Origin of the sequence: Kitasatospora sp. NPDC101176 (assembly GCF_044768035.1) — a bacterium.
Lineage (GTDB): Bacteria > Actinomycetota > Actinomycetes > Streptomycetales > Streptomycetaceae > Kitasatospora.
Genome location: NZ_JBIWPA010000007.1, coordinates 1 through 57,133, shown reverse-complemented (window position 1 = coordinate 57,133; position 57,133 = coordinate 1). Strand labels below are relative to the sequence as shown.

Annotated in this window: 45 protein-coding genes and 1 pseudogene (1 of these 46 cut by a window edge); 23 read left to right on the top strand and 23 right to left on the bottom strand. The window is 74.8% G+C overall.

Translation table 11 applies throughout. The features are described from left to right. From ACIRS1_RS13345 to ACIRS1_RS13325, 5 genes are all read right to left on the bottom strand, one after another. On the bottom strand, nt 1–526 hold the beginning of the coding sequence (locus ACIRS1_RS13345; RefSeq protein ID WP_402839028.1) for a class I adenylate-forming enzyme family protein. It extends 1,190 nt beyond the left edge of the window; only the first 526 of its 1,716 coding nucleotides appear in the window; it begins with the start codon at nt 524–526; the stop codon falls past the left edge of the window. A gap of 109 nt (nt 527–635) precedes the next feature. Further along, nucleotides 636–1,994 carry a flavin monoamine oxidase family protein gene (locus ACIRS1_RS13340; RefSeq protein ID WP_402839026.1) on the bottom strand — a complete coding sequence of 453 codons (1,359 nt, stop codon included), beginning with the start codon at nt 1,992–1,994 and terminating at the stop codon, nt 636–638. Beyond that, the gene (locus ACIRS1_RS13335) at nt 1,991–2,233 is read right to left on the bottom strand and encodes a phosphopantetheine-binding protein (RefSeq protein ID WP_360210378.1); all 243 of its coding nucleotides are present in this window, start codon (nt 2,231–2,233) and stop codon (nt 1,991–1,993) included. Before ACIRS1_RS13335 ends, ACIRS1_RS13340 begins: the two co-directional genes overlap by 4 nt. Continuing rightward, nucleotides 2,223–3,713, bottom strand: a complete 1,491-nt coding sequence (locus tag ACIRS1_RS13330) for an AMP-binding protein (protein ID WP_402839283.1) — start codon at nt 3,711–3,713, stop codon at nt 2,223–2,225. Before ACIRS1_RS13330 ends, ACIRS1_RS13335 begins: the two co-directional genes overlap by 11 nt. A 283-nt stretch (nt 3,714–3,996) precedes the next feature. Next, entirely contained in the window at nt 3,997–5,694 is a 1,698-nt protein-coding gene (locus ACIRS1_RS13325; RefSeq protein ID WP_360210390.1) for a GAF domain-containing sensor histidine kinase, read from the bottom strand. Between the two features lie 321 nt (nt 5,695–6,015). On the opposite strand from ACIRS1_RS13325, the gene ACIRS1_RS13320 reads away from it, so the two are divergent. Both ACIRS1_RS13320 and ACIRS1_RS13315 read left to right on the top strand, forming a co-directional pair. Beyond that, a complete protein-coding gene (locus ACIRS1_RS13320; protein WP_402839025.1) occupies nt 6,016–6,918 on the top strand; it encodes a universal stress protein in 903 nt (300 codons plus the stop codon). A gap of 302 nt (nt 6,919–7,220) precedes the next feature. Continuing rightward, the gene (locus ACIRS1_RS13315; RefSeq protein WP_402839023.1) at nt 7,221–8,243 is read left to right on the top strand and encodes an Acg family FMN-binding oxidoreductase; all 1,023 of its coding nucleotides are present in this window, start codon (nt 7,221–7,223) and stop codon (nt 8,241–8,243) included. A gap of 36 nt (nt 8,244–8,279) precedes the next feature. Here ACIRS1_RS13315 and ACIRS1_RS13310 read toward each other — a convergent pair whose 3' ends face one another. The 3 genes from ACIRS1_RS13310 to ACIRS1_RS13300 all read right to left on the bottom strand — a co-directional run bounded on the left by ACIRS1_RS13310 (nt 8,280) and on the right by ACIRS1_RS13300 (nt 11,360). Beyond that, nucleotides 8,280–8,795, bottom strand: a complete 516-nt coding sequence (locus tag ACIRS1_RS13310) for a copper chaperone PCu(A)C (RefSeq protein WP_402839021.1) — start codon at nt 8,793–8,795, stop codon at nt 8,280–8,282. 82 nt (nt 8,796–8,877) lie between these two features. Beyond that, nucleotides 8,878–11,136: a heavy metal translocating P-type ATPase gene (locus ACIRS1_RS13305; protein ID WP_402839020.1), complete on the bottom strand. Its 2,259-nt coding sequence runs from the start codon at nt 11,134–11,136 to the stop codon at nt 8,878–8,880. 32 nt (nt 11,137–11,168) lie between these two features. Further along, the gene (locus ACIRS1_RS13300; RefSeq protein WP_402839018.1) at nt 11,169–11,360 is read right to left on the bottom strand and encodes a hypothetical protein; all 192 of its coding nucleotides are present in this window, start codon (nt 11,358–11,360) and stop codon (nt 11,169–11,171) included. A gap of 305 nt (nt 11,361–11,665) precedes the next feature. On the opposite strand from ACIRS1_RS13300, the gene ACIRS1_RS13295 reads away from it, so the two are divergent. Together ACIRS1_RS13295 and ACIRS1_RS13290 are read left to right on the top strand one after the other, a co-directional pair. Further along, nucleotides 11,666–12,286 carry a hypothetical protein gene (locus ACIRS1_RS13295; RefSeq protein ID WP_360220868.1) on the top strand — a complete coding sequence of 207 codons (621 nt, stop codon included), beginning with the start codon at nt 11,666–11,668 and terminating at the stop codon, nt 12,284–12,286. Nucleotides 12,287–12,414: 128 nt separating this feature from the next. Next, nucleotides 12,415–12,834: a hypothetical protein gene (locus tag ACIRS1_RS13290; protein WP_402839016.1), complete on the top strand. Its 420-nt coding sequence runs from the start codon at nt 12,415–12,417 to the stop codon at nt 12,832–12,834. 61 nt (nt 12,835–12,895) lie between these two features. On the opposite strand, the gene ACIRS1_RS13285 is transcribed toward ACIRS1_RS13290, so the two are convergent. The 4 genes from ACIRS1_RS13285 to ACIRS1_RS13270 form a co-directional block, all read right to left on the bottom strand. Then, nucleotides 12,896–13,306 (bottom strand): NTP pyrophosphohydrolase, encoded by a 411-nt coding sequence (locus ACIRS1_RS13285; RefSeq protein ID WP_402839014.1) that lies wholly within the window; start codon nt 13,304–13,306, stop codon nt 12,896–12,898. A gap of 10 nt (nt 13,307–13,316) precedes the next feature. Then, complete coding sequence (locus ACIRS1_RS13280; RefSeq protein WP_360220859.1) at nt 13,317–13,712, bottom strand: PPOX class F420-dependent oxidoreductase; 396 nt, start codon at nt 13,710–13,712, stop codon at nt 13,317–13,319. Nucleotides 13,713–13,791: 79 nt separating this feature from the next. Next, a complete protein-coding gene (locus tag ACIRS1_RS13275) occupies nt 13,792–15,177 on the bottom strand; it encodes a D-alanyl-D-alanine carboxypeptidase family protein (RefSeq protein WP_402839012.1) in 1,386 nt (461 codons plus the stop codon). A 98-nt stretch (nt 15,178–15,275) separates the two neighbouring features. Continuing rightward, nucleotides 15,276–15,749, bottom strand: a complete 474-nt coding sequence (locus ACIRS1_RS13270; RefSeq protein ID WP_360220856.1) for a MarR family transcriptional regulator — start codon at nt 15,747–15,749, stop codon at nt 15,276–15,278. A gap of 155 nt (nt 15,750–15,904) precedes the next feature. On the opposite strand from ACIRS1_RS13270, the gene ACIRS1_RS13265 reads away from it, so the two are divergent. Both ACIRS1_RS13265 and ACIRS1_RS13260 read left to right on the top strand, forming a co-directional pair. Continuing rightward, nucleotides 15,905–17,143 carry an MFS transporter gene (locus tag ACIRS1_RS13265; RefSeq protein ID WP_402839010.1) on the top strand — a complete coding sequence of 413 codons (1,239 nt, stop codon included), beginning with the start codon at nt 15,905–15,907 and terminating at the stop codon, nt 17,141–17,143. 85 nt (nt 17,144–17,228) lie between these two features. Beyond that, the gene (locus ACIRS1_RS13260) at nt 17,229–17,666 is read left to right on the top strand and encodes a heme-binding protein (RefSeq protein ID WP_402839008.1); all 438 of its coding nucleotides are present in this window, start codon (nt 17,229–17,231) and stop codon (nt 17,664–17,666) included. Between the two features lie 250 nt (nt 17,667–17,916). On the opposite strand, the gene ACIRS1_RS13255 is transcribed toward ACIRS1_RS13260, so the two are convergent. Then, complete coding sequence (locus ACIRS1_RS13255) at nt 17,917–18,750, bottom strand: TetR/AcrR family transcriptional regulator (protein ID WP_402839006.1); 834 nt, start codon at nt 18,748–18,750, stop codon at nt 17,917–17,919. 80 nt (nt 18,751–18,830) lie between these two features. Here ACIRS1_RS13255 and ACIRS1_RS13250 point away from each other — a divergent pair, with 80 nt between their 5' ends. The 4 genes from ACIRS1_RS13250 (at nt 18,831) to ACIRS1_RS13235 (ending at nt 29,688) form a co-directional block, all read left to right on the top strand. Then, nucleotides 18,831–19,682 (top strand): siderophore-interacting protein, encoded by an 852-nt coding sequence (locus tag ACIRS1_RS13250; protein WP_402839004.1) that lies wholly within the window; start codon nt 18,831–18,833, stop codon nt 19,680–19,682. 431 nt (nt 19,683–20,113) lie between these two features. Next, the gene (locus tag ACIRS1_RS13245) at nt 20,114–23,611 is read left to right on the top strand and encodes a S8 family serine peptidase (RefSeq protein ID WP_402839002.1); all 3,498 of its coding nucleotides are present in this window, start codon (nt 20,114–20,116) and stop codon (nt 23,609–23,611) included. Between the two features lie 153 nt (nt 23,612–23,764). Further along, entirely contained in the window at nt 23,765–24,730 is a 966-nt protein-coding gene (locus tag ACIRS1_RS13240) for an alpha/beta hydrolase (protein ID WP_360220840.1), read from the top strand. 296 nt (nt 24,731–25,026) lie between these two features. Next, nucleotides 25,027–29,688: a sacsin N-terminal ATP-binding-like domain-containing protein gene (locus ACIRS1_RS13235; protein WP_402839000.1), complete on the top strand. Its 4,662-nt coding sequence runs from the start codon at nt 25,027–25,029 to the stop codon at nt 29,686–29,688. Between the two features lie 107 nt (nt 29,689–29,795). Here ACIRS1_RS13235 and ACIRS1_RS13230 read toward each other — a convergent pair whose 3' ends face one another. From ACIRS1_RS13230 to ACIRS1_RS13220, 3 genes are all read right to left on the bottom strand, one after another. Then, nucleotides 29,796–31,256 (bottom strand): VWA domain-containing protein, encoded by a 1,461-nt coding sequence (locus ACIRS1_RS13230; protein WP_402838998.1) that lies wholly within the window; start codon nt 31,254–31,256, stop codon nt 29,796–29,798. After that, nucleotides 31,253–32,134: an AAA family ATPase gene (locus ACIRS1_RS13225; RefSeq protein ID WP_402838996.1), complete on the bottom strand. Its 882-nt coding sequence runs from the start codon at nt 32,132–32,134 to the stop codon at nt 31,253–31,255. The genes ACIRS1_RS13230 and ACIRS1_RS13225 overlap by 4 nt, the downstream gene beginning before the upstream one ends. A 216-nt stretch (nt 32,135–32,350) precedes the next feature. Continuing rightward, the gene (locus ACIRS1_RS13220) at nt 32,351–33,022 is read right to left on the bottom strand and encodes a Tat pathway signal sequence domain protein (protein ID WP_402838994.1); all 672 of its coding nucleotides are present in this window, start codon (nt 33,020–33,022) and stop codon (nt 32,351–32,353) included. A gap of 395 nt (nt 33,023–33,417) precedes the next feature. Between ACIRS1_RS13220 and ACIRS1_RS13215 the strand changes: the two genes are divergently transcribed. The 3 genes and pseudogenes from ACIRS1_RS13215 to ACIRS1_RS13205 form a co-directional block, all read left to right on the top strand. Next, nucleotides 33,418–34,170, top strand: coding sequence for a TetR/AcrR family transcriptional regulator (locus tag ACIRS1_RS13215; protein WP_360220826.1), 753 nt, complete (start codon nt 33,418–33,420; stop codon nt 34,168–34,170). Nucleotides 34,171–34,304: 134 nt separating this feature from the next. After that, entirely contained in the window at nt 34,305–34,961 is a 657-nt protein-coding gene (locus ACIRS1_RS13210; RefSeq protein WP_402838992.1) for a DUF6230 family protein, read from the top strand. 194 nt (nt 34,962–35,155) lie between these two features. Further along, a pseudogene (locus tag ACIRS1_RS13205) lies at nt 35,156–35,587 on the top strand (DUF6114 domain-containing protein); the annotation flags it as partial. Between the two features lie 158 nt (nt 35,588–35,745). Here ACIRS1_RS13205 and ACIRS1_RS13200 read toward each other — a convergent pair. Then, the gene (locus ACIRS1_RS13200) at nt 35,746–36,882 is read right to left on the bottom strand and encodes an NAD(P)-dependent alcohol dehydrogenase (RefSeq protein ID WP_402838990.1); all 1,137 of its coding nucleotides are present in this window, start codon (nt 36,880–36,882) and stop codon (nt 35,746–35,748) included. Between the two features lie 158 nt (nt 36,883–37,040). Here ACIRS1_RS13200 and ACIRS1_RS13195 point away from each other — a divergent pair, with 158 nt between their 5' ends. Next, nucleotides 37,041–37,928: a helix-turn-helix transcriptional regulator gene (locus ACIRS1_RS13195; RefSeq protein WP_402838988.1), complete on the top strand. Its 888-nt coding sequence runs from the start codon at nt 37,041–37,043 to the stop codon at nt 37,926–37,928. Nucleotides 37,929–38,121: 193 nt separating this feature from the next. Beyond that, nucleotides 38,122–39,372 (top strand): globin domain-containing protein, encoded by a 1,251-nt coding sequence (locus tag ACIRS1_RS13190; RefSeq protein ID WP_402838987.1) that lies wholly within the window; start codon nt 38,122–38,124, stop codon nt 39,370–39,372. Nucleotides 39,373–39,433: 61 nt separating this feature from the next. Here the strand turns inward: ACIRS1_RS13190 and ACIRS1_RS13185 are convergent, their stop codons facing one another. From ACIRS1_RS13185 to ACIRS1_RS13165, 5 genes are all read right to left on the bottom strand, one after another. Then, nucleotides 39,434–40,855 carry a selenium-binding protein SBP56-related protein gene (locus ACIRS1_RS13185; protein ID WP_402838986.1) on the bottom strand — a complete coding sequence of 474 codons (1,422 nt, stop codon included), beginning with the start codon at nt 40,853–40,855 and terminating at the stop codon, nt 39,434–39,436. 124 nt (nt 40,856–40,979) lie between these two features. Further along, nucleotides 40,980–44,240, bottom strand: coding sequence for an SAV_2336 N-terminal domain-related protein (locus ACIRS1_RS13180; RefSeq protein WP_402838984.1), 3,261 nt, complete (start codon nt 44,238–44,240; stop codon nt 40,980–40,982). Further along, nucleotides 44,233–45,216 carry an AAA family ATPase gene (locus tag ACIRS1_RS13175; protein ID WP_402838982.1) on the bottom strand — a complete coding sequence of 328 codons (984 nt, stop codon included), beginning with the start codon at nt 45,214–45,216 and terminating at the stop codon, nt 44,233–44,235. The genes ACIRS1_RS13180 and ACIRS1_RS13175 overlap by 8 nt, the downstream gene beginning before the upstream one ends. After that, a complete protein-coding gene (locus ACIRS1_RS13170) occupies nt 45,216–47,399 on the bottom strand; it encodes a hypothetical protein (protein WP_402838980.1) in 2,184 nt (727 codons plus the stop codon). The genes ACIRS1_RS13175 and ACIRS1_RS13170 overlap by 1 nt, the downstream gene beginning before the upstream one ends. Continuing rightward, complete coding sequence (locus tag ACIRS1_RS13165; protein ID WP_402838978.1) at nt 47,396–48,370, bottom strand: hypothetical protein; 975 nt, start codon at nt 48,368–48,370, stop codon at nt 47,396–47,398. Before ACIRS1_RS13165 ends, ACIRS1_RS13170 begins: the two co-directional genes overlap by 4 nt. 304 nt (nt 48,371–48,674) lie before the next feature. On the opposite strand from ACIRS1_RS13165, the gene ACIRS1_RS13160 reads away from it, so the two are divergent. The 3 genes from ACIRS1_RS13160 to ACIRS1_RS13150 all read left to right on the top strand — a co-directional run bounded on the left by ACIRS1_RS13160 (nt 48,675) and on the right by ACIRS1_RS13150 (nt 51,813). Beyond that, complete coding sequence (locus ACIRS1_RS13160; RefSeq protein ID WP_402838976.1) at nt 48,675–49,691, top strand: alpha/beta hydrolase; 1,017 nt, start codon at nt 48,675–48,677, stop codon at nt 49,689–49,691. Nucleotides 49,692–49,744: 53 nt separating this feature from the next. Beyond that, complete coding sequence (locus tag ACIRS1_RS13155; RefSeq protein WP_402839281.1) at nt 49,745–50,539, top strand: spermidine synthase; 795 nt, start codon at nt 49,745–49,747, stop codon at nt 50,537–50,539. A 386-nt stretch (nt 50,540–50,925) separates the two neighbouring features. After that, nucleotides 50,926–51,813 carry a class I SAM-dependent methyltransferase gene (locus tag ACIRS1_RS13150; protein ID WP_402838974.1) on the top strand — a complete coding sequence of 296 codons (888 nt, stop codon included), beginning with the start codon at nt 50,926–50,928 and terminating at the stop codon, nt 51,811–51,813. A 200-nt stretch (nt 51,814–52,013) separates the two neighbouring features. Here ACIRS1_RS13150 and ACIRS1_RS13145 read toward each other — a convergent pair whose 3' ends face one another. Further along, the gene (locus ACIRS1_RS13145) at nt 52,014–52,997 is read right to left on the bottom strand and encodes an alpha/beta fold hydrolase (RefSeq protein WP_402838972.1); all 984 of its coding nucleotides are present in this window, start codon (nt 52,995–52,997) and stop codon (nt 52,014–52,016) included. 418 nt (nt 52,998–53,415) lie between these two features. Here ACIRS1_RS13145 and ACIRS1_RS13140 point away from each other — a divergent pair, with 418 nt between their 5' ends. From ACIRS1_RS13140 to ACIRS1_RS13120, 5 genes are all read left to right on the top strand, one after another. Continuing rightward, nucleotides 53,416–54,090 carry a DedA family protein gene (locus tag ACIRS1_RS13140; RefSeq protein WP_387905248.1) on the top strand — a complete coding sequence of 225 codons (675 nt, stop codon included), beginning with the start codon at nt 53,416–53,418 and terminating at the stop codon, nt 54,088–54,090. A gap of 99 nt (nt 54,091–54,189) precedes the next feature. Then, nucleotides 54,190–54,858: an O-methyltransferase gene (locus ACIRS1_RS13135; protein WP_402838969.1), complete on the top strand. Its 669-nt coding sequence runs from the start codon at nt 54,190–54,192 to the stop codon at nt 54,856–54,858. Between the two features lie 146 nt (nt 54,859–55,004). Next, nucleotides 55,005–55,904, top strand: coding sequence for a Gfo/Idh/MocA family protein (locus ACIRS1_RS13130; protein ID WP_402838967.1), 900 nt, complete (start codon nt 55,005–55,007; stop codon nt 55,902–55,904). A gap of 284 nt (nt 55,905–56,188) precedes the next feature. Continuing rightward, nucleotides 56,189–56,557 carry an RNHCP domain-containing protein gene (locus tag ACIRS1_RS13125; RefSeq protein ID WP_360220319.1) on the top strand — a complete coding sequence of 123 codons (369 nt, stop codon included), beginning with the start codon at nt 56,189–56,191 and terminating at the stop codon, nt 56,555–56,557. A gap of 32 nt (nt 56,558–56,589) precedes the next feature. After that, entirely contained in the window at nt 56,590–57,042 is a 453-nt protein-coding gene (locus tag ACIRS1_RS13120; protein WP_402838965.1) for an RNHCP domain-containing protein, read from the top strand. Nucleotides 57,043–57,133 lie beyond the last annotated feature (91 nt).

The following is a 57,133-nucleotide window of genomic DNA, read 5'->3' as shown; positions in this document are numbered from 1 at the left end:
CGGCGGGCAGCCCGGCGGACGCGGCGTCGAAGGCCTGCACCTCGGCGGCGAGCGCGACGAAGCGCGGGCGGCGCTGCGGGGCCTCGCGGTAGGCGGCGGCCAGCCGGGTGGGGTCGTCGGCGACGACGCCGACCACGCCGACGTGGTCCAGGTAGCGGACCATCACGTCGTGCCGCATGGCGTCGTTGACCAGCGCGGGGACGGCGCCGAGCGCGGTCAGCGCCAGGAAGTGCAGCAGCGGTTCGAGACCCTCGCCGACCACGATGGCCACCGGCTCGCCGGGGCGCACCCCGTTGGCGTGGTACCAGGCGGCATAGCGGTCGCGCAGGGCGGCGAGGTCGAGCAGGCTGTGGCCGCGCAGCACCACCTCGCCGCGGTGGTCGGTGCGGTGGGTGAAGGCGAACGGCACGGCGCGGTTGGGGTTGGCCGCGATCGCGTGGTCGAGGAAGTTGCCGGCCCCGAGGGCGGGTTCGGTCATCAGCCGCTGTCGGGCGGCGAGGGGGGCGATGGAACTCTGGTCGCTCATGGCGGTCTCCGGACGTGGGGTGCCGGGCGCGGGTTCTCGTGAAACCGGCGCCGGGTGGGGAGAGGGTCGTGCGTGGGGAGGGGTGGTGCGGGTGCGCGGTGCGGTGCGGTCAGCCGCGGGCGAGGACCTCGGCGACGACGCGGTGGGCGGAGCGGATCGCGCCCTCCATCAGCCCGAAGTAGGCGGTGCTGGTCTCGGTGCCGGCCCAGTGCACGCGCCCGTGCGGGGTGGTCAGCGTGGGGCCGAGTCGCGGCCAGTCGCCGGGGCCCAGCAGGGCGGCGTAACAGCCCTTGCTGTAGGGGTCGTTGAGCCAGTCGGTGACGTGGCAGTCGGTCGGTTCGGGCAGCATCGGGAAGAGCTGGGCGGCCTGTTCGGCGGCCGCCGCGCGCTGCTGGCGGGCGGTGAGTGCGGCGAAGCGGTGCGCCTCGGCGCCGGTGACGAAGCCGGTCAGTACGCCGATCCGGCCCTCGGTGGGGGAGTCGTCGACGGTGGAGAGCAGTGGCCCTCGGGCGTTCACCGACCAGCCGGAGAGGCCGTGGTCGCGCCAGACCGGCTCCGGGTAGACCAGGTGCACCTTGACGGCGCAGCCGCGTGCGGTGCGGTCGCCGGCCCGCGGCACCGGCAGTCCGGGGCGGAAGTCGATCGCGTCGGCGAGCAACGGCGGCAGGGCGAGGACGGCGACGTCCGCCCGGTGGCTGCCATGCGCGGTGTGCGCGGTGACGGCGTCGGCGTCCTGGTGGACGGCCCGGACGGGCTCGCCGAGCCGCACCCGGGGGCCGAGCCGCTCGGCCAGCCGTTCGCACACCTGGTGGGCCCCGCCGGCGATGCGGTCCTGCTGGGCGCCGCCGGCGAAGGCGTTGAGGTAGCGGAGCCCGCCGCCGGAGCGCAGGTAGAAGGCGAGGTGGAGGACGGAGACGTCGGCCGGGTCGGCGGCGGTCATTTCGCCGAGGAAGAGCGGGAAGAAGAGCCGGGCGTCCGGGTGGCGGAGCTGCTGCTCGGCCCAGTCGGCGGCGGTGAGGGCGTCCAGCCGCTCGGCGTCCGGGGTCAGCCAGGGGGCCTCCGGGTGGACGGCGGCGGTGAGTTCGGCCAGTTGCTCGAACAGGTCGCCGAGGGCGACGGCGTTGAGCGGCGGGAACCGGCCGTCCCGGGTCGCGGCCCGGCCCGGGGCGGCGGACGGGTCGGGGTCGAGGGCGAAGCGGCTGGCGCCGAGCATCGTGGTCGGGGTGGTCTTGAGGCCCAGCTCGGCCATCAGGGCGAGCAGTTCGGTGTGCCGGTCGCCCAGGTAGGCGGCGCCGGCGTCGACCCAGGCGCCGGGGGCGGCTTCGATGCCGTGGGTGCGTCCGCCGACCCGGTCGCGGGCCTCCAGGACGGTCACCCGGTACCCGCGCGCGGCCAGCCCGGTGGCTGCGGTGAGCCCGGCGATCCCGGCGCCGACCACGACGGCGGAGGGGCCGGTGCGCCCGCTCATCCGGTGGCCGTGATTCTCTGGGCGAGGCCGGCCGGGGTGGTGGCCTGCAGGAACTCCTCGAAGGTCAGTTCCACGCCGTGGTCGCGGGCGACGGCGCTGAGGACCCGGGTGGCGACCAGGGAGTCGCCGCCGAGCTCGAAGAAGTCCGAGTCGGCCGTCACGTCCTCGCGTTCCAGGACGCGGCGGAAGACGGCCACCAGGGCCTCTGGTGTGGCGGTGGTGGTGAGGTCAGTGCTCAACGGAGGTCTCCTTCGACCTGTCGTGGGCGTAGCGGAGGTGGCAGGCGGCCCGGTCGACCTTGCCGCTCGGGGTGTGGACGAGCCGCGGGACGACGGTGATCCGCCCGGGCACCAGGTGGCCGGGCACCCGGGCCCTGAGGTGGGAGAGCAGCGCGGCGTCCAGGCCGTCGGCCGAGGCGTGGCGGCGGGCCACCACGTACGCGACCAGGGTGGTGCGGCCGGCCGCGGTGGTGCCGGTGACGGCCGCGGCGGTGACGTCGGGGTGCGCGGTGAGCTGGGCCTCGATCTCGGCCGGGTCGACCCGGATCCCGCGGACCTTCAACTCGCCGTCCAGGCGCCCCTGGTGGGTGAGCAGGCCGTCCGGGCCGCGGCTCACCCGGTCGCCGGTGCGGAAGTACCGCTCGCCGTCGAGGGTGGTGAACCGGGCGGCCGTCGCCTCGGGCAGGCCGAGGTAGCCGAGCGCGACGCCCGGCCCGCCGACCAGCAACTCGCCGTTGTCGTCGAGGCGTTCGACGACGTGCGGCAGGGCGCGGCCGATCGGTGCGGGGGCGGTGCCGTCCCAGTGCCGCTCGGGTGCGAGCGGTCCGGCGAGGTCGACGGCGTGGGTGATCTGGGTGGTCTCGGTGCAGCCGTAGGTGTTCAGCAGTCGGATCCGCCCGGTGTCCAGCCGGCTCCAGTCGGCCAGCCGGGCCGGGTTGGCCGCCTCGCCACCGATCACCAACAGGCGTAGGCAGGAGGGGAGTCGGTCGCCACCGTCGACCAGGTGGTGGACGAGTTCGTGCCAGAAGGCGGTCGGCAGGTCGAGGACGGTGATCCGCTCGCGCTCGACCATCCGCAGGAAGCGCGGGAAGGACCCGCTGTGCGCGTCGGGGTCGAGGACGAGGGTGGCGCCCGCGGTGAGCGCCGGGAGGATCTCCTCGAAGCAGGTGTCCCAGTTGAGCGAGGCGAACTGGAGCACCCGGTCGTCGGGGGTGAGTCGGAAGAGCCCCCGCAGCGCGTGGGCCGTGGCCGCTGCGGCACGGCGGGGGGTGGCGACGGGTTTCGGCTGCCCGGTCGAACCCGACGTGAACAGAATGTAAGCCGGTTGTTCCGGGCCGTATTCGGCGCGATCCGGCGGGCGGGTGCCCGGCGGATCTCCGGGGAATTCCAGGAGCGTCGGTAACTCGACTAATCGGAGGTCGAGTCGGGTGGTCGGCGCGTCCCGGCCGGCCACCTGCACCCGACAGTTCGCGGACGCCGACATGGCTTGTCGGCGCACCGTCGGGAATGCCGGATCGACGGGGCAATACACGCCCCCGGCGGTCAGCACGCCGAGAAGTGCGACCACCGTTTCGGCCGTGTGGACGGCCGGCACGGCGACCGTGCCCGGGTCCGGCCCCAGCCGTGTGGCCAGGGTGTTCGCCAGCTCCGCGAGCCGGCCGTAACCGATACTGCGTCCTTGCTGAACCACCGCTGGGCGGTGGGGATTTCGACGTGCCATTTCCGTGAACGCGTCGATCAGGTCGGGAGTGACCTGGAGGGTGTCGCGATTAATTGACATGCCCGCCCCAAATGACGCTGTCGAATGCTCATCCGTGCTCGGCGAACGGCGACTCTACCGTCGAACATGCGTTGCGACAATGGATGTTGGGGATGCAGTTCGAGGGGGGCGTGCTCGAAGTGTGAAGCCACCCGGGCCGGTTCGGTCGTTCGGGTGAGGACGACGTCGCGCCGGGCCGCGGCGGACCGTACCGACGGCGCCCCCCGGACCATCCGACGGACGGTCAGGAGCCCAGCGGGGCCTCCCAGACCACCCGGGTGCCACCGTCGTCGCCCGGCCCGACCGCGAACGTCCCGCCCACCCGCTCGGCGCGCTCGGCGAGGTTGCGCAGCCCGCTGCGCCGGCCCCCCTCGGTGACCCCCACCCCGTCGTCGGAGACGGTCAGCGCCACCCGCCCCGCCAGCGCCCGCAGCGTCACCTCCACCCGGCTCGCCCGGGCGTGCCGGGCCGCGTTGCTGAGCGCCTCGCCGAGCACGGCCACCACGTGCTCGGCCAGCTCCTGCGGCACGTCGGTGTCCAGCAGGCCCTCCATGCTCAGCCGCGGCGCGAACCCGAGCGTCCCCTGCGCCTCGGCGACGGCCCGAGTGGCCCGGGCCCGCAGACCGCGGTCCGGCTCGCTGTGCGCGCGTAGCCCGAAGATGGTCGAACGGATGATCTTGATGGTCTCGTCCAGGTCCGCCACCGCCCGGGCCACCCGGTCCGCGGCGGCCGGGCTGTCGATCAGCCGTCCGGCGCTCTGCAGCGTCATGCCGGTGGCGAACAGCCGCTGGATCGCCAGGTCGTGCAGGTCACGGGCGATCCGGTCGCGGTCCTCCAGCAGGGTCAGCTGCTCGGCGTCGCGGCGCCGCTCGGCCAGCTCCAGGGCCAGCGCCGCCTGGTCCGCGAAACCCAGCAGCGGCCCGGTCTCGTCCGGCCCGAAACCCGGCTGCCCCGCCGCCCGGGCCAGCAGCAGCACGCCCCGCCCGTACCCCGCCCCGGTGCCCAGCGGCACCGCGACCGCCGGGCCCAGCCCCGCGAACCGCCCCGCCGGCCCGGCCGGGTAGCGGGCGTCGCAGGCCAGTTCGTCACTGGTCACCGGGGACCCGCAGGCGTACGCGGCGCCCGACAGCGTGCCGTCCACCGGCACCGTCACCCCCAGCCGCGCCGACGGCTCCCCGCCCAGCGCCACCTCCACCGTCAGCTCCGCCGCCGGTTCCTGCGGACCGGCCACCGCCACCGAGACGTCCGCCAGGTCGGCGCCCGCGATCTCCCGCGCCCGGCGGGCGATCAGCTCCACCACCTCCAGCCGCGGCGCCCCCGACAGCAGGCTGCGGGAGATCTCCGCGCTCGCCCGCAGCCAGCGCTGGCGCAGCTGCGCCTCCTCGTACAGCCGGGCGTTGTCGATCGCCACCCCGGCCGCGACCGCGAGGGTGGCGATCACCGCCTCGTCGTCGGCGTCGAAGTCCAGACCGCCGCGCTTGTCCGTGAGGTACAGGTTGCCGAACACCTCGCCGTGCACCCGCACCGGCACCCCCAGGAAGGTGTGCATCGGCGGATGGTTCGGCGGGAAGCCCACCGAGGCCGGGTGCTCGGACAGCACCGGGCAGCGCAGCGGCTGCGGATCACGGATCAGCTCGCCCAGGATGCCCCGGCCGGACGGCGGCGGACCGACCTCGGCGATCTCCTCCTCCGACATCCCCACCGTCAGGAACTGCGACAGCGTGTGCCCGTCCGGGCCGATCACGCCGAGCGCGCCGTAGCGGGCGTCCACCAGGTCGACGGCCGCCTCGACGATGCGGTGCAGCGCCTGTGCGAGGTCCAGCTCCCGGCCGACCGCGAGCACCGCCTCCAGCAGGCTGTGCACCCGGTCCCTGGTCCCGCGCGCCGCGTCGATCCGCCACTGGAGCTCCTCCAGCAGCTCGTCCAGGCGCAGCCGGGGCATCCGCGCGCCGCCGCCCGCCGCGCTGCCGTCCGCTCCGCCCACCGGTGTCCTCCTCGTGTCCGCCCCGCGCGCCGCACCCGCTGCCCCGGGTGCCGTCCCACCTGCGGGATCGCCCGGTTCACCGTAGTGCCCGGGTGTCGGCTCACCGCACGCCGGGGTCGGCCGTACGCTCCGCCGGGCGGGCCTTTCGTCCCGTCCCCCGGGGTCCTCGGGCCCCTGTCGACGGCCGCCGCGCACCGCCAGGGTGGGGGAGGAGCGGACGGGCCGTCAGTGCGCCGCCGCCCGGCGCCGACCCGCCGGACCGACACAGTGGAGGACCTCGTGAGTGAGCGGAGCGCGTACGTCAACGAGAGTGGCGGGCACCCGGTGCCGGCCGTGCTGGCCGGGGTCGACGGCTCGCCGCAGAGCACCGCCGCCGCCCACTGGGCCGCCGGGGAGGCCCGGCTGCGCGGCGTGCCGCTGCGCCTGGTGCACGCCTGGCCGTGGCTGACCGACGGCGAATCGGCCTTCGCCGAGCCCGACGACCTGCCCGCGGCCGCGCAGCGGGTCCTCGCCGCGGCCGCCGGGGAGGTCCGCGAGCGTCACCCCGGCCTGGAGGTGCGGACCGACGGCGTGCTGGACGCGCCGGTCGACGGCCTGGTCGCCGCCGCGGCCGACACCGATCTGCTGGTGCTCGGCTCCCGCGGCCGCGGCGGCTTCACCGGCCTGCTGCTCGGCTCGGTGAGCATGGCCGCCGCCGCCCGCAGCAGCGTGCCGGTGGTCGTGGTGCGCGAACCCGGCACGGCCGGCGGCGGCGACGGGCCCGAGGTCGTGGTCGGCGTCGACGCGCAGGACCCGCAGGACGAGGTGCTCGCCTTCGCCTTCCGCGAGGCGGCCCTGCGCGGCGCCCGGGTGCGGGCCGTGCACGGCTGGGACCTCCCGCCGGTGTTCGGCTACGCGGGCGGTGCCGTACCGGCCACCGAGATCGCCCAGCTGGAGGCCCTGGAGGCCAAACTGCTCTCGCTCGCCGTGGCCGCGGAACGCGAGCGGCACCCCGGCACCGCGGTGGTCGAGGACGTCCGGCTGGGGGCCGCCCGCGGCCTGGTGGACGCTTCTGCCGGGGCCGCTCTGGTGGTCGTCGGCCGGCGGCACCGGTCGATCGAGTTCGGCCCCCGGCTCGGCCGGGTCGCGCACGCGGTGCTGCACCACGCGCAGGCGCCGGTCGCCGTCGTCCCGCACGGCTGACCGGCGGGCACCCGGCCCGGGCCCCGGACCGCCGTCGCACCCGCCCGGCGTCCCGTCCGACGGGCGGGTGCGACGACGGGCCGTTGGACCCTGGCGCCCGCCGCGCCCCCGGCGCAGGCTCGGAAGCAGCGAGGTCACGGCGTCCGTCCGGGCGGGCGGACCCCGGGGCGGGCCGACGGCCCCCGCCGGGCGCGCCGCGACCTCCGGTCCGGCACGGCACGCGGTCCCGCGGTCCCGCGTTCAGTGTTCCCGCGTCCCCGTGCGACGGCCGGACCCCGGACACGTCCCAGGAGTGGATCACCATGACCGGCACCTCCCTCCCCCTGACCCTCACCCCGGCGGACCTGCAGCTGCTCGCCCTCGCGGGCGGCGCGGCGCCGTCGCTGCACAACAGCCAGCCGTGGCGCTTCACGCCGACCCCGGACGGGCACGGACTCGCCGTGCACACCGACCCCGGCCGCGCGGTGCCGCTCGCCGACCCGACGGGCGCGGCGCAGCACATCGCCGTCGGCGCCGCCGTGTTCAACCTCCGGGTCGCCGCCGCGCGGCTCGGCCGCGACCCGGTGGTCCGGCTGCTCCCGGACGAGGCCGACCCGACCCTGCTGGCCGTCCTCGACCTCGCCGCCCCGGCCCGCAGCCGGCGCCCGTTCGGCCGCGACCTCTACCCCGCCATCACCGCCCGGCACTCCAGCCGCCAGCCGTTCGCCCAGCGCGACGTGCCCGAGGCGGTCCTCGGCGAGCTGATCGGCGCCGCCGGGGAGGAGGGCCTGGTGCTCGCCCCGCTGGAGGAGGCCGGCGTCCGCCGGGTGCTGGCGCTCACCGCCGAGGCCGAGCACCGCAACACCGCCGACCCGGCCCGCTCGGCCGAGACCCGCGACTGGCTGCGCGCCGGGCCGGGCGCCGCGCCCGACGGCACTCCCGGCGCCGCCGGGGACGGCATCCCGTACGAGGCCCTGGGCCCGCAGGACCACGACGCCCGCGTCCCGATGCGGGAGTTCGCCGGCCGCCCGCCGCACCGGCCCGCGCAGCCCTCCCGCCGCTTCGAGGCGCTGCCCCAGCTGTGCACCCTCGCCACCGGCGGCGACGGGCCGGTGGACTGGCTGGCCACCGGGCAGGCCCTGCAGCACGTCTGGCTGCTGGCCACGGTGCACGGCGTACGGCTGACGGTCTGGCACCAGGCCGTCGAGTGGCCGGACACCCGGTGGGCGCTGCGCGACCCGGCCGAGGGGCCGGGGCACGTCCAGCTCGTCCTGCGGGTCGGCTACGGGCCGCCCGGGGCGGCGACCCCCAGGCGGCCGGTCACCGAGCTGCTCGGCGGCTCCTGAGCCGGCGGGGCCCGCTGCCCGCGACGGACCGCGGGCTCAGCGCGGGCGGGAGGCCGGCGGCAGCACCTGGGCCCTGAGCCGCAGCTCCGGGCTGCGGCGGAAGGAGAGGGTGAACTCCACCCACTGGCCGGCCCGCAGCGGCGGCGGGTCGGCGATCAGCAGGTCGGAGTCCTCCGGGGACATCACCAGCTCGCCGCGGCCCGGGACGGGCAGCGCGGCCACCGGCTCCCAGCGGCCTGCCGCCCCCTGGTGCAGATGCCGCTTCAGGGTGACGTGACCGCCGAACTCCCAGCGTGCGCCGACCAGTTCGTCCGAGACGTCGCCCGGGTTGCGGACCGTGAAGAAGGCCGCCACCGCCGGGGCGGCGCCGGTCGGCAGCAGCACCCACCCCGGCCCGGCCTCCACCGGCCGGGCCCGGCCGGCACCGCCGACCGCCGTCCACCCGGTCAGCAGGGCGAGCGCCAGCACCGCCGCGCCGACCGGGGGCGCGACCGCCCGGAAGCGCTCGGCGCGCCCGCTCGTCCGCCGTCCGCTGGTCCGCGGCCCGTTCACCCGTCCGTCCGCCCGTCGCCCGCTCATCCGTCGCCCGTTCACCCGTTCACCCGTCCGTCCGTCGGTCCGTCGGTCCGTCCGCTCATCGGCCCGGTCCGTCCGTGCGGCGCCGCGCCCGGCGGGGGGCCGTCGGGGCGCCCCGGCCCGGCTGCCAGGTGCGCAGCCGCAGGCTGTTGCCGACGACCAGCAGCGAGCTCAGCGACATCGCCACCGCCGCCAGCATCGGGTTGAGCAGCCCGACCGCCGCCAGCGGGATCAGCACCACGTTGTAGCCGAAGGCCCAGAGCAGGTTGACCCGGATCGTCGCCAGCGTGCGCCGCGCCAGCCGGACGGCGTCCACCACCGCCTCGATGTCACCGCGCACCAGGGTCAGCCCGGCCGCGCCGATCGCGGCGTCGGTGCCCGAGGCCAGCGCCACCCCGAGGTCCGCCGAGGCCAGCGCCACCGCGTCGTTGACGCCGTCGCCGACCACCGCGGTGGTCCGCCCCGCGGCCCGCAACCCGGCCACCACCTCGGCCTTGCGCTCGGGGGAGGCCGAGAAGTACACCCGCTCGATGCCGAGCTCGCGGGCCACCGCCTCCGCCGCGCCGGGGCCGTCCCCGGTCAGCAGTACGGTCTCCAGCCCCAGGCCGCGCAGCCGGTGCAGGGCGCGCCAGCTGCCCGTGCGCAGCGTGTCACCGACGGTCAGCACCGCCGCGGCCCGCCCGTCCAGCTCCACCAGCACCGCCGTCCGGCCCGCCGCCCCGGCCGCCGTCACCGCGGCGGCCAGCACCTCGGGCAGCGGCCCCGCGGCGTCCGGCCGGACCACCCGGACGGACCGGCCCTCCACCGCCCCCGACACCCCGAGCCCGGCCGTGGCCGCGAACCCGTCCACGGCCGGCAGCGCGCCGCAGCGCTCCCGAGCCGCCGCCGCGACCGCCCGCCCGACCGGATGCTCCGACCGGTGCTCGACCGCGCCGGCCAATCGCAGCACCGCGTCCCCGGACGCGGCCCCGGGCCCGTCGGCCACCGTCACCGACGCCAGTTCCATCCGCCCGGTGGTCAGCGTCCCGGTCTTGTCCAGCACCACGGTGTCCACCCGGCGCAGGCTCTCCAGCACCTCCGGGCCGCGGACCAGCACGCCCAGTTCGGCGCCCCGCCCCGTCGCCGCCAGCAGCGCCGTCGGCGTCGCCAGGCCCAGCGCGCACGGGCAGGCCACCACCAGCACCGCGACGGCCGCCGTCACCGCCGCCTGCGCGGACGCGCCCGCGCCTAGCCAGAAGCCCAGCACGCAGACCGCCACGGCCAGCACGCTGGGCACGAAGACCCCGGCCACCGCGTCCGCCAGCCGCTGCGCCCGGGCCTTGCCGGCCTGCGCCTCCGCCACCAGGGCGGTGATCCTGGCCAGCTGGGTGTCCGCGCCGACGGCCGTCGCCCGCACCACCAGCGCGCCGCCGACGTTGACCGTCGCACCCGCCACGGCGTCCCCGGGGCCGACCTCGACCGGCACGCTCTCCCCGGTCAGCAGGCTCAGGTCGAGCGCCGAACCGCCCTCGACCACCACCCCGTCGGTGGCCACCCGCTCGCCCGGCCGCACCACGAACTCCTGCCCCGGAATCAGCAGTTCGATCGGGACGAGGCGCTCCTCGGCACCCCCGGGAGCCCGGACGCACACCTCCTTCGCGCCCAGCCCGGCCAGCGCCGCCAGGGCCGAACCGCTGCGCCGCCGCACCCGGCCCTCCAGCAGCCGCCCGGCCAGGACGAACAGCGGCACGCCCACCGCCGCCTCCAGGTACACGTGCGCCGCGCCGCCGCCGTCCGCGGTGAGCGAGAACGGCATCCGCATGCCGGGATCCCCGGCGCCGCCGAACAGCAGCGCGTAGGCCGACCAGCCGAAGGAGGCCACCACCCCCAGGCTGACCAGGGTGTCCATGGTGGCCGCGGCGTGCCGCAGCCCCTGCCAGGCCCGCCGGTGGAACCCCGCCGACCCCCAGGTCACCACCGGGACGGCCAGCGCGAAGCAGACCCACTGCCACGCGGTGAACTGCAGCGCCGGCACCATCGACAGCACCACCACCGGGACGGCCGACAGGGCCGTCACCAGCAGCCGCAGGCGCTCCCGCGGCTGCTCCGCCGGGAGCCCGACGCCGACGCCCTCGGGCACCGGCTCGGCGGTGTAGCCGGCCCGTTCGACCGCCGCCACCAGCTCCGCGACGGGCACCCCGGCCGGGTGCAGCACCCGTGCGCGCCCGGTCGCCAGGTTCACCCCGGCCGTCACCCCGTCGATCCGGGCCAGCCGCCTCTCCACCCGGCCGACGCAGGCCGCGCAGGTCATCCCGCCGACCGCGAGGTCGGTGCTCACCAGGGCCCCGGTGCCGGCCCCCGCGACGGGGCTCACCGCATCCCGCCCATGTCGTGCCCACCCGCCCCGGGCGCGCTGCCACCCGCCGGCGCGGGCCGCAGCCCGGGCGACACCGGCCCCGCCTGGCGCCCCACCGCGAAGGCCACCACGAACACCACCACCAGCAGCAGGGCGAACCCCGCCAGCACACTCGACGGCCGGACACCCGGCGACTTCGCACTCACCCCCCAGCAGTCGGACGGTCGGAGCCGTCGGTTCCCGTACGTTCCGACTTTCGGCATCCGAGGGCGGTTCCGGCGCCGGAGCCCGTGCCGGTGCCGGTGCCGGCTGACCTCCCCGGGTACCTTCCGACGCCCTCCGGGCGGCACCGGCGGGCCGGGCCCCGGGCCGGCGGAGCACCGCCACCCGAACGGGCGCGCAGCTGTCGCCGTCGCGCGGCAACGCGACGAAGCATGGGGTGGGAACGGGCCCTCCGGCCGCGGCCTCCAGCGCCCGGACGTAGAACGCCGAGCGAGAAGAGAGAACCCCGGTGCGCGAACTCCACAGCCTCCCCAGCCCCTCGGCCACCCGCCGCCCGCGCCGCCGGGCGGCCGCCCTGGTGGCGGTGCTCGCGGCCGCCGGGGTGCTGGCGGCCTGCAGCAGCTCGTCGACCAACCCCTCGATCACGGCCTCCGGGCCGGCGCCGTCCGAGTCGGTCGCCGCCGCCGAGGGCACCCCGTCGCCGTCCCCGACGGCCGCCGAGTCGCCGTCCGCGGCGGCCACCGCCGACGCCTCGGCCGCCGCGGCGGCGGCCTCCTTCGCCGCCTCGGTCTCCGCCCAGCAGACGGTGACCGGGGCGAAGGCCGCCACGGTGCTCGCCGCGCTGCCCGGCGGCGGCAACGCCATCGGCTCGGTCACCGTCGACGAGGTGCCGCTGCGCGACTCCGGCGGGCTGCCCGCGGCCGTCGTCACCGTCGAGAACGGGGGCCTGAACCCGGCCTCCTACGCGGTGCAGGTCGACTTCACCGACACCAGCGGCAAGACCGTGGACAGTGCGATGGTCGGCGTCGAGGCCCTGCCGGCCGGTGAGCAGGCCTCCTCGATCGCGTTCAGCCGGACCCCGGCCCAGCAGCGCCTGCTGCCCGTGGTGGTGAAGGCCTACAGCTACTGACGGCGGCACCGGGGCGCGGGCGGTCCCGGAACCGGTCCCCGGACGGACTGTCAGTGGTGCGCCGTAGCATCCCTTCGTGTGCCGAACAGCGGTGCACGGAGGGATGCACCACGTCAGGGGGAACAGTGATGACGCGCAACAGCAGGCGGATCCTGGCCGGAACGGCCGGTGCGCTGGGGGCGGTGCTGGCGCTGGCCGGTCCGGCCGCGGCGGTCCAGGGCGGTATGGGGACGGGCGAGATCCTGCCGCACCCCGGGCCGGACGGCCTGATCTGGATTCCGGACTGGGTCGGCGACGGCGGGGCGGTCAGCGCCTCGGTGAACCCGTCGCAGCCCTTCACCGTGACGGTCGGCTGCCGGGGCGGCGGCTCGGTGCAGGTCCACGTCGCGGGCCTCGCCCCGGCCGACTTCACCGTGCAGTGCCCCGTCGACGCCACCGGCATCGGCTCGGTCGAGATACCCGCCCGCCCGGGCCGGGACATCGAGTTCACGGTGACCGCCTCCGACCAGGCCATCCACTGGGGCATGTACGCGACCCAGCCGGAGTGACGCACCGGGCCGTCCGCGTCGGCGGGCGCGGACGGCCCTCAGCGGCGGGCACGGACGGTCCTCAGCGGCGGACGCTGCGCGGGCCGGTGACGTCGGCGCCCAGGGCGGTGACGCGGGCGCGGAGTTCGCGGTCGGCGGTGACGACGAGGCAGTCCCGGTCAGGCCGTTCGGCGCGGGCCGCGCGCACGAGGTCGACGATCCGGTCGTCGCCGCTGCCGGCGGCCGTGACCACCCGCACCTCGGGCAGGCCGGTCACGCCCCGGGCCGCGCCCTCGACGACCAGCAGGACCTCCACCGGGCCGGGGCGGTCCGGCAGGCCGTGCGCGGCGACGGCCACCAGGGCGTCCCGCAGGCGTTCGGCGGCGCCCCGGCGGTCCCGCCACCACCCGTCCGGCACCGAGCCGACGACGTTGGCACCGTCCACCACCAGCAGCGGCAGCGGGCCCGGGCCCGTCCCGTCGTGTTCTCCCATGGCGGCGGCCTCAGCTCAGGGTGATCCGGATGCCGACGGTGCCGCGCTCGCCGCGGCGCAGCCGGCTGCCGAGCAGGGTGAGCACGCCGAGCAGCCCGTACTTCTGGCGCAGCAGGGTCCGGTAGGCGGCGGTGCGCTCGGGGCCGAGGATCTCGGCGGTGGCCGGGTAGTGCGCCCCGGTCGGCCGGCCCTTGACGTCGCAGGGGCCGACCAGGACGTCGGCGCGGTTGCGGATCCGCTTGACCTTCCAGGAGTCGGTGACGGTCCAGACGCCGAGGGCCTCCCCGTCGCGCACCACCCAGACGGGCGTCGGCACGGCGGTGCCGTCCTTCTTGTAGGTGGTGACGAGCAGGTAGCTCCCGGAGGAGAGGCTGACGATCCGGGCGAGGTGGTCGGGCGTGGTCATGGCCAGGAGTGTAGGGCGTCGGCACCGATCGCCGCTGGTCAGCACGGGCCGCGGGGCGGCGGGCCGGCCGGCCGGGCGTTCAGCGGTGCCGGCGGGTGCGGGCGGTGACGACCAGGGCCCGCGCGCGGCGGACGAGGCGGCGCCGGCCACGGCCGCCGACCCCGGTGGAGCCGCCGAGCGCGGTGCAGCCGCCGCGGCGGAGGGCGAGCGCCGGCGCGGAGGCCGCGGCGACCGCGACCGCTGCCGCCGGGGCACCGGGGGCGGTGGCGGGCCGGCCGCGGCGGCGGGCCGCGGTGCGCCGTCCGGCGGCGAGCAGGGCGAGGGCGGAGCCGAGGGCGGCGGCCGTCCAGGCGGCTGGTTCGAGGCCGGGGCCGCGGTCGTCGGCGGCCTGCGGTTGCCGGGTGGCGCCGCCCGGGCCCGTGCCGGAGCCGGAGCCGGCGGCGGGGGCCGGCCCGGTGGCGGGCGCGGTGTCCTCCACCAGCTGTCCGACGGGCTGGACCTTGCCGGCTGCGGCGAAGCCCCAGTCGAGCAGGGCGGCCGCCTCGTCGTAGACCCGGCCCTGGGCCTCGGGGTGCATGACGGTGACCAGCAGGGTGCGCCCGCCGCGCTGGGCGGCTCCGGTGAAGGTGGCGCCGGCGTTGGTGGTGTAGCCGTTCTTGACGCCGATCAGCCCGGGGTACTTGCCGAGCAGGCGGTCGGTGTTGGCGATGTCGAAGCTGGTGCGCTGGCCGGTGAGCTTGTCCAGCGCGCCGGGGAAGCGGGCGGTGCGGGTGCCGCAGTAGGAGCGGAAGTCGGCGTTGCGCAGCCCGGCGCGGGCGAACAGCGTGAGGTCGTACGCGGAGGAGACCTGCCCGTCCATGTCGTAGCCGTCGGGGGAGACCACCCTGGTGTCGCGGGCCTGCAGCGACCGGGCGCGGTCCTGCATCTCGGTGACGGTCTGCTGGAGGCCGCCGTTCATGTGGGCGAGGACGTGGACGGCGTCGTTGCCGGAGCTGAGGAAGACGCCCCGCCAGAGGTCCTCGACGCGGTAGGGGAGGTTCTCCTTGACGCCGACCAGGCTGCTCCCGGCGCCGAGGTTGGCGAGTTCGGCGGGGGCGACCTTGTGTTCCAGCGTGCGGTCGAACTTGGGCAGCACGGTGTCGGCGAAGAGCATCTTGAGGGTGCTGGCGGGGGGCAGCTGCCGGTGGGCGTCGAGGGCCGCCAGGACCTCACCGGTGTCGGCGTCGGCGACCAGCCAGGACCGCCCGGTCAGTTCGGCGGGCAGTGCGGGGGCCCCGGCGAGGGGGGCGACCTGGACGGCCGGTCGGGCGAGCCGCTCCCCGCCGGCCGTGCCGGCGGCCTCGGGTGCCGCGGTGGAGGCCGTGGCACCGCCGCCGGCCGGGGCGGCCGTCGCGCCCGCGGCGCCCGCTGCGAGCACCAGCGTGGACGCCGCGGCGGCCGCGAGCCTGCTGACATGCTGTGACATCTGCTGCACACCGCGAACGTACCCGGGCCCGGGCCGGCCCGCCGCGCCTGCTGCTCCGTCCGGATCCCCGGCGGAGGGAGGGCGCTGCTGATCCCCGGTCAGGGCCGCCGGGGCGCCGGCGGGGCGTTCATGGCGTCGACGGCGGCGACGAGGGGGGCCAGTTCGGGGTTCCCGGCGGCCTCGTCGAGGGCTTCCCGGAGGGCGGTGTCGTTGGTGGGCCGGGCCTCGGCGAGGAGCTCCAGGCCGGCTTCGCTGACGTTGGTGTAGATGCCCCGGCGGTCGGTGGGGCAGAGGTAGCGGGAGAGCAGTCCGCGGTCCTCGAGGCGGCTGACCAGGCGGGTGGTGGCGCTCTGGCTGAGGACGACCGCGTCGGCGACCTGCTTCATCTGCAGGTGGCCGCCCTCGCCGTCGTGCTGGCGGCTGAGGACGTCGAGGAGCGAGTACTCGCGCACGCTCAGGTCGTGCCCGGACTGCAGGGCGCGCTCGATGTGCGCCTCGATCCTGCCGTGCAGCAGGTAGAGGGCGCCCCATCCGTTGGCGAGGGCGGTCAGCGCGGGGTCCGTGGCGGTCATGCCAGGGCCTCCTTCCGGGGTGCGGCGGGTGTCCAGGGTAAGCCGTGGCCCGAAATATCGGCCAGAGGAGACAGCCAGCGTTTGCATTTATCGCGCGTCTGCAACTATTGTCGAAGCACGTAAGGCGCACTGACAATCGCACGGAGGGTGGCACCATGCCTCTCGCGCTCCTCGCCCTGGCCATCGGGGCCTTCGGGATCGGCACCACCGAGTTCGTGGTCATGGGCCTGCTGCCCGAGATCGCGGGTGACTACGGAGTGTCCATCCCCACCGCAGGTCTGCTCGTCACCGGCTACGCGATCGGCGTGGTCGTCGGCGCACCGCTGATGACGGTGCTCGGCACCAGGATCAGCCGCAAGACGATGCTGATGCTGCTGATGGGCCTGTTCACCGCCGGGAACCTGGTGTCCGCACTGGCGCCGAGCTTCGGGGTGATGCTCGCCGGGCGCATCGTCGCCTCGCTGGCCCACGGCGCGTTCTTCGGCATCGGCTCGGTGGTCGCCGCCGAGCTGGTCGCCCCGGACCGGAAGGCGGGCGCCATCGCCACCATGTTCACCGGGCTGACCGTCGCCAACATCGTCGGCGTGCCGCTCGGCACCTACATCGGGCAGGCCGTGGGCTGGCGGACCACCTTCGTCGCGGTCGCCGCGCTCGGCGTCGTCGGCCTGCTGGGCATCGCCAGGCTCGTCCCCGCCCTGCCGCGCGCCGAGGGCGCCCACCTGCGCCGTGAGCTGACGGCGTTCCGCAACCCGCAGGTGCTGCTCGCGATGGCGATGACCGTGCTCGGCTTCGGCGGAGTGTTCGCCGCGATCACCTACATCGCCCCGATGATGACCAACGTCGCCGGCTACTCCGACGGCGCGGTCACCTGGCTGCTGGTGCTGTTCGGCGTCGGCATGTTCCTCGGCAACCTCCTCGGCGGCAGGTTCGCCGACCGCAGGCTGATGCCGCTGCTCTACACCACCCTCGGCGGCCTGGCCGTCGTGCTCGCGGTGTTCACCCTCACGGCGCACGACAAGATCCTCGCCGCCCTGACGATCCTGCTCGTCGGCGCCCTCGGGTTCGCCACCGTCCCGCCGCTGCAGAAGCGGGTGCTGGACCAGGCCCACGGCGCGCCCACGCTGGCCTCCGCCGTCAACATCGGGGCGTTCAACCTGGGCAACGCGCTCGCGGCCTGGCTCGGCGGGACGGTCATCTCCGCCGGCCTCGGCTACACCGCCCCGAACTGGGTCGGCGCCGCCCTGGCAGCCGCGGCCCTCGCCCTCGCGCTCTGGTCCGCCGCGCTGGAGCGCCGTGCCCCGGCGCCCGTGACCGCTGCCGCCGGGTCCACCACCGCGCCCACCGCTGCCGGGGCCTCCGCCGCCGGGTCCGTCCCGGGCCTGGCCCACCGCTGAGCCCTCCCGTCCATCACCGGATCCCCCGACCTCCGCCCCCCCGACCCCCAGACCTCCGTCCCCGACTCCCAGGAGAAGCACCACCATGAGCACCCCCGCCGTGCACCCCACCGCCGTCACCCCGCTCGGCACCACCGACGCCGAGACCCTGATCGGTGCCGCCCGCGCCGCCGCCGAGGCGGCCGGGGTCGCCGTCAGCATCACCGTCCTCGACGCCGGCGGCCACCTGCTGGCCTTCCGCCGCGACGACCGGGCCGTGCTGATCTCCGGCGAGACCAGCACCCGCAAGGCGTACACCGCCCTCCAGCTGGACGCCCCGACCGCCGACCTGGTGGACCTCGTCAGGCCGGACGGGCCGTTCCACTCGCTGCCGACCGCCCTGGACCGGCCGCTGCTGTTCATCGCCGGGGGCGTCCCCGTGCGCCGCGACGGCCGGCTGATCGGCGCCCTCGGTGTCGGCGGCGGCGCCCCCGAGCAGGACCACGCCTTCGCCACCGCCGCCCTGGACGCGCTCACCCGGTGACCGCTCCCGCGGCCGCCCCGCCGCGGGAGCCGCCCCCGCACCGCCGGCCCCGGGCATAGCGCCGGTCAAGGAAAGGTCTGCCGTCTCCAATGCCAGCGCCCTCGCCGGCCGACCCGGATTCGGCGCGGCCCCCGGCGCCGCCGGGATCCACCGGGACGGCCGGGGGGTTCCGCACCGCATCCCGGCGGGTTGACGACCCGGGGGTTCCGCACCGCATCCCGGCGGACCGACCGCCCGCGGCTCGTGAGCCCTACGGCGTGTCGGCGCCATCGCCCGTGCCCGCCACCCGACCCGGTCGAGTGGCGGGCACGGGTGCGTCCCCGGCGGCCGTCGCAGCAGCCGCGACGCCGTCGAGCAGGACGGCGAGGCCGGTGCGGAAGGTCTCCTGCTCGCGGTCCTGCGGGGGGCCGTCGGCACCGCTCTGCAGGGCGGTGAGCAGCGGGAAGCGGCTCGGGAAGTCCGGTGCCAGTTCGGCCAGTCGGGCGGATCTGGCGGTCCACCAGTCCTCGTCCGTGACGCCGGTCTCGGCGGCGGCCGCGCGGGACTCGGCGGTCGCGGCGGCGGTGCCGCGGACGAACTGCCAGAGTGCGGAGACCGCTCCGCGCAGCGGCCCGGGCGCCAGGCCGGCCGGCCGGAGGGCGCCCAACAGGGCTTCCATGGCGGTGAGTTCGGCCGGGCCGAGGACCGGCCGGGCCTGCGAGACCTGGAGCATCCAGGGGTGGCGCAGGTAGCGGTCGTGCAGCGCGCCGGCCCACGCGGTGACGGCGGCGCGCCAGTCGTCCGAGGGCGGGGGAGCCGCGGGGAGTCCGGCGAGGGCGCGGTCGTGCATCAGGTCGAGCAGCTCGGCCTTGCCCGGCACGTAGGTGTAGAGGGCCATCGCGGTGCGGCCGAGCCGTTCGCCGACGGCGCGCATGGAGAGCGCGGCCATCCCCTCGTCGTCGGCCACCGCGATTCCGGCAGACACGATCGCGTCCACACTGAGCCCCGGTTTGGGGCCGCTGCGCCCGGTGCGCGGTTCCGGTGCGGCGCCCCAGAGCAGGGCGAGGGACCGGTGGGCGTCGCCCTGTCCGGCGTAGACGACCATGCACAACTCCTTATGGCGTAAAGTATCCTCGACCACGGCAACTCTTTATGTCGTAAGGTTATCAATCGGAGGGGTTCGCGATGACACTGCCCGTCACCTTCCTCGAGGTCGTCGAGGTCCGCCGGATCACGCCGCGCACCGCCCGGGTCGTCTTCGAGGCCGAGGCCCTGGACGACTCCGTGGGCGCGGCGCCCGACCAGCAGGTCAAGCTCTGCTTCCCGCGCCCCGGGCAGCAGGTGCCCGAGCTGCCGCCGCAGAGCGCCGACCCGATGGGCTGGTACCAGGCGTACCTGGCGATCCCCGAGGCCGCCCGCCCGCTGCTGCGCAGCTTCACCCTCCGGCGTCGGCGGCCCGGCACCCGGCAGGTCGAGATCGACTTCGTGCTGCACGGCGACGCCGGCCCGGCCGCCGCCTGGGCCGCGCGGGCCGCCGTCGGGCAGCGGCTCGGCATGGTCGGGCCCTCCGCGCTGTACGCCCCGGCCGTCCCGTTCGCCGACGCTGCCGCCGCGGCCGACTGGGTGCTGCTGGCCGGGGACGAGACGGCCCTCCCGGCCGTCGCGACCCTGGTCGGGGCGCTGCCCGCCGCGGTGCCGGCGGTGGTGTTCGTCGAGATCGCGGACGAGGCCGAGCGGCAGCCGCTGGAGAGCGGTGCCGAGCCGGTGGTGCACTGGCTGTCGCGGGGCGGGGCGGCCCCGGGCGCCGTGCTGGTGGAGGCGGTGCGGGCCGCCGAACTGCCCGCCGGCCGTCCGTTCGTCTGGCTGGCGGGGGAGGCCGGCGCGGTCCGGGCGCTGCGCCGGCACCTGGTGGACGGACGCGGCGTGCCGAAGGCGTCGATCGACTTCACCGGGTACTGGCGCCACCGGCTCACCCAGGACGACGCGCCCACCGCCGAGGACCTGGCGGACGCTCAGGAGCGGCTGGCCGGCTCCTGATTCCGACGGCGGTGCCCCGGACTCGCCGGTGCCCCGGGCCGCAGCCGGCCCGGGGCACCGGTTCTGTCATGTCCGGTTTCGGGGCCGGGGGGAGGGGAAGAGAGAGGCGGACGGCGCGTGCGGTGCGCTGCAGGTGGCGGTGTTTCGCCAGTGTCCAGAGTTCGCCACCGTTTTCCGGCCGCATCGGGCGGGTCCGGAGGGGGTCGGTCGGCGAATAGGGGCGGGATTGGCCCGATTTCCGCCGTGCATTTTACTTTCTGATGGTCATCTTTACTTGCTGATGGGGATTTCCCCCCTTGTCGTGGTCGTGTCGGATGCGCTGGAATTCGACCGCTGTCGGGACGCGCGGTCCGGAGCAACCACGCGACCGATCCGGATCCGCGTACGCTGGGCCGTGCAACCTGACGTCTCATCAGACGAAAGGATGTCCATTGATCGGCTGGCGGAAATCCCAGCTAGCAGCTGCCGTCACGGTCACCGCCGCGTCCATGGTCCTGACCTTCGGGTCCAGCGCCGACGCAGCCCCGATCCCGGAGCCGCAGACCGCCCCCGTGGCGTCCGCGGACGGGAGCCCGGTGCCGGTGATCGTGATCCTCAAGGACCAGATAACGGACGCCCCGGCCGACCACGGCCACCTGGGCACCCGTCAGCAGAAGGCCGCGCAGACGCAGGCCCCGCTGCTGGACAAGGTCAAGGCCGGCGGCGGGACCAACATCAAGACCTTCGTGGTCGGCAACGCCTTCTCGGCCACCGTCAGCCCGGCGCTGCGCGCCGCACTGGAGACCGACCCGGCCGTCGCCTCCGTGGTGGCGGACACCCAGATCGCCGTCGCCCCGCCGGCCGCCGGCAAGGCGAAGCAGGACACCGCGGCCACCACGGCCGCCGGAGCAAAGGCCCCCAAGGCCGCCGCCCCGCAGGCCGCTCCGGGCAGCAACGGCGCGCAGGGCACCGAGGAGAACGCGACCAACACGGTCTGCCCCTCCGACCCGGCCAAGCCCCTGCTGGAGCCCGAGGGCCTCTACTCCACCAAGGCGGTCGGCGGCAACGGCCAGTCCGGCGCCGACACCCTGGCCACCGGCAAGGGCGTCAAGGTCGCCTACATCGCCGACGGCCTGGACCCGAACAACCCGGACTTCATCCGGGCCGACGGCTCGCACGCCGTCGTCGACTACCAGGACTTCGCCGGCGACGGCTGGGACGCCCCGACCGGCGGCGCGGAGGCCTTCGGCGACGCCTCGGCGGTCATCGCCCAGGGCCGCCAGGTCTACGACGTCTCCACGTTCGTCAACGCCTCGCACCCGCTCCCGGCCGGCTGCAACATCCGCGTCCGCGGCCTCGCACCGGACGCCTCGCTGGTGGCGCTGAAGGCCGGCGGCGAGGTGATGTCCAACTCCTCGATCCTGCAGGCCATCGACTACGCGGTGCGGGTCTCGCACGTCGACGTGCTCAACGAGTCCTTCGGCGGCAACGTCACCCCGGACAGCGGCGCGCACGACACCATCTCGCTCTTCAACGACCAGGCCGTCAAGGCCGGCGTCACCGTCGCCGTCTCCTCCGGCGACGCGGGCATCACCGGGACGATCGGCACCCCCGCCACCGACCCGAACGTGATCGCCGTCGGTGCCTCCACCGACAACCAGAACTACCAGCAGACCGGTTACGCGGGCGCCCAGTTCTCCAACCGGACCTGGAGCAACAACCGCATCTCCGCGCTCTCCTCGGGCGGCTTCACCCAGGCCGGCCGCACCGTCGACCTGGTCGCGCCCGGCGAGTCGGACTGGGCGCTCTGCTCGCCCGACACCGCCAAGTACACCGACTGCAAGGGCTTCAGCGGCAACGGCACGCCGATCCAGTCCTTCGGCGGCACCAGTCAGGCGGCCCCCTTCGTCACCGGCGCCGCGGCCCTGGTCATCCAGGCCTACCGCGACACCCACGGCGGCGACTCGCCCTCCCCGGCCCTGGTCAAGAAGCTCCTCACCGGTACCGCCAGCGACCTCGGCGTCCCGGCCGAGGAGCAGGGCGCCGGCCTGCTGAACGTCCGCGCCGCCGTCGAGGCCGCCCGCGGCATCCAGGACGGCGACGGCACGCCCGGCAACCGCACCGTCGTGGTGAACACCGGTCAGCTCGACATCGCGGGCAACCCCGGCTCGACCCACACCGCCGACGTGAGCGTCACCAACACCAGTGACGAGCCGCAGACGGTCAGCGCCGCGACCCGCGCCTTCGTGCCGCAGGGCAGCGACCAGCAGACCGTCCAGCTGGATTCCGCCTCCACCGACACCTTCAAGTACGCCACCAACGGCGTCACCTGGGTGAAGAAGGAGGTCAAGTTCACCGTCCCGGCCGGTGCCGACCGCCTCGCGGCGTCGATCGCCTGGCAGGGCGCGCCCAACCCGGTCAGCAACGGCCCGGTGGTCCGCATGACGCTGCTCGACCCGTCGGGCCGCTTCGAGACCAACACCCGCCCGCAGGGCGGCGCGACCCCGGCCGACTTCGGCCTGGTGGACGTCCCCCGCCCGGTCGCCGGCCAGTGGACCGCCATCCTCTACACCCCGGCGGGCCAGGCCGGCTACACCGGCGCCGTCCAGCTCGGCACCACGACCCAGCGGGCCGTCCCGGCCGGCGGCGTCAGCCCCTCCACCACCGAGCTGAAGCCGGGCCAGACCAAGACCCTCAAGGTCCAGGTCACCACCCCGGCGACCAGCGGCGACTCCAGCGAGGCGGTCACCGTCTCCGCCTCCAACGGCAGCACCACCAGCGTGCCGGTCGTGCTGCGCAGCCTCGTCCCGGTCAAGAACGGCACCGGCACCTTCACCGGCACCATCACCGGCGGCAACGGCCGCGGCTCCTCCCCGACGCAGAGCTTCTCCTACGGCTTCGACGTCCCGAAGGGCCTGAAGGACCTGCGGGTCGGCCTCGCCGTCAAGGACCCGAAGCTGCTCATGCAGGGCGCGCTGATCAGCCCCAACGGCACCCCGATCGACATCGAGGGCAACGGCCTCTTCGACGCGCAGGGCAACCTGACCGGCACCACCGGCGGCGTCTCGGCCACCACCGTCAACCCGGCCGCCGGCCGCTGGCGGTTCGTCCTCAACGTGGTCGGCCCGGTCAGCGGGCAGCAGCTCGGCCAGGACTTCACCGGCACCGTCGCGTTCAACCAGAACAGCGCCACCGCCGCGGGCCTGCCCAACGACGGCCGGACCAAGCTCGCCGCCGGCAAGCCGGTCACCGTCCAGGTGAACTACACCAACAACACCGTCGCCACCCAGAAGATCTCGGCCGACGGCCGCCTGGACCGCCGGGTCGACCTGCCGCTGGTGCCGCAGGGCACCTCGGCCACGGTCAAGCTCCCGCTGAACCTGGAGTCCGCCGTCCCGTCCTTCCTGGTGCCGCCGGGCACCGACCAGCTGAAGGGCGTCGCGGCCTCCTCGACCCCGGCCCAGCTGGAGCTCAGCGCCACCACCGGCTCGCCGGACCTCTTCGGTGACCTGAAGAAGGCCCAGGACGGCTCGACCGTCTCGGTCGTCACCGACAAGGGCAGCGCCGAGCAGCCCGTCGTCCCCGGCAACTGGGGCGTCTTCGTCCAGCAGATCGGCCCGTTCGGCAACGGCGGCGCGCCGGCCGGGACCTCCACCATCACGGCCACCGCGCACACCCAGGCGTTCGACCCGGCGCTGACCTCCAGCACCGGTGACCCGTACGCCGCGGCGGTCGACGCCTCGGCCGCGGCCGCCAACCCGGTGACCGTCCAGCCGGGCGCCACCGGCTCGCTGCAGGTGACCCTCACCCCGACCGGGGCGAAGGGTAGCACCGTCAAGGGCGTCCTGTACCTGGTCTCCGCCCCGACCGGGGTGGCGACCGCCAACAACGTCCTGAACACCACCGGTGCGGTGCTCGCGGCGATCCCGTACAGCTACACGGTGAACTGACGAAGCATCAACTCGCCGAGGCCGTCCTGGAGTTACGGGGCGGCCTCGGTCGCGTTCGGACCCCCGGAAGGGGATTCCCGGGGCGCGGCACTGGGCAGGGTCGAGAACGAACGGACGCCGCCGAGGCGTCCGACCGGACCCGGGGAGCGGGAGTTGAACGAGGCGATCAAGCACAGCCACATCGAGGTGAACGGCGTGCGGCTGCACCTCGCGGAACAGGGCGAGGGCCCGCTGGTCCTGCTGCTGCACGGCTTCCCGGAGAGCTGGTACTCCTGGCGCCACCAGTTCGCCCCGCTGGCCGCGGCCGGCTACCGGGTCGTCGCCCCCGACCAGCGCGGCTACGCCCGCAGCGAGCAGCCGTCCAGCGTCGACGCGTACACCCTGCTGCACCTGGTCGGCGACGTCACCGCGCTGATCGGCGCGCTCGGCGAGCAGCGGGCGGTCGTCGTCGGCCACGACTGGGGAGCGCCGGTCGCCTGGGCCGTCGCCGCCCTGCGACCGGACCTCGTGCGCGGCGTCGCCGGGCTGAGCGTGCCGCCGCTGCCGGTCAGCGGGCCGCCGCCGCTGCACGCCGCCCGGGAGCACTTCGGCGAGGGCTTCTACCAGCTGTACTTCCAGGAGCCCGGCCGGGCCGACGCCGAGCTGGCGGCCGACGTGCGGTCCAGCCTTCGCCGCATCCTCTCCGGCACCCAGCCGGAGGGCGGCCCGCGGCCCTGGGTCGTCCCCGAGGGCCGGACCCTGCTGGACACCGTCCCCGAGCCGGAGCGCCTCCCGCACTGGCTCACCGAGGCGGACCTCGACGCCTTCGCCGCCGACTACGCCGAACACGGTGAGCGGGCCTTCACCGGCGGGCTCAACTGGTACCGCAACATCGACCGCAACGCCGAACTGCTCGCCGCCTTCGACGGGGTGACGATCGACGTGCCCGCCCTCTACGTGGCCGGCGAGCAGGACCTGGTGAACGCGCTGATCACCCCCGAGGTGCGCGCCCACCTGCTCGGCCGGGTCCCCCGGCTGCACCGCCACGTCCGCCTCCCGAAGACGGGCCACTGGACGCAGCAGGAACGCCCGGACGAGGTCAACGAGGCCCTGCTGGACTTCCTGAAGGCGCTGGACTAGAGCTGGGCATGGGCCCGTCCGATGGTCTTGTGCCCACGAGGATCCACGGGGCCGGCAGGCCTTAGCAGCCGCCACTGACACCAGGCGGATCCCGCCGTCCTGATCCAGCCGGATCCGGGCCCCGTAGTCTCCTGCCCCGCCCGCGCCGCGGGCGGGTTGCAGGCCGGTCGACGCCGTCGCCGCCGAGATTCCGGCCACCGCGCAGGTGACCGGATCCGGCCCGTGCCGGCCCGGACCTCCCGGTGGCATCCGGATGCTGGTCCCCCAGAGACCGTGCGGGGGGAGAGGAGATCCGGGTGGGCAAGGATGGGGAAGGCGAGCTGGCCGCGGCCGTGGAGGCCCTGCTGGCGGACGCGGGGGCCGAGCCGGGCGTGGAGGCGCGGACGGAGGAGGAGGCGGCCTGGGCAGTCCGGCTCTTCGACGACCGGCTGCACGAAGGGCCTGAGCTCCTCCGGCAGGTGGCCGAGCGCGCGCAGCAGGGCGCCGAGACCATCTCCTCGGACCGGCTCCAGGTCCTGTCCGAGATGGTGCAGAACGCCGATGACGCCGGAGCTCGCGAGGTCCGAATCCGCTGGCGTCCGACCGAGCTCCTCGTCGCGCACAACGGTGGGCGTCTGCGCCTGGCGGACCTCCCACGGCTCGGGCTGCCATGGCTCAGCGGTAAGAGCCTGGACGCCGAGAGCACCGGCCGCTTCGGCATCGGCCTGGCGACGATCCGGCTGCTCTCGACCACCTGGGAGGTGCACGGACCCCCGTACCGCGTCCGGTTCGCGGACGTCACGATGACGCCGGCCGAGGCTCCTCACCTGCCGCAGGACATCGCGGGCCCGGAATGGACGGTCTTCCGCATCCCGCTCGAAACGGACGTCCTCTCCGCCGACGAGGTCCTGGAATGGTTCGAGGACTGGCACGACGCCTCCCTGCTCTTCCTGCGGCACCTCGACCGGGTCACGGTGGACACCGACGACTCCGCCGGCGTGGTCCGGACCAGGGTGCTGCGGCTGACCTGGCAGGAAGTCACCACGTTGACCTTGCCGGTCGGCGGAGAGCGGCACGAGGTCCGGGTCCGGGAGGCCCGGACCACCGAGGACAAGTGCTGGCGCGTATACGACATGCTGATCCCGTCCCGGCCGGGCTGGCACCGGATGCACAAACGGCTCGGCCCGACGGTACCGGTGGCCGTGGCGTTGCCGCTCTGCGAGGGCGAGCGGGGGAACATCCACGCGGGCCTTCCGGTCGCACCGCTGGCCGTCCCGGCCCGGGTGCACTCGCAGTTCGACCCGGTCGTCAGTCGGGAGGGCTTCGCGGCCAGCACGCTGAACGCGGCTCTGGTCCCGGTCGTCGCCGACCTGTGGCAGGCCGCGGTGCTCGACCTCCTCGGGCGAGTGGAGCCGTCGGCCTGGCACTTGCTGCCGCTGCCCGGGACGTCCGCCCCCGCCAGGGCCGGGCTGCCCGACCGCCTGTTCGGTGCGTTCCTCGAACGAGCCCGGAACCAGGTGGCCGCTGTACTCGCGCTGCCCGTCCCGGAAGGCCCGGCCGTGCCGCTCGCCGATCTCGCCGTCGAGGTCGAGGAACTGACCGGGGTGATCTCGCCACGGGACACCGCCCGTCTGGCAAGCCTGGAACACGCCTTCCCCGATACCGCTCGGGACGTCGGCGGCCGATGGCGGGAGGTGCTCTCGGACTGGCGGACCGCCCGCACCGCAGGCCTCCCGGGAGAGGTCAGGGTCGTGGACGCGCTCGGACTGCTCCAGCAGCCCGCCTACGACATCGACCGGACGGTCCGGCTCACCGCCGTCGCTCTCAAGGCCGGGCTGGACTACCGACTGATCCACTTTCCCTGCCTCGCCACGGCCGACGGCCGGCGGCTCGCTCCGGCCGGCGCCGGGCACGCTTTCGCGCACCACCGGGGCACCGGACCGCTCGACCCGCTGGGCGTCCTGCTCGACCTGCATCCCGGCTACTGGAGCGGTGAGGACGCGGCCCGGCGGGTCACCACCTGGTTGGCGAAGCACAACTGTCTGATCCACCGTGACGACACGGCGGCGGTGCTCCGACACATCGCACGGCTCGGTGAGACGGGCAGCCGACTCCCAGCCACCGACCTCCCCGGAGCCGAACGGCTCGTCCTGCTCCAGCAGGCCGTCGGCGCGCTCACGAAGCCCGAGCGCGACCGGCTGGGGCGGGGAATCGGCCGTACCCTCCTGCTCGACGCCTTCGAGTACGGCGCGGACGGTGCGGAGACGGCACGTCAGGCCCGGCCGGAGGAGATCTACCTCCCCCAGGCGCTGGAGAGCACCGACGGCGATCGTTTCGCCGCCGCCGCGCGAAGGACCGCCGGTCTGCTCTGGGCCCACCGCGGCTATGCCAAGACCCTCCTGCCCGCCTCGCAGAGCGGTGGCCTCAGCCGAACGGCCTTCCTGCGGTTGCTGGGCGTGGCGGACACACCCCGGTTGAACCCGATCCTGGAGGGCCGGGCGGTCAAGCGGTACGAGGTGCGGGACAGCCGGGTGGGGCTCAGCCGCGATGCCGGGTACGCGCCCTCCGGCCGGCGGCGGGCCATGGTCCAGCTCGGTGCCAAGTACACCCTGGACGACCGGTCGGCGAGGGACCTCGACCGGGTCGTCAAGAACATCGGCGCAGAACGGGACGGAGTCGAACGGCGCCGACGCACGGTCGCCCTGCTCCAGACCCTCGGCAAACCGGGCATGGTCACCAGCCCGGAGCAGGCGACGGTCCGTGCGGCGACCGACATGCGCGGATGGATCGAGAAGGGATCGGTCCCGGCCCTGTGGGTCTGGCGCCTGCGTGACAGCGCATGGCTGGAGGATGCGAGCGGTGTCCTGCGCCGCCCCGACCAGCTCCAGTTGCGCACGCCCGACGCCGAGGCCCTCTACGGCCAGGACGAGCCGAACTACCTTCACCCCGAGATCCAGCGCGCCCTGGCCGGCCGCATCGACGTACTCACCGCCATCGGAGTGGCCGGCGACCCCGATGTTCCACAACTGGTCGAACGCGTCCGCCAGTTGCGAAAGCGCCCGGTCCCGGTGGGGGCCGCGCTGGAGGAACTCCGGGCCGAGGCGTACCTGGTCTACCGGGCGCTCGCCCGGCGCCTGGCGGAGCGACCGGCTGACATTCCCCGGGCGGACCTCGAACGAGGTATCAGGGCCGCGTTCCAGGGGGCCGACTCCCTGATCCTCACCGACACGGGATGGCGACGTCCCGACGAATGCCTCCGGGGCACCACGATCCTGCGCGGCATGCGGGCCTTCGTGCCGCCCGGGCCGGAACTGCTCCCGCTCTGGCAGGTGCTGGACATCAAGGAGCCGCGCTCCGAGGACCTGGTGGACGTCCTCAAGGAACTCGCCGCTGCCGGGGAGCCGACGGAGGAGAACCAGCAGCGGCTGATGCTCGAGGCGTTGAGGTCGCTGAACAACCTTGTCGGCGGTGCGGGAACGACCGTCACACCGGGCCTGCGGGCCAAGCTGCGCTGGCTGCCATTGTGGACGACCAGCGGGTGGATCAAACCCGGACGGCTCAAGGACCAGCCGGTCTACGCCGTTTCCGCCCACCTGACGGTCGAGCGGGCTCTCTCCGGTCGCGTCCCGCTCTGGCAGCCGGGCGGGGACGCCGAGCAGTTCACCGACCTGGTAGGCCTCCTGGGCGTGCACGTGCTGGACACGGCGGCGGCCCAGGTGGTCGAGCCCGACGGCGCGCTACCGGACCCGGGCCTCACCGCGGACCTCGCCCGGGCCGTCATCGCCCTGCAGGACCGCCTGGTCCGGGACGAGCCGGCCGTCGCCGACTCCTTCACGGACTGGGACGGTCTCACCCGCCTGGACGTGCGCATCCTGCCGGGACTGCGTGTCCGGCTGGACGTGGGGCACGACCGTGAGCCGCTGGAGGTTCCCGTCGGCGCCCACGTCGACCACGCGGCCAAGGCGCTGTTCCTGGCCGCCCCGGACGAGCTGCGGACCCGTCTGGGGACCGGTGCCGCCCTGGCCTGCCTCTTCACGGGTTCACGCGCCCAGGTGGCCCGCCACTGGCGGGACTTCTGGGAGGAGGACGACGTCACGACCGGCCATGCCGTGCCGATCACCTCGGCGGGCCAGCGCGACGTCGAGGAGCAGAGGCGACGGGACGAACTGCTGCGCGAACGATCCCTCCGGGCGGCGAACGCGGCGACCCGGGTGGACGCGGCACCGGCGACGACTCCTCGGCCCGCACGGGGCGCCCGGCGTCGGGCGCCCCAGACGGCTGCGCCGCTGCCGGTCGTGCCCGCGCCCGTCGTGCCCTCGCCCAGGCCGGCCGGTGGGGGCTCGGCAACACCACCAGGGGCGGCACCGAACCCGGTTCCCGCCTCGACCTCCCCCGTCCAGCGACGGCTGGTCGGTCTTGACCGGCTCGGCCGGCCTACCTCCCGGCAGACGGCGTCATCGGCGGGCCCGGCGAGGCGATCGGCCGGGATGCAACCGCCACGCTCGGCCGGTGGGCAGGGCAGCGGCCTCTCGGCACCCCGGCCGGGCGGCGCGGTGCCCCGTCGGCAGGCCGCTCCGCTCGGCTACCGGGACGACTCCAAGGAGGAGCTGGTCATCGGCCTCCTCGCGGCCGTCCTCGGCGAGGAAGCGGACAGCATCGACCAGCGCGGCGGGCACAACATCGGAGCGGACGCGGTCGACAGCACGGGTCGCTACTACGAGATCAAGGCGCACGGGGGCAGCCGCCCGAACGAGGTGACCCTCACCACGGCCGAGTTCCTCCGTGCCCGGGAGCAGGGTGAGAACTACGTCCTGCTTCTCGCCGAACATCTTGAGGAAGGCAGCGGTGGCGACCCGACCCTGATCATGATCAGTGACCCGCTCAGCTGGCTCGACGTGCAGCCCGTCTCCGACATCCGCCTCAAGGGCACGCGGGCAACCGATGTGGAGGCCACCGTGTGGACGTGGCCCACCCTCTGACCGGAACGGTCGCGCCGGGCGCGGGCGGGATCGAGCGCCCGGGCGACTGCCTGGTTCCCGTCCATGGTCCGGGTCTCTCTTGACCGGCCGCCGGTCCCGGAGCGGGGTCAGACCGGGATCAGGCGGGTGATCAGTTCGGCGAGGCGGCGGGCGTTGCGGCAGGAGTGCATCTCCACGACGCCCGCGTAGGCGAGGGCCGCGGAGTCGCCGGTCGGCCAGAGGGCGGGTTGCTCGGGGTTGAGCCAGTACACCCGCCGGGCCCGGCCGGCGATGCGGCGCAGCGCGTCGAGGTTCGGGTCGCGGTGGTTGGTGCGGGCGTCGCCGAGGATCAGCACGCTGGTGCGCGGGCCGACGGCGTCCAGGTGCCGTTCGGCGAACTCGCCCAGGGCGGAGCCGTAGTCGCTGTTGCCGTGGTAGCCCGTCACCTTCGCCTCGGTGAGGATGCGGGCGGCGAGGCGGGCCGGGTCCGCGTCGCGGCCGGCCAGCAGCCCGGTCACCTCGGCGGTGCGGTTGACGAAGGCGAACACCCGGACCTTGCTGAACTGCTCGCTCATCGCCTGCACCAGCAGCATGGTGAAGTCGGCGAAGCCGGCCACGGAGCCGGAGACGTCGCAGAGCAGCACGATCTCCGGCCGGGCCGGTCGGCGCAGCCGGTAGGCCGGGCGCAGCGGCACCCCGCCGGTGGACAGCGAGCGGCGCAGGGTGCGGCGCAGGTCGATCCGGCCGCGGGCGGCGCGGCGGCGCCGGGCGGCCAGCCGGGTGGCCAGCTTGCGGGCCAACGGGTGCACGGTGCGGCGCAGTTCGGCGAGCTGGCCGCGGCCGGCGGTGAGGAAGTCGATCCGGTCGACGGTCGGGGCCACGGCGCGTTCGGCGATCCGCTCGGCACCGCGCAGCTCGGCGACCCGGCGGCGGGCCTCGGTGGCGACGAGTGCCCGGAAGTCCCGGATGCGGCGGCGGATCTCGTCGGCCAGGACGAGGTCGGACAGGTCCGGGTCGCCGGCCCCTGCGCGCAGCCCGGCGAGGACCCGGGCGAGCAGGGTCTCGGGGGCGAGCCGGCCGAGCGCCTGGTGGGCGGACCAGCCGTCCGAGCCCGGCGCGGACCCGGCCGCCGGGCCGGAGCCGTAACGGCCGAAGGCCTCCACCACCTCGCCGGCCAGCCGGGCCTGCGCGGCGCGGTCGTCGGCCGCCAGGGCGGCGGCGAGGCGGTCGCGCAGCTCGTCGCGGAGCGGGTCGGGCCGTCCCGGTCGGGGCGGCGTCAGGCCCTCGGGCGGGGCGGAGGGGTCGCCCTGGCCGTCGCGGCCGGCCCGGACGGCCTCGGGGGTGCCGACGCCGAGCGGGAAGAACAGGTCGAAGGCTGCGTCGAAGACCGTCCGCTGACCGTCCGAGCGCAGCAGTGCGGCGGCCAGCCCGGCCCGCATCTGCTCGCGGTCGGCGAAGCCGAGCACGTCGAGAACGGCCGCCGCGTCCACCGTCTCGGCGGGGCCGATCCGCAGGCCGTGCCCGCGCAGCGCCCGGACCAGGCCGGTCAGCCGGGCCGCCGGGTCGGTCGGCGGCGGGGCGGCCGTCATGCGGGGGTGAGCTTCTGGGCGGCCTTCCGGATGTCGTCCTGGTGCTTGAGGACGACGCCGAGGGTGTCGCGGACGGCGGCCTCGTCCAGGGTGTCGGCGCCGAGCGCGAGCAGGGTGCGGGCCCAGTCGACGGTCTCGGCGACGGACGGCGCCTTGCGCAGGTCCATCGCCCGCAGCGCGCCGACCACCCGGACCAGCGAGGCGGCCAGCGTGTCGTCCAGGCCGGGCACCTTGAGCCGGACGATCCGGCGCTCCAGCTCGGCGTCCGGGTAGTCGAGGTGGAGGAAGAGGCAGCGGCGGCGCAGGGCCTCGGAGAGTTCCCGGGTGGCGTTGGAGGTGAGCAGGACGAACGGGCGGCGGCTCGCGGTGATGGTGCCGAGCTCGGGCACGGTGACCTGGAAGTCGCTCAGCACCTCCAGCAGCAGCGCCTCGACCTCGACGTCGGCCTTGTCGATCTCGTCGATCAGCAGGACGGTCGGCTCGTCGCCGCGGATGGCGGTGAGCAGCGGGCGGGTGAGCAGGAACTCCTCGCCGAAGATGTCGGTGCGGGCCTGGTCCCAGCCCTCCTCGCGGCCGGCGGTGATCCGCAGCAGCTGCTTGGCGTGGTTCCACTCGTAGAGCGCGCGGGCCTCGTCGATGCCCTCGTAGCACTGGAGCCGGACCAGCCGGGCCCGGCCGATCGCGGCGACGGCCTTGGCGAGCTCGGTCTTGCCGACGCCGGCGGGGCCCTCGACGAGCAGCGGCTTGCCGAGCCGGTCGGCGAGGAAGACGGTGGTGGCCACCGCGGTGGAGGCCAGGTAGCCGGTCGCGGCGAGCTGTTCGGCGGCGTCCGCCACCGAGGTGAAGAAGCCGGTGCCCTCGATGCCGCCGCTGCTCATGCCCCGCCCCGTTCGTGTCGGCCGTGTCCGTGCGCAAGCACCCTACCGGCCGGTCACTTCGCTGTCGCGGGGTCGGCGCGCCGGGGAGGGAGGTGGGCCGGGGAGTGGGGGGGTAGGCCGGGAAGGGGTAGGGAGTCGGGTGTGGGCGGACGGGGCCGGGGCGTACGACGACCGGGGTCGCCGTACGCCGTCGTGCCCGTGCCTGCCGTCCGGTCGTCAGTTGACGAAGACGAGCGGGCTGCCCGCCGCCGAGGTGTCGGTGACCGGGCCGTAGGTGGCGCTGAAGTAGCCCGTGGAGAAGCACAGGCCGGAGCCGGAGAGCAGGCTGAACGGCTGGGCCGAGAAGCCGATGGTGTTGCCGGTGTTCGAGGTGGTGCCGGCGATGCCGGTGGTGTTCTGGTAGACGCAGTTGACGCTGCCGAGGACGGTGTTGAGCACCACCGTGGTCTTCATCGCGCCGGCCGCGCCGGGGGTGAGGGCCACCGGGTTGCCGGGCCCGTCGCCGACGGTGTTGGTGAACGGCAGGTTGTTGACCGTGATGCTCTTGACCCCCGTGACGCCGAGGACGTTGGAGGTGCAGGAGCCGAAGGTCTGGGCGTTGAGCTGCTCGACCGCACTGCCGGGGGCGGTCGGGTTGGCCGTCACGGTGGCGGAGAAGCCGGAGCTGGCACACTTGATGCCGCTCGTGCCGGTGGAGCTGTTGTAGAAAGTGGCGTAGGTGCCGGAGACCAGGCTCGCGGTGAGGGTGTCGCCGACGGCGACGGCGGGGCCGCCGAGGCTGCCGGTGGTCAGGACCGCGGAGCCGGCCGCCTGGGCGGGTGCGACGGCGGCGCCGGCGAGGGCGATCGCGGCGAGGGCCGCGGTTCCGAGGGTGCGGCGGAAGCGCATGAGGGTGACCTCTCTCCGTGCGGAGACGGGTGGGGGTGGCCCGCGGTGCGGGTGTGGTGGCGTGCACGGCGGGGGAGGTGCGTGGCATGGCGAGTGCGGCATGGCGTACCGGGGGCCGCGCGGGGCCGTGGCCGGGCGGGCCCGGCGCCACGGGCCCGCTGGTGCGGCACGGCGGTGTGAAGGTGCGGACGTGCGTGCAGTGGGGTGCGCGTCGACGGCTGCCACCGCCGCGGGCCTGCGTCCGCGCTGGTCCCGTGGCCCGGGCGGGTCGCCCGGGGCCGTCGGAGCCCCTGGAGGTCGGCCGGTGGTGAAGTGGTTCGCCCACCGGTTGGAAACCTGTCAGTGTTGTAAACCCTGCGTTGCGTCAATGTCAATACAGGCCACAGGAGTTGGGGATGGAACACAAACACCTGCGGAGTGCCGACGTGGTCCTGCTGCCGGGCGCGCGGACCGGACGTGACCCGGCCCGGTCGATCAAGCGCGGACCGAGCCGGCTGCCCCCGGCGGTGGTCGCCGCCACCCAGCGCGAGCGGCTGCTGGACGGACTGGTCCAGACGGTGGCCGAGCGTGGCTACCAGCACGCCACGGTCAGCGACATCTGCCGCGCGGCGGGCGTGACCAGGCCGGTCTTCTACGAGCTGTTCAGCGGCAAGGAGGACGCCTTCCTGGCCGCGCACCGGTACGGGACGGGCGTGGTGATCCGCCGGATGGCGGCGGCGTTCGCGGCGGAGAGCGACTGGTGTGCCGGGATCCGGCAGGGGCTCGGCGCGATGCTCCAACTCCTGGCCGGAACACCCGCCTTCGCCACCATGGCGGTGATCGAGATCGAGGCCGTCGGTCCGGCCGGGCGTCGTGAGCGGGACCAACTCCTCAAGAAGTTCCGGGTGTTCTTCACCGAGGTGCCCCAACTCCCCTGCGGCGTCGCGGTCGAGGAACTGGTGGACGCCGTGGTGGGCGGGGTGTACAGCGCGCTCCACCGGCGGGTCGACTCCGGGCGTACGGATCAACTACCCGATCTGTTGCCGGTCTTGAGCCTGTTCTGCCTGGCCCCCTTCCTCGGCCCGGCGGAGGCCGCCAGGCGTCTCGGGTTGCCGAATGGTGAAGATCCTTCGTGCACCCGTATTGACCCGGCCAATACCGAGCAGTAGCTTCCCAGTTACTCACCGCACGGCCGACCGGGGCCGCCCCGCTGCCGAGGGGCGGACGGCCCGGTCCGGCCGTGGAACGCTGTCCGCGCCAGGGCAACGTGTGCCCGCACACCCATCCACCACAGGGAGCACACATGGCCATGCCCGAGGACGCCGCCGCGGCGGCCGAAACGGCGGAGACCCCGGCCACCGCCAGAAGAGGGCGGGTACGGCTGAAGCGCACCGCCCTGATGGCCGTCCCGGCCGTCGCGGCGGGCGCCGTCCTGATGGCGCTCACCGCCCAGGGCGTGCTGGCCGCCCAGTTCAACATCAGCGGCATGCCGTTCACGATCACCGCGGACAAGCTCGACGGCAAGGGCTTCGCCCAGTTCGGCGGCCTGGACTCGATGATCCCCGACAGCCCCAACCAGGGCGACACCGGCGGTCAGGTGCTGGTCGCGGTCTCGGCGATCAAGAACGCCGAGATCACCAACCTGTGCCAGAGCGTCGACCTGGGCGGCATCAACCTCGTCATCCATGCCGGCGACGGCGGCACCCCCGTCACCGCCAGCGATCTCACCACCGACTCCGACATGCTCTCCGGCGACGCGGACTTCACCAACATCGAGATCGGCGGCGACGCCAGCACCTACACCAAGGCCGGACCGAAGGGTGTGGGCGGCGCCGGGGTCTTCGGGCAACAGGCCGACCGCGTCATCCTGACGAACCTGAAGCAGCACAACTACGCGAGCACCGCGGTCGGGTTCAAACTGCCCAACCTGCGGCTGAGCTTCAGCTCCAAGGGCTGCTGACCGTGACGGAGTCCGTACCGGAACCGGCCGGGGCGGCGGCCGCCGGGCCGGTGACGTCCGCGACGGCACCAGTCGGTGAGGCCGCCCGGGCCACGGCCGCGGCGCGGGCCGGGGAATCCGGCGGGGCGGGGCCCGAGGAGGCGGCCGAGGGGACGGCCGCCGCCCAGGCGCCCCCCGTCCCGGCGCCCGCCAGCCGCCCGCCCAGGCGCGACTGGCGGGGCAAGCGGCCCTTCTGGGGCGGACTGCTCGTCCTGCTCGGTGGCGCCGAGATCCTGTTCACCCTGCGCTCCCCGCTGCCCGTCGTGCTGCACATCGGCATGGAGGGGATCGCCGGGTACCTGGTGCCGGCGGTGATGGTGCTGTGCGGCCTGCTGATCCTCTTCAACCCGGCCCAGCGGCTGTTCTACTCCGTCCTCGCCGTGCTCGCCTCCCTGGGCAGCTGGATCACCTCCAACCTGGGCGGCTTCCTGGTCGGGATGCTGCTCGGGCTGGTGGGGTCCTCGCTGACCTTCGGCTGGCTGCCCGACCAGCCACTGCGTCGCGGACGCCAGCGGCGGGAGGACCGGCGTGAGCAGCGCCGGGCGGCCGGGCCGTCGGGGCCGGGTCGGCGGGCGCGGAGCGCATAGCGCGTGGCGCGTGGCGCGTGGCGCGTGACCGTCGTGGAGAACGGACGCGGCGCCCCGCCCTCACGGTGACGGGAGAGGTCACCGTAAGGGCGGGGCGCCGCGGGGGTGGGCCGACAGGGCGCCGGGTCGGCGGGGCGCCGCGTGTGTGGCCCGGCGGATCAGATGGTCGCGGCGTCGATCACGAACCGGAACCGGACGTCACCGGACAGCACCCGCCGGTACGCCTCGTTGATCTGGTCCGCGCGGATCAGCTCGATCTCCGCGGTGATGCCGTGCTCGCCGCAGAAGTCCAGCATCTCCTGGGTCGCCGGGAGCCCGCCGATCATCGAACCGGCCAGCGAGCGGCGGCCGTTGAGCAGCGCGTGGGCGTTCACCGTCACCGGCTTCTCCGGCGCGCCGACCTGCACCATGACGCCGTCGGTGCGCAGCAGGCCGAGGTAGGCGCTCAGGTCGAGGTCGGCGGAGACGGTGTTGACGATCAGGTCGAAGCTGCCCGCCAGCTCGGTGAAGGTGGCCGGGTCGGAGGTCGCCCGGTAGTGGTCGGCGCCGAGCTTCAGTCCGTCCTCCCGCTTGCGCAGCGACTGGCTGAGCACGGTCACCTCCGCGCCCATGGCGTGGGCGATCTTCACGCCCATGTGACCGAGCCCGCCGAGGCCGACGACGGCCACCTTCCGGCCGGGGCCCGCGCCCCAGTGCGCCAGCGGCGAGTACAGCGTGACGCCGGCGCAGAGCAGCGGCGCGGCGGCGTCCAGCGGCAGGTTGTCGGGGATCCGCAGCGCGTACGCCTCGTCGACGACCAGCTCCGAGGAGTAGCCGCCGTACGTCGGCAGGCCGTCCTTGCCCGTGCTGTTGTAGGTAAAGACGGTGCCGCCAAGGCCGGTGCAGTACTGCTGGAGGCCGGCCCGGCAGTTGTCGCACTCCCGGCAGGAGTCGACGAAGCAGCCGACGCCGACCCGGTCGCCGACCCGCCAGCGGGTCACCCCGGGGCCGACCTCGCTGACCACACCGGCGATCTCGTGCCCCGGAACCATCGGGAAGATCCCGGTGCCCCAGTCCTCGCCGACCTGGTGGATGTCGGAGTGGCAGATGCCGGAGAAGCGGATGTCGATCACGATGTCCTGCTCGCCGACCGCCCGGCGGGTGACGGTGGTCCGCTCCAGCGGGGCGTCGGGCTCGGCCGCCGCGTAGGCGGCGACGGTGCGGGTGGTGAGGTGGGTCTCCGAGCCGTTCGTGGCGGTGTCCGCCGTCGTGCCCGTCGTGTTCGTGGTGGTCGCGTCGGTCGTCGTGTTCGTCATGCCCCCAGAGTGCGGCGGCCCGAGGGGGGCAACCAGACCAAGGATCATCGTAGGAACCCCGCACCTAGGACCCCCGAACGTACGACCCCGGAACGTACGCACGGCAGTGTCACCCTCGCCCGCCCCCGGGCACGCCCCCCGGCCCGCATACTGCACACATGGACCAGCGCACCGAACTCAGCGAGTTCCTCCGATCCCGCCGCGCCCGGCTGCGGCCCGAGGACGTGGGCCTGCCGGACACCACCACCCGGCGCCGGGTGCCCGGACTGCGCCGCGAGGAGCTGGCCCAGCTGGCCGGAGTCAGCACCGCCTACTACACCCGGCTCGAACAGGGCCACGGCGAGAACGTCTCCGCCGCCGTCCTCGACGCCATCGCCCGCGTCCTGCGGCTCGGACCCGCCGAGCGCGAGCACCTCGGCCGGCTCACCAAGCCCGCCCGTCGCCGCGCCGGCCGGGCCGCCGCCCGTCGGCAGCGGGTCCGCCCCGCCCTCCAGCAGCTGATGGACGCGATGGACGGCGTGCCCGCGTACGTCCTCGGACGGCGGCTCGACATCATCGGCTGGAACCGGCTCGGCACCGCCCTGCTCGGCGACTTCGCCGCCATGCCGCCCGAGCAGCGCAACATGGCCTGGCACGTCTTCCTCGACCCGGCGGCCGCCGAGCTGTACCAGGACTGGGAGGGCAAGGCGAGCGACGTGGTCGGCATGCTGCGCCTCGACGCCGGACGCGACCCGGACGATCCCCAGCTCGCCGCACTGATCGGCGAACTCTCCGTCAAGAGCGCCGACTTCCGCCGCCTGTGGGCCGCCCACGGCATCCAGGACAAGGGGCACGGCACCAAGCAGCTGCACCACCCGGTGGTCGGCGGGCTCAGCCTCCAGTACGAGGCGCTGCGCCCGGCCGGCGACGCCGACCAGGTGCTGATCACCTACCACGCCGAACCCGGCAGCACCTCGGCCGAATCCCTTCGGCTGCTGGCCAGTTGGGCCGCCACCGAGTTCCTCCCCGAGCCGGGCGAGACCTCCCGCGCCGAGCCGACCAGGTAGCGGCTCCCCGGCCCGCCTCGGCCCCGCGTCGGTGGCGCCATCCCGGGCCCCGGCCCTGTCCCCGGCCCCCTGAGCCGAACGACCGGAACGACCGGAACGGCCGGAAGGGGCGGAACGGGCCGATGGTCCCGGGGTTGCCCGGGGCCATCGGCCCTTCTGCCGCCCGGCCGCCCCGCAGTTGACTGGGCGGGTCATGGACATCACCAACAGCACCGCCGCCACCACCACCGCCACCGCCGAGTACGACCGGCTGATCGCCCGCCACCACGCCATGCGGCTGCGACGCCAACTCCTCGCCCCGGCCGCTCCGTCGGGGCCCGACACCGGGGGCGGAGGGTACGACGGCGCGGCCGACCAGCTGCTGATCCGGCGGGACCTCGGCCTGGTCGGCCCGCTCGCCGACCTGATCGAACACCTTTACGGCGTCATGTTCCGCCGCCGGCCCTTCCTGCGGTCGCTCTTCCCCGCCTCGATGGAGTTCCAGCAGGCCCACCTGGAGCGGATCTTCCGCCACCTGATCGACCACCTCGACCGGCCCGCCGAACTCGACCGGATGCTCCGTCAACTCGGCCGTGAACACCGGAAACTGGGTGTCCGGCCGGTCCACTACGAGGCCTTCGAGGAGGCCCTGTGCGCAGCGATCCGGCACCGGGCCGGCGCGGACCGGACGGAGGAGCTCGAGGCGGCGTGGACCAGGATGCTGCGCTTCGCCGTCGGCGCGATGACCGCCGGCGCCCAGTCCGCGCTCACCGAACCCCCGTACTGGCAAGCCGTGGTGACGGGCCACGAGCGCCGCCGGCCCGACCTCGCCGTGCTGCGGGTGCGCACCGGCGAGCCCTACCCGTACCGGGCCGGGCAGTACGGCACCGTCGAGCACCCGCTGCTCCCGCACACCTGGCGTCAGTACTCGATGGGCTGCGCGCCCCGGGCCGACAACGAGCTGGAGTTCCACGTCCGCCGCACCGGCCCCGACGGGGTCAGCGCCGCCCTGGTCGAGCGCACCGCCGTCGGCGACCGGCTGCGGCTCGGCCCGCCGCGCGGCACCCTGCTCCCCGAGGACGACACCCGGGACCTCCTGCTCGTCGCGGGCGGCAGCGGACTCGCGCCGATGAAGGCCATCATCGAGCAGCAGGCCGTCCACCGCCCGCCCGGCCGCCGTGTCCACCTCTTCGTCGGCGCCCGCGACCGCGGCGACCTCTACGACTGGTCGGCACTGGCCGAACTCGGCCTGCACAAGACCTGGTTGGCCCTCACGCCGATCACCGCCGGCCGCCTCGCCGAGGCCGTCACCACGGCCGGTGACTGGCGCGACCACCTCGCCTGCCTCAGCGGCCCGACCGGCATGGTCGGCTCCGTCCGCTCCGAACTGCTCGCCGCCGGCCTGCCCCCGGCCCGGGTGCGCCACGACCAGGTGTTGGTGGGGTCCCGCCCGGCCGGCTGGTGAGGTTCAGCCGAAGGCGGCCCCGCCGCCGGGGCGGCACGGGGTCGCGGCCGGCCGCCGTGGTCTACCGGTGGCAGTAGGAGTCCGAGGAGGCGTCGCCGCCCGCGAGGTGGGTCTGGTGGACGCGCAGGCCGCGGAAGTCGGCGCCGTGCGGGAAGAACCGCTCGTCGACGGAGAGCCCGCCGGCCTCGGGGTCGGCGTCCAGCTTGACCATCCACGGCTCGATGCCGTCCGGGTAGAACTGGTCGTCCCAGGCGCCGTACAGGGAGTTGGTCAGGTAGAGGCGCCGGCCGTCGCGGCTGATCTCGACCATCTGCGGGGCGCCGCTCAGCGGGCGGCCCGGCTCGGCCGGGTGCGGGGTGCGCGCGGTGATGCCGCCGAGGCGCACCGAGGCGGCGAGCCGGGGGTGGAACGGGTCCGAGACGTCGTACTGGAACAACTCGCCGGTGCCCCAGGCGGAGACGTACAGCCAGCGGTCGTCCACCGACAGGTTGATGTCGGTGACCAGCGGCGGCACCGCGCCGAACGGCTGCAACGCGGGCGGCAGGTCCTCGGCCTTGGCCGGCTCGGCCGGGATCTCGATCACCTTGCGGGCGGTGAACGCCGGGCCCTGGCGGTACCAGAGCCACACCGAGGCGGAGAGGTCCTCGACGTTGGTCACCACCCCGGCGAAGCCCCACTCGGCCTGCGGATCGTGTGCCGGGCGCAGCTCCAGCACCATCTGGTACTGGTCGCCGAGGTCGACCCGCTGCAGGTGGCGGCCGGAGTCCAGCTCCCAGAAGTGCAGCGCGTGCCCGTACTTGCGGCCCAGCAGCAGCTCCGGCACCACGCCGTCCTCGACCATCCAGGGCGTGCCCCACTCGCTGGTCACGCCCACGTTCGTCCCCAGGTGCCACCAGACGTCGTAGGCGAGGTGCTGCGGCCCGCGCTCCGTCTCCCACGCCCGCAGCACGTCGAAGGTGGTGTGGTCGAGCAGCGCCACCCCGCCGGGCCCGTCGGTGCCCTCCGCCCCGCCCAGGCAGGACAGGAACACGCCGTCGGGCCCGCAGTGCAGCGTGTGCGGTCGCGAGTACCCGGCTCTGGACGCCAGCTCCGCCGCCTCGACGGTCTTCACCAGGCGCGGCCGCACCGGGTCGGGCCGGGTGTCCATCACGTGCAGCCGCGAGGAGCGCAGGCCCGGCAGCAGCAGGTAGCGCCGCTCCGGGTTCCGGTGGCAGGCGTGCGCCAGCGCACTCGAGCAGGCGTTCCAGCCGAAGTGGTGCAACTCGTCGCCCAGCGTCGGCAGTTCGGCGAAGTTCAGAACCGTCCCGTAGCCCGCCGAGGCCGGGTCGGTGTCGACGGTGAGCAGCGCGTCCGGCCGCCGCCCCGACCGGTCGAACCCGGCGACGTACGCCAGCGTCTCCGGCGGCGCGGCGATCGCCTCCGCCGGGGAACGGTACAGCGACGGATCGGTGTGCTCGCCCTGCGGGCCCTGACCGTGCGGCATCCCGGACTCCTCAACTCGCCCTGCTGGTACACGGACTGTGTCCTGCGTCCGGGAAGCGTTCCACAGGTCCACCGGCGCACAGCAGGCGCACGGGGAGCGGGCGGGAGGTGCGGACCTCGGCGGATCAGCGGAGCATCTTGATGTCCGCGAGCTCCAGTTGGACGTCGAACTCGGGCCCGTCGACCTGGGCGTGGAAGGAGAGTTCGCCGAGGAGGGTGACGGAGACCTCCACCATGTGCTCGTTCACCTCGTCCAGGATCGTGAGGCCGTCCTCGAGGAACACGTCCGCCTTGTGGAGGAACGCTTCCAGGGTGAGCTCGGCGGTCACCTTGACCTCGCCCACGACGGTGCCACCGTCGTAGGTCTCCACGGGATACCAGTCGATCGTCGAATCCTTGGGTTCCAGGAAGGAGATCGTGGCCTCGGTGGCGCCCGGAAGTTCCGGGACGGACGGACCGCCCTCGTCGTTGAACTCGATCGATCCGCCCGCGAGGTCCTCGCAGGCCCGCGTCACGGCTCGTCGCAGCGCCTCCTCCAGAGAGGCCGGATCCGATTCCTCGACCGGTACCCGAAGGACCAGATCGATATGGGGCTGGGAGCCCCCACCGGCCAGGCCGACGCGGGGAGAGATGTTGAAGAGCGACCGGTCCCTCGCGCCTCCGGACTGGTCGAGAACGATCATGACGGTCAAGGGGGAGGAGAACCTCCTGGTCATGATGATGTCCACGGGGGAGAGCCCGCGACGACGGCGCACGGTCCTCACGTCGATCGGGATGTGGAAGGCCCCGCCGACCTCCGAGCACGCGAGGTCCGATTCGTCGTCGCCGTTCCGGATCAGCGCGACGTTCTGGGCCAGCACGTCGCGGAGGTCGGATTCCAGCGTCTCCTGCAAAGCAGGGGCATGCCCGTCCGGCCCTTGCGCGACGTAGTCGTGGGCGAAGCCGATCAGGGCCCGGAGGATCCGGCGGACGTCGTCGTGGGAGTGTGCCGGGTATTCGGTTTCCAGGAAGGTCTGCAGAGTGGAGCAGACCTGGTCGAAGACCGTACGGACGTGCGGCTCGAGGTAGTCGGGCGCCTGCCGGTTGTGCAGGATGGCGAGCGGCGGTGTTTCACGGGAGCCTCGAGAGAGCGACCATTCGGCCCTGGAGGGAAGGATTTCACGTCGGATGTGCGTCAGTCCGAGCGCCTCAGCGGTATCAGGTAGCCCGGTCGCCTCGACCGCCAGGAGTCCTGATGCGATCACGCTCGATGCCTTCGCAGGGAGGGCCTGAGTGATCAGTACTTCTGCTCTCAGGTTGTTCATCATCCAGTCCGGGTCAAAGGTCCAGGGGTCGGTCTGGCCGCCGTCCAGTAGATCCACGAGCAGAACCACCCGCTCGCTCCCCGGATGTACGAGATTGTTCGCGAAGTGGAAGAACGGCAGGCCCGAGCCATCACCAAGAATCAGATGCGACTCGGCGCCGATCAGCGAGCTGTGCCCGGCGAAGTACACCAGCAGTGCGTCGGTCGCCTGACGGGTGGCCTCCCGGATCGCCTCGAGCGCCTCGGTCCGTGAGCCCGGGTCGAGGAGGACATGGCACCGATCCGGGCTGAGGCCCCAGCTGTTCGGCGAGGACAGCAGAGCCGCCAGGTCGGTCACCGTGCGCGGGACGTGTGGAAGTTCGGGCATCGAGGGGTAGCGCGACACACCGATGAGGAGCGCGGCGCTCCGGCGCGGATCCGGGAACTCCGGATCCTCCCTCTCGTCCATCGGGTCCGAGTCGGTGGGGTCCATCGGCAGCACGTCCGCCTCCGGCGCGCGCCGCGGCCTGCTCCCGTCCAGCAGCGCCAGCAGTTCCGCCGAGGCGGTCGCGAAGGGCCGGAGCTCCGGGGGCAGCGACGCCGTGTCGGCCACGGCGACGGCGGCCAGCCCGTTCCCCGCCCGGGGCCGGCGGGCGGCGACGTGCCGGGTGAGGGCGGCGTGGACGGTCCAGGCGTCGTGGCGGGTGAGGAGCGGGGCCAGGGCGGCGCGGGCGGCTGCACGGAAGGTGAGCACGGTCGGTCCGTCCGCGACGGTCCGGGTGTCGACGAGTCCGCTGGTCAGGAGTTCGGCGAGGTCGCCGACGGTGGCGTCGGGTACGGCCTCCTGGCGGATGAGCTGGAGCAGCGGGAGGCTGAGGCTGCTGAACGGGCTGCTGAGGCAGGCGAGCCGTTTGGCGGCCGGCGAGGCCGTGTGCAGGAAGGCGGCCACGTTCGGGGCGTCGTCGGGGCGTCGTGGGGCGTGCGCGGCGAACGGGGAGCGGAGGACCCCGGAGGCGGGGACGAGGACGGCGTCGTGGCCTGCGGGTGCGCCGCGCATGACGGCGTCGGCCCAGCGGCGCAGCGAGTGGGGGGTGAGCGCGAGGGTCGGCAGCGGGGTCCAGCCGGGGTCCGTGCCGGAGGGAGCTGCGCCGGAGGGAGCTGCGCCGAGGGGGCCCGGGCCGAAGAGGGCGCTGGTCATCAGGGGCAGTTCGTAGCGCAGGTCGGTGTTGCGGGCGGCGGGTCCGTCCTGCCGCACGCGGACCGCCGGCAGGTCGAGGGCCGTGCGGCTCCAGAGACGGCTGGGCAGCGGGTTGAGCAGGACGACCGGGGTGGTGGAGCCCCAGGCGCGCAGCAGCTGCCACACGGCGGGTTCGCGCCAGCCCGGCGCGGTGCAGTCGGAGAGGACGACGAGCAGCCGTCGGCCGCCCGGCGCGGTGACGCGTCCGCGGCCGACGGCGCGGCCCCGGCCGTCCGTGATCGTCGGCTCGCCGTCGATGGAGAGCCGCAGGCGGCGGACGCCCCGGAACGCGCCGATTCCGGCGAGCAGGGTGTCCAGCTCGTCGACGGTGTCGCGCCAGACGTCCATCGTCGGGTGGGTGTCGACCAGGATGACGACGTCGAACCACGCCTCCGGGACGGGCCCGAAGACGGGTGCGAGTTCGCCGCCCCTGGTGTACTCGCGCAGCGTCGCGTCGATGTCCAGGGCGCGGCGGGCGCCCCGTGGGTAGCGGCGCTTGAACGGCCTCAGGGCGCGGGCGAGTTCGAGGGAGCGGGGCAGCGCCCGCCCGGGTGCCACCTGGATGCTCCGACCGGGTGCCGGTCCGGCGGGCAGGTCCTCGTACAGCGGGACACCGGTGTCGTCCGCGACGTCGTCGGGCCGGCCCTGCGGTGCCGGGAGGCCAGGACCCGTGCCCGGGTCCTGGCCGGGTGACACCGGGGCTGCGTCGCGCGGTGACGGCCCGGCCGTGGGCTCCCCGCCCCGGTCGTCCGCCCCGCGCCCCTCGGCGGCGGCGAGCCAGAGCAGGTCGGCCACCGTCGTCGCGTCCGTGTCCGGGGGCAGCACCCGGCTGAGGGCCGCGACGAGCCGGGCGACGTCCTCACGCACTGGAGAGGTCCCTCAGCATCAGGTCCAGGAGGTGCCGCAGCTGCTCTCCGGACGGTGCCTGCCGGTCGGTGACGAGGCGGACGGCGTTGAGCAGCTGGTCCACCGCGAGGCTGTCCCCGCGGGCGAGGCGCTCGGCGAACTCGGCGATGAGGTCGGCCGCGGGGCCGGGGGCCGACACGGCGAGCCCGAGGTGGGACTCGACGGCCCGGCGCAGCGTGTCGGCGGTCGGGGTCGGCATGTCGTAGCGGATGCAGCGGCGCAGGAAGGGCGCGGGGAGGTCGCGCTCCCCGTTGCTGGTCAGGACGATGAACGGGAAGGCGGTGCACTGCACCTTTCCCCGTTCGATCAGGTGCGTGGTCGGTCCGTCCCACTCCCGTACCCGCACCTCGCGCTGCGGGTGCCGGACGAGCTCGGGGATCTCGAACCGCCCGCTCTCCAGGACGTCGAGCAGGTCGGCCGGCAGGTCGAGGTCGCTCTTGTCGATCTCGTCGATCAGCAGGGCCCGGGGCCGGTCACCGGGGAGGAGCGCGGTGCCGAGCGGGCCGAGCTGGAGGAACGGGGCGATGTCGGCCTGTCCGGACTGTCGGGTGAGGCGGGCGACCCGGCTGCGCCGTCCGCCGTTGCCGCCGGAGTGGGCCTGCTGCAGCCGGAGGGCGTGGATGTGGCCGAGCGCGTCGTAGCGGCAGAGGGCGTCGGGCAGGGTGCTGCGGGAGGTGATGTGCCACCGGAGGACCGGGCCCAGCCGCAGCTCGGCCGCGACCTGTTCGATGACGGTCGACTTGCCGGTGCCGGTGTTCCCGGTAACGAGCAGCGGCCGGTGCAGGTACAGGGCGGCGTTGACGGCGTCCGTGAGGCCCTCGGGCGGCAGGAAGGCCCGGGGCCGGTCGTCGGGAGTGAAGCTGCGCCAGGGCGGTGGGGGCGCGAGCGTGACGTCCCGTGGCTCGCCGTCGCCGCGGTAGTAGGTGTTCCAGGACATCAGGTGCTCCTCGGGGCGGTGGGCGGGGCGGGCGGGGCGAGCGGGCGGGGTGGGGCGGCCGTGACGGTGTGTTGCGGGTAGCGACCGCAGAAGTCGAGCCAGTCGGTGTCGTGCCAGGCGGTGCGGAGGTCGGCCAGGCGGTCGAGATGCGGGTCGGTCTCCTCGTCCGTGTCGCCGTCGTCCAGCCAGCGGCGCCGGTAGGCCTCGCCGAAGCCGTCGGGCAGGGTCTCCCAGAGGCGGTGGAGGCAGGCCCGCCCGGGGTCGGCGTGCTTGCCGTCCGTGTCGGGCCAGATCAGGATCGGGGTGTAGGGGAGGAACAGGGCGAGCAGCTCCCGGAGCCGGGGTGCGGCCGGGCGTCCGGCGATCCCGACGGCCCGCTGGTACCGGCCGGCCGCCAGGTGTCTCCCCAGCCGGTCGGGGGTGACGTCGGCAGGGTCCACCCAGTCGACCGGAGCGTCCTGGTCGAGTGCCTCCCGGCCGAGCTTCTCCAGCTGCTCACGGGCGAACTCGTTGATCCCGTACAGGTGGTGCGGGACGACGAGCCGCCCCGCCCAGCGGAGCGTCACGGTGCGGGTGACCCCGAGGAGGCGGAGTCCGACCGCGGCCTGCTCAGGGCGCCAGTCCAGCAGGACCGGGGCGGGCGCGACCAGGTCGATGTCCCGGACGCGCTCGCCGGGCGGCAGCAGCCGTTCGGCCCAGGAGATGACGGCGGGCAGGGCCCGCTCCACGCCCGCGCGGTCGGGCTCGCACGGGAAGGTCTCGTGGTGCGTGCAGTCCGGGCCGCTCCGGAGGCAGACGGACAGCGAGTCCGGCCAGTCGACCCGGGCCGCGTGCAGGCTGATGACCAGGCGCCGCGCCCGTTCGTCCGTGCCGCGTTCGGCGTGCGCCGTGCGGGCGTCGTTCAGGGCGATCTCGGCGCCCAGCCGGCGGGACCAGCGCGCCACCCGGTCGTCCCCGGTGTCGAAGCCGCACCCCTCGGCCGCGGCGACGACGTACCAGGCCAGTGCCCGGTGGGCGGTGTCGGCGTCGGTGGTCGGTGTCCGCAGGGCGGCGTGTTCGAGGAGGTACTGGAGCAGCGGCCGGCCGGTGAGCGAGGCGGGCGGCCGGACGGGCTCGGCGAGCCGGTCGCCCCACTGGCGGTTGAACGCGGTGGCCAGGCCGCGCAGCAGCGGGGTGGTGAGGGCGGAGCCGGCCAGGTCGACGACGAGACTGCCGGTGTCCATCGCCGCCAGCACGCCCTCGGCCACCTCGGTGGCCCAGCGGCCGGCCGGGTCGTCGGTCTCCGCGGCGCGGCGGACGAGGTCGAGGAGGGCCGGGCGGGTCCAGACGGACGGCGTCGCGGGGGCGCCGGGCCACGTGGCCAGCGCCCGGGCGAGGTCGGTGACACCGGTCGGTCCGACGCCGCCGGCGGAGGACGCCGAGGCGGCGGCGGGCGCGGGGGCCGACGCCCCGCGCCCGGTGTTGAGCGCGAGCCACAGCGGACCGGCGGCGTCGGACTCGCCGTCGTACTCGAACGACCTGACGTCCTGCTTTCTGAGCTCCGGGGCGATCGCGAGTTTGACGTCCGCGGGCCGGAGGAACGCGCCGCTGCCGGACAGTCCCTGGGCCAGGGTCGAGCCCAGCGATCGGCTGAAGTCGAGGTCGTAGGCCCTCTGCTGCGCGCCGCAGGCCATCAGGACGGCGAGGCGCTTCCTCCCCGCGCCGAATCCCCCAGCCAGGGCCGCGGAGTCGGGCAGGGCGGCTCCCGCGTGGCAGGTGTCGAGGAGGGCGATGACCCCCGCGACCCCGTCGTGGTCGGAGGCCAGGGAGAGGAGGGCCGCCACGTCCACCGACCGGTCGGCGCGGCCGTCCTCGCTGTCGGAGGCCATGTACAGGAGCCTGCCGCCGGACTGCGGCGACTGGCCGTGCCCGAGCATGGCGATGATGAGCGTGGCCCGGGCGTCCCCCGCCGCGCGGACGGCGGCCTTCACGGCGTCCTCGATCTCGTCCGAGCGCACCGACCCCGACCGCAGGTGGGCGTGGTCGGCGGCGGGGCTGGGCGTGCAGGCTCCGATCGCGGGGTCGGTGAGCACCCGGAACAGGTCCTCGGCGGCCGTCTCCAGGCGCGTCAGCTTCTGTTCCGCCGCGTCCGACTGGGTCGCTATCAGCAGGAGGTGACGGTCCGGGGCCGGCGGCGGGCTCACGGCCGGCCCGGGGCCGCGAGCGCCTCCATCACCGGCCGCGCGACCTCCGGGCGCCGGAGGTACGTGGTGGCGCCGTGCGACCAGAGCGTGGCGGAGTCGAGGAGGTGCGGGACGGGGAGCACCCCGGCCGTGTTCGGCTTGACCAGCTTCGCCAGCGTGCGGCGCGGGACGACGACGTCGTCGCCGTCCCAGAAGTCGGCCCAGGCACCCACCGACTCCGGGGTCGCCGGCGGCTGCGGGACTAGCCGCGGCCAGACGAGCCCGCGCGTGCCGATGGGCGAGCCGATGGTGACGAAGAGCCGGACCGGTCCGTTGTACTCGGCGAGTGCCTCCAGCGCGACCACGGTGCCGAGGGAGTGCGCGACGACGATCGCGGGCCGGGTGGGGTCGAGCTGCCGGTGCACGCGGTCGCGGATCCGCTGGTCCAGCGTCCGTCCGGTGGCGTCCGGCTCCGCCCGTCGCAGGTAGCGGCCGGGCTGGGACAGCACCCGCAGCAGCCGCGCGGCGCTGAGCCGCTGGGTGCCCCAGCGGAGACCGGGGACGGCGGCGACGTTGGCGAGAACGCTGCCGAGGTGGCGGCCGGCGGCACCGACGCCCTGGCCCTGGCCGTCCGGGCGGACCTGTGCGCGCACCCGGGCGAGGCGCGGGTCTCCCCGGTGTTCGGGCCGTTCGGCCAGCTCGTCCAGGAAGTCGCCGAGCAGGTCCAGGAGCAGCTCCGCCTGCTCCTCGTCGAAGGTGTCCGGGGCGCCGGCGCCCTGCGCCTCGCCGGTGTCGAAGAGGTCTCCGTAGGAGGCGAAGGCGCTGTCTGCGGACCAGTCCATGGTGAGTGCCGAGATCTCCGGGGCGAATCCGGCCTGCCGCGCGCCGTCGGCCAACGCGCGCTTCCACTCGGCGAGTTCCTGCTGAGGGTCGCGGGGGCCTCCGATGCCGTGCACGAACACCAGCCGGGGCTTCCCCTGGTCCGCGTTCACCGTCGTCCGTCCCCCCGTGCCGTCCGTTCCCCGTGCCCGTACCGGCACGCCCGGCCGGCGGTGGCCCGCCCTCGGCCCGCCGGCGGAACGGGGCTCAACCGTACCAACTCCGCCGGAGCCGGAGAGCGCCCGCCGGCCAGGAGGGCGGGGTGCCCGCGCGCGAACGTTCCGCTCCGCCGCCGACGGCGCCCCGCGGGGCGGGGGAGCAGTGCGGCGGGCCGGGCTACCGGCCGGTATCGTCGGGCGCGGAACGGTGGAGACCCGCCGGAGCGGCGGGCCGAGCGGAGGACGGGTGCGGCGGCAGATGGAGTTTCGGGAAGACGTCCTGGGTGCCCCCTACGAGGCGGCCGAGCTGACCCTGCGGCCCGACGACGAGGGGCCGGTCTGCGCCACCCTGGTGCGGCGTCGGGTGCCCGGCTCGGAGCGGGCCGTGCTGTACATCCACGGCTACAACGACTACTTCTTCCAGACCAACCTGGCCGACCACTTCGCCGAGCTCGGGTTCTCGTTCTACGCCCTGGACCTGCGCAAGTACGGCCGCTCGCTGCGCCCCCACCAGTCGCCGAACTTCGTGCGCGACCTCGCCGAGTACGACGAGGAGATCGACGAGGCGGTGCGGATCATCCGGGAGGTGGACGGGCACCGGCAGCTGCTGCTGAACGGGCACTCCACCGGCGGGCTGGTCGGCGCGCTGTGGGCGTCCCGGCGCGCCGGGCGCGGGCTGGTGGACGGGCTCTTCCTGAACAGCCCGTTCCTGTCGATGCCGACCGCGCCCGCGGTGCGCACCGTCGGCGGCCCGGCCGTCACGGCGCTCGGACGGCTGGCGCCCACCCGGGTGCTGCCCTCCGCCCTGAACCCGCACTACACCCACAGCCTGCACAAGGACCACCGGGGCGAGTGGGACTTCGACCTCACCCTGAAGTCCCCCGAGGGCTTCCCGCTGTACGCGGGCTGGCTGGCGGCGATCCACCAGGGCCACCGCCGGCTGCGGCACGGCCTGGGCATCGACGTGCCGGTGCTGCTGGCGGCGTCCACCGCCTCGATCTCCACCACCAAGTGGCACAACGCGCTGCACCACGCGGACGGCGTGCTGCGCGCGGACGACATCGCCGCCGAGGGCCCGCGGCTGGGCCGGCACGTCACCGTCGTCCGGATCAAGGGCGGCATGCACGACCTGGTGCTGTCCGGCGAGGCCGCCCGCGCGCAGGTCTTCGCCGAGCTGGACCGCTGGCTCGCCGCCTACCTGGACGTCGTGCCGGCGGCCGGGGCCGCGGCGGCCGCGCCGTCCCGGGCCGGGGCACCGGTGGGGGAGTCGGCGTGACGGACGAGCCCGTCCCGGTCGGCCGGCAGACCGACCTCGGCTTCGCCAAGCTGATGCCGGACATCGACCGGGCGGGCGCCTGGCTGCTCACCCTGGACGGCACCCCGCAGTCCTACGTGGACCTGGCCGACCCCACCCACCTGGAGTTCGAGTACACCCGTCGGCTCGGCCACCTCGCGGACGCGCTGGCCCCGGCCGGCCGGCCGCTGGACGTGCTGCACCTGGGCGGCGGCGCGCTCACCCTGCCCCGCTACCTGGCGGCCACCCGACCCGGCTCCCGGCAGCGGGTGGTGGAGGTGGACGGGCCGCTGCTCGCGCTGGTCGAGGAGCACCTGCCCTGGCAGGCGCCCGGCGCGGACGTCACCGCGACGGTCGGCGACGCCCGGGCCGCCCTCGCCGGGGCCCCGGCCGGCTCGCAGGACCTGGTGATCGCGGACGTCTTCCACGGCTCGCGCACCCCGGCGCACCTGACCTCGGTGGAGTTCGTCCGGCTGGCGGCGACCGCGCTGCGCCCCGGCGGCTGCTACGCGGCGAACCTCGCGGACGGCCCGCCGCTGGCCTTCGCCCGGGCGAAGGCGGCGACGGTCGCGGCGGTGTTCCCGTACACCTGCCTGGTCGCGGAGGCGCCGGTGCTGCGCGGCCGCCGTTACGGCAACATCCTGCTGGCCGGTTCGACGGCGCCGCTGCCGGTGGCGGAGCTGAGCCGGCTGCTGGCGGGCGACGTCTTCCCGGCCCGGCTCACCGAGGGCGCCGACCTGGCCGCCCTGGTCGGCCGGACGGCGCCGGTGACGGACGCCGAGGCCACCGACTCCCCGCCCCCGCCGGACGGGGCCTTCAGCGTCGGCTGAGCCCGGTCCCGCCGCCACCGGGCCCGGTTTCGCCGCCGACCCGCGGCCGCACCCGGGCGGCGCGTCGTCCGGCGGCGGTGCGTTCTCCGGCGGCGGTGCGTTCTCCGGCGGCGGTGCGCGGGCCGGGCGGCGCGATCGCCGGGCCCGCGGAGCCGGACACTCTGCCGCGCCCTCCGGTACCGCGTGCGGCCGTTCGGTAGTCTGCGGGTGATCCAGTTCCAGCGGCTCCGGCCGGGGATGCCGCCCCGGCGAGTCCACCGCGCCGCACACCGGTGCCCGACCGAGGGCCGGCCCCCGTGATCCTCGCCGCCCTCGCCGTTCCGGTCCGGTTACGGCGCCCCGCTGGTCCTGCCGCCGTTGATTCCGCCGCTCCAGAGGAGACCCGCGTGGCCACTGACGAACCGCCCGCGCCGCCGTCGACCGGACTGCTGTCGGTCGACCTGGGCGCCGTGCCCGAGACCGCCCTCTGGACGCTGTACCAGCGTGCCGTCGAGGCCCGCCGCCCGGACGCGGTGCTGCGCGACCCCAAGGCCGTCGAGCTGGTCGGACGGATCGACTACCCCTTCGCCGAGCGGTTCGGCACGAGCGGCAGCCAGGCGCAGCTCCAGGCGCTGCGGGTGGCCTGCTTCGACCGCGAGGTGGCGGACTTCCTGGCGCGGGAGCCGCGCGGCACCGTCGTCTGTCTGGGCGAGGGCCTGGAGACGCAGTACTGGCGGGTCGACAACGGGCGGGCCCGGTGGCTCACCGTGGACCTGCCCGAGTCGGTGGCGCTGCGGGAGGAGCTGCTGCCGCCCGGGCCGCGGCAGCGCTATCTGGCCGCTGACGCCACCGACCTGGGGTGGGCCGACGAGGTCGACCGGGAGCACGGGGTCCTGATCACCGCGCAGGGCCTGCTGATGTACCTCCCGCCCGAGCGGGTGAGGACCCTGATCGCGGGCTGTGCCGAGCGGTTCCCGGGCGGCTCGCTGGTGCTGGACGCGGTGCCGCGCTGGTTCGGCCGGGCCACCCGCAGCGGCCGGATGCGCATGCGCGGCTACCAGGTGCCCCCGATGCCGTGGGCGATGGACGCGGGCGAGCAGGTGAAGCTCGGCACCGCGAGTCCTGCGGTGGCCTCGGTGCGAGAGGTGCGGCCGGTCGGCGGCCGGGGGCTGCTCGGCGCCCTGCTGCCCGTCGCGCTGAGCGTTCCGCCGGTGGCCGCCCGTCGTCCCTCGATCACGGTCCTGGACTTCGCCGAGCGGCCCGAGCGGCCCGAGCGCCCTGAGCTGCCCGAGTGACCTGCGTGCCCGGTGGGCCCTGTGCGCCCTGAGCGACCCCGGGCGTGACCGCTGAGGGGGCCGGCCGCTCCGGCCCGGACGGCCCCCGAACGGTGCCGGTGCCGGTCCCGCGGATCCTTCCCGTCCTTCCAGGTCCCGCGGCGTGCGGATCGGACGGCGGATGGATCGGACGGCGAGCGGATCGGACGGCGGGGCGGGATTCAGGCGGGCAGTACGGCGAGCCAGCCGGTCAGGAGCCGGTTGACCTCGGCGGGCCGCTCCTGCTGGATCCAGTGACCGCAGCCGTCGAGTAGGTGCGAGGAGACCAGGCCGGGCAGAGTGGTGGGGAACGCGTCGATCGCGTCCGCCAGCCACCGGGTGGAGGCGTCCAGGCCGCCGCCGGCGAAGAGGGAGGGCTGGGTGATCGGGGCGCCGTCGAGGTCGGCGAGATCCGCCCAGTCGCGGTCCATGTTCCGGTAGCGGTTGAGTGCGCCGCTGAGGCCGGTACGCTCGAACTCCCCGGCGTAGACGTCGAGATCGTCCTCGCCGAGCCAGGAGGGCAGCCGGCCGGCCGGGAACCGGTCGCGCAGCGTGCCGCCCCGGGAGACGAAGTGCGGGTCCGCCTCGTGGGATGCGGGCATGGTGTCGGCGGACAGCGCCGCGTAGAAGCCGGCGAGCCAGCCGCGCACATCGGGCTCGATCTCGGCCTCGGCCCGTCCGGGCTCCTGGAAGTAGGAGACGTAGAGCTCCTGGTCGCCGCCCATGCCGGCGAACACCTCGCTGGGCCGCGGCCCGCCGCGCGGGGTGTACGGCACGCTGAGCATCCCCACCGCCCGGAAGACGTCCGGTCGTTTCAGCGCCGAGTTGGCGGCGATCGTGGCTCCCCAGTCGTGTCCGACGATCACCGCCGACCGCTCGCCCAGGGCCCGCACCACGGCGACGTTGTCCTCCACCAGGTCCAGCATCCGGTACGCGTCCACGGCCTCGGGCCTGGAGGAGCGGCCGTACCCCCGCACGTCGATCGCCACCGCCCGGTACCCGGCACCGGCCAGCGCCGGAAGCTGGTGCCGCCAGGAGTACCAGGACTCGGGGAAGCCGTGGACGAGCAGCACCAGCGGGCCCGTGCCCTGTTCCACCAGGTGGATCCGGCCCGCCGGGGTGGGGACCGATCGGTGCACGGGGCCTGCGGTGACGTGCTGAGGCATGGGCCCTCCAAGGGGTGTCGACCGTCCCGCGCCGGGTCGGAGCAGGAGCAGGAGCCGGTCCGTCACTGGACGGCTCCGGCGGGCTCCGATCCTGTCCCGCCCGCCGCGACTGCAGCCAGCGTTGTTGCCGTTTCGGCAAAGCGGGAGACGGTCACACCCTCTCCGTGCGGGGGCGGCCGTCCGTGGTCGCACCGGGCTTTGCCTATTCTTGGGATTCGCGGCACCGTACCGGAACCACGGCCACCCGCCGTACGTCGTAAGACCAGGTGCGGACCAGGCGATCGGCGGGGGGAACGGGCCCCTCCGGCGCGTTACCCTGCCCTGAGGGGGAGCGGCCTGGGGCCGCGACGGACGACTACCGGGACGGGCGCGCCGCTGAGGGCCGCGCCCGTCCCGGCCTGCCACGGAGGTACTGGCCTTGCACATCGACGCCTGGATCGAGAGCGTCCCACCGGGCGCGGTGTACGCCCTCGTCGGCCTGATCATCGGGCTCGAGTCGCTGGGCATCCCGCTGCCCGGCGAGATCGCGCTGGTGACGGCGGCCCTGATGTCGGTCAAGGGCGTGGTGAGCCCGTGGGGCGTCGCGGGCGTCGCGATCGCGGGCGCGATCATCGGCGACTCGATCGGCTACTCGATCGGACGCAAGGGCGGCAAGCCGCTGTTCGAGAAGCTCGGGAGAAGGTTCCCGAAGCACTTCGGGCCCTCGCACCTGGCCACCGCCGAGCGCTCGTTCCAGAAGTGGGGCATGTGGGCGGTCTTCTTCGGCCGGTTCATCGCCCTGCTGCGCATCTTCGCCGGGCCGCTCGCGGGCGCGCTGAAGATGCCGTACTGGAAGTTCCTGATCGCCAACGTGCTGGGCGGCGTGGTCTGGGCCGGCGGTACGACGCTGCTCGTCTACAAGGTCGGCAAGAGCATCGAGCCGTGGCTGGCCCGGTTCTCCTGGGCGGGCCTGGCCGCGGCCCTGGTGATCGGAGCGCTCTCGGCGTGGATCATGAAGCGCCGGGCCGCGAAGACCCACGCGAAGATCGAGGCCGAGGAGGCCGCCGCGGCCGCCGCGGCAGCCGGTGCCGCGAAGGCGCCGGTCGCGGACTGACGCACTGACGGGCCGTCCGCGGCGGCCACGGAGGGGTGTCGGGCCCCCGGAGTAGCATCGGCGGGGTACCTGTCGATCATGCACACCCAGGAGGGCCCGATGACCCAGCCGACGTGGGACGCCGTGGACGCGTACTTCTCCGAGCAGCTGGTCGGCCACGACCCGGCGCTCGAGGCCGCGGAGGCCGCCGCCGACGCCGCCGGGCTGCCGCACATCGCGGTGGCCCCCAACCAGGGCAAGCTGCTGCACCTGCTGGCGCTGACGCAGGGCGCGCGCCGGATCCTGGAGGTCGGCACCCTCGGCGGCTACAGCGCGATCTGGCTGGCCCGGGCACTGCCCGCCGACGGCACCCTGATCACCCTGGAGATCGACCCGAAGCACGCCGAGGTCGCCCGCGGCAACCTCGCGCACGCCGGGCTGGACAAGGTCGCCGAGGTGCGGCTCGGCCGGGCCGCCGACTCGCTCGCCGCGCTGGTGCAGGACGGCACCGAGCCCTTCGACCTGGTGTTCATCGATGCCGACAAGCCCAGCAACCCCGAGTACTTCCGCCGGGCCCTGGAGCTCACCCGCCCCGGCTCGCTGATCATCGTCGACAACGTGGTGCGCGGCGGGGCGATCGCCGACGCCGACAGCACCGACCCCGCCGTGATCGGCACGCGGGCGCTGCACGACCTGATCGCCGCCGAGCCGCGGGTGACGGCGACGTCCGTGCAGACCGTCGGCAGCAAGGGCTACGACGGCTTCACGCTGGCCCGCGTACAGGGCTGAGCCCCGGCGCGCCCCGGGGCCCGGGCGCCCCGCTCAACCCCTTCGCGCCACCTCGTATCACCCCGGACCACCCCGCATCAGCTCGCATCACCCTGAACCACCCCGAACCACCTCGCACCATCGCACCACGCAGGAACGGAGACACCGTGCGGATCGGACTGCTGGGCGCAGGCCCCTGGGCGGAGCGGGTCCACGCACCCGTCCTCGCCGAACACCCCGGCTTCGAGTTCACCGGCGTCTGGGCCCGCCGGCCCGAGGCGGCCACGGCCCTCGGCGGGGCGTACGCCGTCCGCGGGTACACGGACCTCGACGAGCTGCTGGCCGAGGTGGACGCGGTCTCCATCGCGCTGCCCCCGGCCGTCCAGCCCGGCCTCGCCGTGCGGGCCGCCGAAGCCGGCTGCCACCTGCTGCTCGACAAGCCCGTCGCACTGACCGTGCCGGACGCCCGCGCCGTCGCCGAGGCGGTGCGGGCCCACGGGGTCGCCTCGGTGGTCTTCTTCACCGTCCGCTTCGGCGGCGAGCAGATGCCCTGGATCGAACGGCAGGCGGAGCTCGGCGGCTGGTTCACCGGCCGCTCCGACTGGCTCGGCTCGGTGTTCGCCCCCGGCAGCTCCAGCCCGTACGCCTCCTCGCCGTGGCGCCGGGAGAAGGGCGCGCTGTGGGACGTCGGCCCGCACGCGCTGTCCGTGCTGCTCCCGGTGCTCGGCGACGCGACGCGGGTGACGGCCGCCGCCGGGCCGCTGGACACCGTCCACCTGGTCGTCCGGCACGCCGCCGGCGCGTCCAGCACCCTCGCGCTCAGCCTCACCGCGCCGGTCGCGGCCGGCGGCACCGGCATGGAACTACGCGGCGAGCACGGTGTCGCCCAGCTCCCCGAACGCGGAGAGGGGCCGGTCGCGGCGCTGCACCGCGCCCTGGACGCCCTGCACACCTCGGCTGCCACCGACCGGCCGCACCCCTGCGACGCCGGCTTCGGCCTGCGCGTCGTCGAGATCCTCGCCGCCGCCGAGCAGTCCCTGGCGACCGGCGCCCCGGTCGAGGTCTAGGTTCTGTCCGGTGGCCGGGCGGGCGGCCCGGACTGGCGCGGCCTACGGACGGGCGCGCCGAAAACCGGTGGCGGCGGCGCGCGGCCCGTTGTTAGCGTGAGGCCGCTCCACCGTCGTCCCGTTCGTCCTCGTCAGGGCCGTGAGCCCACCGGAAAGGGTGTCTTGATGTCCCGGATCGCGCCGAGCGCGCCTCGCCGCACCGCGTAGCCGGTCCGTACGGACCGGTCGGGGCCGCTCGGCCTGCTCTTGCTGCCATCGCACATCTCCAGCAAGGAGCACCCCGGGTGTCCAGCACCACCAATGCCCTCAAGGCCTTCAAGACCGACACGTTCACCTGCACCTGGTGCGGGCTGACGGTCTCCACCCACGCCGCCGACGGCACGCGGCGCAACCACTGCCCGTCCTGCCTGCATTCCCGGCACGTCCTCGACCAGGTCGAGGGCGGTCCGAGCGAGTGCCACGGCCGGATGTCGCCGATCGCCATCGCGGTGCTGCGCACCGGCGACTGGATGGTCGTGCACCGCTGCGTGCGCTGCGACGAGCTGACGTCCAATCCGGTCTGCCCCGACGACAACCAGCTCGTCCTGATGCGGATGGCCGTCCGGCCGCTCGCCCAACCGCCCTTCCCGCTCGAAGCGTTCGGGACCCTCTGAACGGCCGCGCGAGGAGGGAGGAAGCGCCGAGCATGCCACGACGAAAGAACGAGCACGACGGCGGTCAGCGCCGTTCACGCCGCCGCCCGCAGCGGCACAAGGACGTCCTGCACGCCAGGGACGTGCTGCACGCGAGGGGCGGGCACCGGGCGAACGACTTCCGGTGCGTCGGCTGCCGACTGGACGTCCCGCTGGACGCCCCCGGCACCGCGCACCGCAACCACTGCCCGAACTGCCTGGTCAGCCTGCACGTCGACCGGAGGGTCCCGGGTGACCGGGCCGCCGACTGCCGGGGCCGGATGGCGGCGCTGGGCATGTCCGCCCGGCCGGACGGCGAATGGCTGATCATCCACCAGTGCCTGTCCTGCGGCGAGTTGAGCGCCAACCGGATCGCCGGCGACGACAACCCGCTGGCCCTGGTCCGGCTGGTGCTCAGACCGCTGCGGGACAACCGGATGGCCGGCCGGGCCCTGCTCCGCCTCTAGATGATTGATGCCAAGGGCTCGCTGGCGCGCATGACATGAAGCGAGGGAGTCCAAAGATCGGTTGTGACGCCTGATCTGGACTCCCTCGCGA

What these genes read in the sequence shown, in the direction of transcription:
- ACIRS1_RS13340 (WP_402839026.1), bottom strand. Translation starts at nt 1,994, where the DNA reads ATGAGCGGGCGCACCGGCCCCTCCGCCGTCGTGGTCGGCGCCGGGATC.
- ACIRS1_RS13330 (WP_402839283.1), bottom strand. Translation starts at nt 3,713, where the DNA reads ATGGCACGTCGAAATCCCCACCGCCCAGCGGTGGTTCAGCAAGGACGC.
- ACIRS1_RS13325 (WP_360210390.1), bottom strand. Translation starts at nt 5,694, where the DNA reads ATGCCCCGGCTGCGCCTGGACGAGCTGCTGGAGGAGCTCCAGTGGCGG.
- ACIRS1_RS13315 (WP_402839023.1), top strand. Translation starts at nt 7,221, where the DNA reads ATGACCGGCACCTCCCTCCCCCTGACCCTCACCCCGGCGGACCTGCAG.
- ACIRS1_RS13290 (WP_402839016.1), top strand. Translation starts at nt 12,415, where the DNA reads ATGACGCGCAACAGCAGGCGGATCCTGGCCGGAACGGCCGGTGCGCTG.
- ACIRS1_RS13285 (WP_402839014.1), bottom strand. Translation starts at nt 13,306, where the DNA reads ATGGGAGAACACGACGGGACGGGCCCGGGCCCGCTGCCGCTGCTGGTG.
- ACIRS1_RS13280 (WP_360220859.1), bottom strand. Translation starts at nt 13,712, where the DNA reads ATGACCACGCCCGACCACCTCGCCCGGATCGTCAGCCTCTCCTCCGGG.
- ACIRS1_RS13275 (WP_402839012.1), bottom strand. Translation starts at nt 15,177, where the DNA reads ATGTCACAGCATGTCAGCAGGCTCGCGGCCGCCGCGGCGTCCACGCTG.
- ACIRS1_RS13270 (WP_360220856.1), bottom strand. Translation starts at nt 15,749, where the DNA reads ATGACCGCCACGGACCCCGCGCTGACCGCCCTCGCCAACGGATGGGGC.
- ACIRS1_RS13265 (WP_402839010.1), top strand. Translation starts at nt 15,905, where the DNA reads ATGCCTCTCGCGCTCCTCGCCCTGGCCATCGGGGCCTTCGGGATCGGC.
- ACIRS1_RS13260 (WP_402839008.1), top strand. Translation starts at nt 17,229, where the DNA reads ATGAGCACCCCCGCCGTGCACCCCACCGCCGTCACCCCGCTCGGCACC.
- ACIRS1_RS13255 (WP_402839006.1), bottom strand. Translation starts at nt 18,750, where the DNA reads ATGGTCGTCTACGCCGGACAGGGCGACGCCCACCGGTCCCTCGCCCTG.
- ACIRS1_RS13250 (WP_402839004.1), top strand. Translation starts at nt 18,831, where the DNA reads ATGACACTGCCCGTCACCTTCCTCGAGGTCGTCGAGGTCCGCCGGATC.
- ACIRS1_RS13230 (WP_402838998.1), bottom strand. Translation starts at nt 31,256, where the DNA reads ATGACGGCCGCCCCGCCGCCGACCGACCCGGCGGCCCGGCTGACCGGC.
- ACIRS1_RS13225 (WP_402838996.1), bottom strand. Translation starts at nt 32,134, where the DNA reads ATGAGCAGCGGCGGCATCGAGGGCACCGGCTTCTTCACCTCGGTGGCG.
- ACIRS1_RS13220 (WP_402838994.1), bottom strand. Translation starts at nt 33,022, where the DNA reads ATGCGCTTCCGCCGCACCCTCGGAACCGCGGCCCTCGCCGCGATCGCC.
- ACIRS1_RS13215 (WP_360220826.1), top strand. Translation starts at nt 33,418, where the DNA reads ATGGAACACAAACACCTGCGGAGTGCCGACGTGGTCCTGCTGCCGGGC.
- ACIRS1_RS13210 (WP_402838992.1), top strand. Translation starts at nt 34,305, where the DNA reads ATGGCCATGCCCGAGGACGCCGCCGCGGCGGCCGAAACGGCGGAGACC.
- ACIRS1_RS13200 (WP_402838990.1), bottom strand. Translation starts at nt 36,882, where the DNA reads ATGACGAACACGACGACCGACGCGACCACCACGAACACGACGGGCACG.
- ACIRS1_RS13195 (WP_402838988.1), top strand. Translation starts at nt 37,041, where the DNA reads ATGGACCAGCGCACCGAACTCAGCGAGTTCCTCCGATCCCGCCGCGCC.
- ACIRS1_RS13190 (WP_402838987.1), top strand. Translation starts at nt 38,122, where the DNA reads ATGGACATCACCAACAGCACCGCCGCCACCACCACCGCCACCGCCGAG.
- ACIRS1_RS13185 (WP_402838986.1), bottom strand. Translation starts at nt 40,855, where the DNA reads ATGCCGCACGGTCAGGGCCCGCAGGGCGAGCACACCGATCCGTCGCTG.
- ACIRS1_RS13175 (WP_402838982.1), bottom strand. Translation starts at nt 45,216, where the DNA reads ATGTCCTGGAACACCTACTACCGCGGCGACGGCGAGCCACGGGACGTC.
- ACIRS1_RS13160 (WP_402838976.1), top strand. Translation starts at nt 48,675, where the DNA reads ATGGAGTTTCGGGAAGACGTCCTGGGTGCCCCCTACGAGGCGGCCGAG.
- ACIRS1_RS13155 (WP_402839281.1), top strand. Translation starts at nt 49,745, where the DNA reads ATGCCGGACATCGACCGGGCGGGCGCCTGGCTGCTCACCCTGGACGGC.
- ACIRS1_RS13145 (WP_402838972.1), bottom strand. Translation starts at nt 52,997, where the DNA reads ATGCCTCAGCACGTCACCGCAGGCCCCGTGCACCGATCGGTCCCCACC.
- ACIRS1_RS13135 (WP_402838969.1), top strand. Translation starts at nt 54,190, where the DNA reads ATGACCCAGCCGACGTGGGACGCCGTGGACGCGTACTTCTCCGAGCAG.
- ACIRS1_RS13120 (WP_402838965.1), top strand. Translation starts at nt 56,590, where the DNA reads ATGCCACGACGAAAGAACGAGCACGACGGCGGTCAGCGCCGTTCACGC.